Consider the following 57,671-nt stretch of genomic DNA (forward strand, 5'->3'; position numbering starts at 1 on the left):
TTGCCCAGGAAAACCGAGACCTAGCTGAGGAACTCGCTCATTACAGGAGAGCTTCGGTATCAATTTCACGCCCGAACAATGACTCGGAGTTAGGGAATGAAGATACAAATCCGGTTGCCAATAAGGTCTCGGAGTCTCTCGAAGCCAACCGTGGTTCCAGCGGTAGCAATACCACGGCGGGAGACCAAGCGCGCCCTGCAGAACCCTCCTCATCAGTAGAACTAGCGCCGGTTGCCGCGGCTCGGGAAGCCGAAGAAAGCCAACAAGCTGAGTCCTCCGATATTCCCCGTGATATGGATCCGACGGCGGACCAGGATCTTGAGGCATCTTCATCAGCTGAGGCCCCCGAACGGTTGATCTCGGAGATGGACACCAGTGAAGTGCTGGACGCCTTTCAGGCGAATCCAGATTCACCTCTATTGGCGGGTTGTCTCAACAGGTTGTGGTACCGAGAAGGCGAAATCGACCGTGCCGAGCAGTTGATTCATGGTCACCGTGATCTAGTTAGTGATTTGAACTCTCGACAAGGCGAACTGGTCGATCGGATTCTCGGCACAGTGGCGCTGCGGGAACATTTTGAACAGCTAGTACCCCAACGCGTGCGAGGTACCGCTTACCACCCCGAACGTAAACGTGTGCTCTATTGTGCGTATTCAACCCCCATCTTTCATTCCAACGGGTACTCGGTGCGTACCGAGGGCGTGGTCGCGGGTTTGAAGGCCTCCGGCGCAGATGTCACCGTACTGGCACGTTCGGGATATCCGTGGGACATCACGACCGCAGGTACGAAGCCTCGCAAGCGACGACATGTAGTGAACCGTCACGGTGTGGAGTGGGTGCACCTTCCTGAGGGAAATATCTCAGCTCAGGGCCCACACGAGTACATTAACGTGGCAGCAGATACCGTGGTTCGCCAGGCCAAGCTTTCCCGGTCGTCTGTGATCCACGCCGCATCCAATTATCTCAACGCGCTGCCGGCGCTAATCGCAGCCCGGCGTCTGGGACTACCCTTTGTGTACGAAGTACGAGGGCTGTGGGAGGTCACGGAGGCATCCACGAAACCAGGGTGGGAGGACACCGAGCGCTACGCCAACCAAGCGTTCCTTGAATCCTTCGTGGCCCGGGAGGCAGATGCAGTTCTGGCCATCACCCAAGAGGTCAAAGAAGAATTAGTCCGCCGAGGTGTTGCGGACGATCGTATTTCTCTGCTGCCCAACGGCGTGGACACCGCTGCTTTTCTCCCGCTACCCCGTGATGAGGCGTATGCCAAGAGACACGGGATCCGCACGGACGTGCCGGTTATCGGATTCGCGGGATCATTTGTCGAGTATGAAGGCCTTCATTCGTTACTCCAGGCGGCGAACATCCTGCGCGGTCGCAAGGTCAAGTTTCAGCTAGTCCTTGCCGGAGCGGGGGGCGTCTACAACGACCTCAAGGAGTACCAAAAGAAAAATCGCCTGCAAGGGACTGTGCGGTTTCTGGGCCGTCGGCCTTCAGACGAAATTCCCAGGGTGATGAGCTGCATAGACATTGTTGCCTGCCCCCGCCTGAGTTTGCCCGTGACTGAGATGGTTTCGCCGCTCAAACCTCTCGAAGCTTTTTCGGCCTCGAAGCCCGTGGTGCTTTCTGACGTTTCTCCGCACCGTGTGCTTGTCGGGGCGGATCAAGGTGCTCAAGAGGGATCCCGAGGCATACTCAGCACGCCCGGTGATCCCAAATCTCTGGCGAACGCTTTACAACGTCTGATCAAGAATCAGGAGGAGCGGATCGCAATGGGGCAGGCCGGGCGGCTGTGGGCAGTTGACGAGCGTCAGTGGATAAATCTCGGCGATTCCGTTCGTGAGGCCTACCGCTCGGCGTCGGAGAATTACGATCGCCTGGCAAAGGACGGCCGACTGCTCAAGGACCTCCGCATCGGGCTCATTGCGGATGAATTCACTACAGAGACTCTGAACCGCTCAGCCACAATTGTCCCACTCGATATTGAGACCTACGCGGACCAAATCCGTGCTGAAAATTTGGATGTGGTGTTTATCGAGTCAGCGTGGAGCGGCAATGGGGGGCAGTGGCACCGGAAGGTGGGGTACTACTCCGACGAGGAACACGAGCCGTTTCGAGACTTACTCAAACGATGCCGCGAGGCGAACGTACCCTCGGTCTTCTGGAACAAGGAAGACCCGGTCCACATCAATCGGTTCCGTCGCACGGGCGCGCTGTGTGACCATGTGTTCACCACGGACGCAGACATGATTCCGGAGTATCTATCGCAGGCTCGCACTCTGAGCGGGGGACGGGCCATTACGGCCTCTTCGTTGCCGTTCTACGCGCAGCCAGCAATTCATAATCCGTTGCCCGGCCAGCGGCCCCTTGAGAACACCGTTTCCTACGCGGGTACGTATTACGGCGAGCGATACCCGGAGCGTTCTCATCAACTGGCAACCCTGTTGCGAACGGCAAAGCCATTTGGCCTGGCTATCTACGACCGGCAAGCTGCGTATCCAGATTCCCCCTATCAGTTCCCGTCCGAGTTCAAGGCTTCTGTATGCGGCGCCTTGCCGTACGACCAGGTGATCGACAGTTATCGTGCGCATGCGGCGAGCTTAAACGTCAACTCTGTGGCTTATTCGCCCAGCATGTTCTCCCGAAGGGTTGTGGAGATCGCCGCGTGCGGTGGCGCCGTACTGTCCGGCTGGAGTCGCGGTGTCGCTGAGACGTTCGACGGCGCCATTCCGTGCACCAACAACGAGTACTACTTCAAAGCTCTGTTGTCCGCTTGGACCTCGGATCCCCGTGAACGCCTCTCGGAAGTGTGGTTGCAGTTGCGCACGGTACTCCGTTCCCACACGGTGGACACTGCGCTCGTGGTTTTGGCGCGCACGGCAGGAATCTCCGTCGCAGGATTCGCCCTCCCCGGGTGGGGCGCCGACATCAATCCTGAGCAAGTTCGGGCAATCACCCGTCAATCGGTGGTTCCCGTCGCCGTGCGTCTGTCCCTCGATGACCACGACGCCCGGTCAAGTCTCGAGGAACATGGCATTCGAGTACTCTCAGCCTCGTCAGCCATCCCCGAGGACGTCGAGTACTGGGGATCCCTGCCGGAGAAATTCTCTCGGACGTGGGCGGAGGATCTGCTGCAGGCTACCCGCTGGGGACAGTGGCAGAAACTGACATCGCAGGAGTTCACCGATGGCGAGGACGCCAGGCACTTCGCGATACCGGGGGAGAACGCTCTAGCTACCTCCGGTCTCGTTTCGAGGCCCGAATTGCGCGAGGGTTCAGTCGAAGCAGCCTTGAAAGCACCCGGGCTGAAAACTCTGACTCTCACGGTGCCCAGCGAAGTGGAGCCACACGGTGAACTGGGGCTTACGGCGTCGTTGAAAATTTCTCCTGAGCAGCTGGGAACGGTGCTCATCGCTGGGCACGACCTCAAATTTGCTGACTCGTGGATTAAGCACTTGCGCGAGCTCGGTGTGTCAGTCCTGGTAGACGAATGGGAGAACCATGCCCACCATGATGAGCAACGGTCACGTGATTTGTTGTCACGAGCCGACACGGTGTTCTGCGAATGGGGCCTCGGCAACGCGGTCTGGTACTCACAGAACGTGGGTGAAAATCACCGCTTGGTGGTCAGGGTTCATGCACAAGAATTGCGCGGTCCTTACTTGCGCAAGATCAACCATGGGTCAGTGGATCAGTACATCTTCGTGAGTGAACTGATGCGCGAGGGCGCCATAGCAAGTCATGGAGTTCCACGCCCCATCACGACTGTCATCCCCAATATCGTTCGCACAGACATGCTTGCCTTGGAGAAGACCTCCAAAGCTGCGAAGACGATCGGCTTCGTGGGCATGGTGCCGCAGATGAAACGTCTGGACCGTGCGATCAGTGTCATCGAGGCAATTCTGGAGGAGGACTCTGACTTCACTCTTCGGGTTAAAGGAAAGCGTCCCGAAGATTATTCTTGGATGCTCAAGCGTGAACATGAAATGGCTTGGTACGGCGAATGCTATGAGCGGGCCAAGGTTTTGAACGACCGCCATGGTCGAGAAGTGGTGGCATTTGATCCGTACGGCAATGACATGGCCGAGTGGTATCGAGGTATCGGCTATGGCATTTCTCTGAGTGACCACGAGTCCTTCCACCTCACGCTCCCGGACGTGGCCGCATCCGGGGGAATCCCTGTGTCCTTGGACTGGCCAGGTGCTGACTTGATCTATCCACGAGAGTGGCTTGTTCCCTCGCCGGAACACATGGCCCGGCGGATATTGGGTCTGAGCCGTGCAGAAGACGAACGCCGTATGTTCTCGGCGGACGCCGCAAAATTTGCGAGAGAACGGTTCGATGAACGCAACATCTTCGATCAGTTAGACATCACCCTGAGCCCAGGGCTCTGAGGAGCACATGCATGAATCCCCCAAACTCCACGCGCGATTCCCACGAACCCGAACCCACTGTTGAGGACACCGTGAGTGAACTCCTGGTGAGCCAAGCCCGTGAGATCCAGGTTCTCAGCAAGGAACTGGCCACGAGCTACGAGAAGGAACTGAGGTTCTTCAAGAATTTGAAGAACCGGGACAAACAGCTCAAGGAGCAGGAGAAATCCCTGACGAAGAAGATCTGGTGGCTAGAGTCCGAACGACGCCGTTTCATGGAGCGTGAAAACCGACTCCGGGACCAAGTGGAGCAATTAACGGAGCAGCGCGATGTTGCCGAACGCAAGGTTCGGCAGTTGCGCGCGTCCAAGCTCGGAAAGCTCCAGAGTGGCATGTGGCGTGTGAGGAAAGCGGTGCGGTCATGGCAATGAACAATCAGCAGGTGGCACTGCGCAGCGCTAACGTGCGGGCCAGGATCTCCGAACTGGAGCAGCTAAGGCAGCGATTGAAGTTGGACGAAAGCTGGTATGGATCCGGCGCGTTCAAAGCTCATTTGTGCCGTGGCCATGCGGACCGGCTTGCACCGCGGGTCGACCCTGAGCGCTACGCCCGAATTCTGACCGACAACGGACGTGCCGATCAGGTCCGAGAATTGTTGGAACTAGCGCGGACCCTTCCGGACCATGCAGGAACCAGGGTGTTGCAACCGCACCCGGCCCGAGTAGCAATGATCGCGGACACTTTCCTCTATGAAACATTCGAGGGGACCGCCCGGATTACATACGTGACGCCCGAGAACTATCGGGAAGCCGCGGCTGAATCGGACGTGCTAATCGTGGCTTCCACGTGGCGTGGCCGCTTCGAGGACTGGCACGGCACCACATCCAACTGGGGACCTCTGCGCACGCAGGTCATCCCTGAGTTTAAGTCCCGTGGGGTGCCGGTGATCTTCTACTCGAAAGAGGACCCGCCCAATTACGCACTCTTCAGGCCCGTAGCGCGAGACGCAGACGTGGTGTTCACCTCCGCGGAAGAAATGATCCCGAAATACCGTGTGGATTGCCCGGACGTCTCGCATATTGAATCCATGACATTTGGTGTCAACCCGCTGCTCCACAACCCAGTAGGGTCGCGGCGGGTTAGGCGGCAAGAGATCCTGTTCGCTGGCTCCTGGCTATCCCACAAGTATCCGCACCGCCAGACCTCCGCCAAGAAGCTCTTCGACGGCGTCGTGGAGTCCGGGCGTGACTTACTGATTATGGACAGGAACTCCACGCTGGGAGACCCCAAGTACCACTACCCGCAGCAGTACATGGACCACGTTGGACCCGGTGTGGAACACCGCGCGCTCATGAAGATTCAGCGCTTGGTCGATGTGCAGCTCAACTTGAACTCGGTGACCAACTCCACCACCATGTACGCGAACCGCGCGGTGGAGCTGCAGGCCATGGGTGCTTTCGTGCTCTCCAATTACTCGGTGGCGGTCAACGACCGGTATCCCGAGGTGCAATTGATCGACAAGCAGCCAGAAGTCCCCTTGGTTCTGGCTGCAATGATGGGGGATGACCTATACCGAGCCCAGAATGACGGCCTACGGCGAGTTTGGGAACACGACACGGCGTGGCAACGAATGGCGCAATTACTCAACTCCGTGGGGGCACCCGTGGCCACCTTGTCCGAACGAACGGCCCTCGTCCCTGTGTCAGGGACAGGCATTGAGCAAGTGCGACGAGTTGCGGCGTCCCAGACAGTGCCGGTGGACGTTCTCTCCCGTGATGAGATCGTCTCTCGTCGGGACCAGTACGACGCAGTCGTCCCGATTTCGGATGATCACGAGTACAGCAGCGTGCACGTACGAGATCTACTCAACGTCTTCCGCTATGCGGACGTGGACATAGCCACTAAGGACGGCAGCGAAACGAATTCAGTGATCGCCCGCGGCGAAGATCATGAATTGATAAGCGAAGTGGCTTCCTCGGCCCGGAGTGCCCTACGAACGAAGGCCGAGGACGACGTACTTAGTCGTTGGTTGGACACTGGCCGCATGGTCGGAGACGCCTACAGCGCGGCACCGTTTGGCGCAGGCCCCAGGGGCACCGAAAGGATCGATGTCAAGGGCTTGGCCGAGCCCGAACTGACCGTTGTGGTGCCCGTTTTCAACAATGGCAAGCACTTGGTCTCAAAGTGTTTCCGATCACTGCAACGCTCCACGATCTTCGATCGCATGGAAATCCTTCTTATTGACGACGGCTCCACGGACGGATACACGGCCCACGTCGTGCGCGAACTGGCCGAGCGGTACCCCAATGTACGAGCGCACTTCTTCCAAAAAGGTGGGTCTGGAAGTGCTTCCCGCCCCCGGAATGAGGGACTCAAACTCGCGACTGCGCCGTACATCACATACCTGGACCCGGACAATGAAGCGCTCAACGACGGTTTCCGTGTGCTGCTAGACCAGGTTAAGGACCTCGAGGTGCAGTTCGCCATCGGCGACATGATTAAACTGTCCAGCTGGCGGCGGCACGTGCACAATGCCTCTCTGCTGGAGAAGTCGCTTCCGGAAGACCCAGTGGGTGGTCTCATAGTGCCGGAGGACGCACTAGCGCTCACCAATTTTCAGCCCATGAGCATCCAGGCTCTCGTCGCGGATACTCAGTGGTTGCGCTCTATTGGCCTCTACCAGCCCCTTGGGGCTCTGGGACAGGACTCCTTGGCGTTCCAACAAATGCTTTATGCTGCTCGGCGGATCGCGACCGTACGACTGCCGATCCACGTTTACTACGGCGCGGTTTCCAACTCCATGATCAATTCCGTTGGCCCCGGGTTTTTCCGCAAGTATTTGCCCATGGAACGGTTCCGTAAGGAATGGCTCGAGCGAGACGGCCTTTATGAAGACTATTGCCGATTGAGAGTGGACCCGTTCTTCAACGGGTGGTTGGTGGACAAATTTAACAAGTTCGTTTTACCGGAGCAGAAAGCGGAATGTCGCGCTCTGCTGGATGAACTGTGTGCAATTTACGATGTGAAGCTTGCCCTAAAGGAGCCCGAGGATCCCGACTCGGCACTGCGCGTTCTCATTCGCCCGGCCGAGAAGCAACCGGTGCCTGAGGACATCGCTGCGGATCTCGAGGCCGACACCGCCGAGCCACTCCCGGGGACTCACTGAGCATGGTTAATTTTGAGGCCGCACGGCGGCAAGCTTTGGGCACTCACTTCACGGAGGCAGAGAACGAGTCTGAGCTCGTGTCGCGGTTGAAGAAGAGACGCTTATACATGGCACCACACAAGGCGTGGACCCTTCCCGAGGCACCTACTTGGCGAGAGAATCCGTTCGACGACAACAACTGGGAATTCCAGTACCACATGTTGCGGTGGTTAGACCCACTGCGGCGGGCTGGCGCCGCGGGGGACCTAGACGCCGCATCGCTGTGGGAAAAATACGCACGATCCTGGATTGAAGCAAACCCACCGGGTTCGGCCCCATATAAGTGGTCATGGGTCGACATGAGCGACGGTATCCGCGCCATGGAACTGTGCCACGGACTGACGGTGGTGGGGGAACAACCTTGGTTGATCGATTCATTACGGGATCATGTGAATTGGCTTCTGGAACCAAGTCACCTCAAGAGGGGCAACCATGGCTTCCACCAGCACGTCGGGTTGTTTGTGCTCGGAGTGGTGCTAGAGGACCAAGAAGTCGCGGATGTTGCGGTGAAGCGGCTCACCGACCAATTGGACGCCGCCTATGACGAGCAAGGAGCCAACGAAGAAGGTTCCATCAGCTATCACCTGCAAAACTACGTGTGGTGGAACGACGCACTCACACGCCTGGACCTCGAAGGTATCCCACGACCGGAACAGGCCCACCGGCTGGAGCTTGCCCCCACACTCATGGCACATGCAACCGCACCTTCTGGGAGGTTTGCTCGCATCGGCGATACTGATGGCGGAAACGCCAGGAAACTGAATCATCCGCATACGAAGTTCACTGTGACTGAGGGCAAAAAGGGTCGCAAACCCGACGCCACCACGGCCATTTACGACGCAGGGTATGCGTTCATGAGGAGTGGCTGGGGGGAGGTTCGTCCGTATAAGGACGAAACCTTTGTTACCGCCACTTGGGGACGCCAGGATAAGGTCCACGGCCATCGCGACGGTGGATCGGTAACGTACGCTTCCGACGGGATCCACTGGATCGACGACACCGGCAAGTACTACTACGGCAAGAGTGCAATGCGCTCATATGTAACCGGAAGGGCTGGTCACAATTCGATTCGGATCCCGGATCGAACGTATCGCAAAGACACAGACGTGGAACTGATTGGGCGTGAAGAGACCAGCCAGTTCGTGGACCTGACGTTCCGGGACCCCGGGTACGAGGGCATCACGATATCCCGAAGGGTCATCTATCTTCGTGGTAGGGATTTGCTACTGGTGCTGGACCAGATCGCCGGTGACGACGAGATCACCGCTGTACAGCAATGGCACTGCGGTCGTTCAATCACGAGCCGCGCGTTGGGAACCGGTTTCCGCCTGGAGGCTGAATCCGGGGCGAGATTGGTCATCGCGCTCCACGGATCCCCGGAATTGAGTGTCACGAGGGGTCAAGAACAGCCCATGGCCGGCTGGACCTCCACCGGATGGCGCAAGAAGGGCCCGGTGGATCTCCTCACCTTCCAACAGACCGAGCGGGGCCCGCGCTTCGCGACTCTCGTGGGCACGTGGGACCCACAAGTGATCAGGCACTTGGAGGCTACGCTGCCCAAGGACGGCGCCTGGGAAATACCGGTATCCCATCTGTTCTCTGAGGAGCTGCTGGAGGCACGGGCGCCGAAGGCCGACGACGCCTCTGGCACCGCTGCCGCGGCGGCTGCGGTTACACCCACCTCGGCCCAACCTGTCGAGCAGGATACGGCGGTCGCGTCTCCACTAGATTCCGACGAAGTCGTCGAGAGCGACCCAGAGGACATCTTGCCGCTGTGTACCCAGGCAGTACCGAGCAGCGTCAACCTGCAGGACTCCGATGCCGTAGCAGTCATGGCGGAACACGGACGCGTTCCAGGCGAAAATGTTGCTAAGACGGTGGTCATTGAGACAGTCTTCTGCGACGGCGAGACCAAGCTCATGACTCAGATGCTGTACTTCCGGCGTTTCGAGCGAACGCTGTTGAGCATGTCGCGTGTGCGGGTCCCTCAGGATGTCCGTGCCATTCACATCATCTACATCTCGTCTGACAAAAAACAATGGCTTCCTCGCCTACGCAGCGCAGTGAAGCACTTCGCCCATACATCGGGGATGGAGACGAGGATCGTTGTGTACGCCCACCCGTCCCACGGGTACCCTGCCTTGACCGCAGGGCACCCGGATGTACTCAAGGGCCCCAACAAGCAGGCACCGTTGCGCAATCGGCTATCCCTCGCGGCACAACTGGACATCGCGCCCGATCACACGCTGGTGAGAATGACCATCGACGACGACGATTTGTGGTTGCCGTGGCAACTCGATGAGATGATTGCCGCGATTGATCAGGCCTACGCACACACGGAGTATCCGACCTTCGGGATCGGACTGCGCAGAAATTTCCTCGCACATGTGGACGAGACCGGGGTACGGATCGAAGACGTGTCCATGAGCCGGATGCTCACGGGCAACAAGGCCTTCGTATTCCCGCCGCAGCAGCGGGAGAAGGCACTGCTCTACGCGCCCTGGAATGTACCGGAGACGATGACCGAGAATTACCGCGAGCAGTACCGCGCCCAAGGCATCGACCTGTTGGTGTTCGAGGGTAATCGGCCTGGTTTCGTGTACATGCGCCGCGGAAACAACCTGTCGAATCAGCAGAAAACCGGGTTCATCACCGCGACACACGAGGTATCCGCCGTTGCTGCTGAGAACGCACTGCTGGATCACCTGTCGGATCCAACACGGACCTCACCGCCATCCGAAGGTTCGTTCACGATCGATCCCCCGGTCTACAGGATCACGGTGAAGCGCAGCGGCGAAGACCTTTCGTATCACAGCAACGTCAAGAGTGCTGTGGGCGACGATGTCCGACTCGCGTTCCACCTATTACGCGGCACTGTGGTCGTGGCAAAGACGGGTTATGGGCGCGTGGCCAGCGGTGTATTCCGCAATGCGCCTCCGGGGTGCCGCGTGAAGATGTACGTCCAGAAAGCGGATCACAGCCGCGAATCGAAGGTTTCGAATGTCGTTTGAATCGTCTAGACCGTGTCAGCACGAGTCGCCGTACCACGAGCACCACGAGTGGGGCTCCGTCGATCAGTTTTTGGAAGATCTCTCCGTAGTCCGGGACGGACTACATTCCATTCAGCTGGGCCACGGACAGCACCTGGACGTGCTGCTGCGAGACGCGCCCCTGGACCCGGTGTCTCGGGTGAGTTCTGTGTTCTTTAACGGTGCCGTTACTCAGCGGGCCACCAAGACCCCGCCGTTTTTGTCCGGCGCAGGCATGAGTAAAAAGCTCGGTTTGCCCTTGATTTCCTTTGCGGATCCCACACTCACCTTGAGCCAGGATCTGGGCCTGGCCTGGTACCTCGGTGCGCGAGGCGTGGACGTCCAGGGCGCGATCGCTCGGATCCTGCGGGCGGCCGTTGATTTTTCCGGCAACGACCTCTGGCTCGTGGGAGGCTCCGGTGGCGGTTTCGCTGCGTTGCAGGCAGCTCAGCGTGTCGGTTCCGGTTGTCACGTTTTGGTGTGGAATCCCCAGACCGATGTCCTCGAGTACTCGCCGCGTCTCGTCAAGCAGTTTCTCGAGACCACGTACGTGTCCCTGCGGGGACAACTCAACGGTTCGGACTGGAAGGAGAGGGCGCGGGGGGTCCTGACCGAAGACGGTGTCCAATGGGATCTCAAGTCCACGTACGAGCGGGGGATCTTCTACGACGGTTTCTTGCTGATCCAGAACTGGAACGACTGGCACACCCGCAGCCACGCCGTGCCATGGTTGAAGGCAGTTCCAGGTGTGTCCGAATTGTGGCCTGGCGTTTACGGTACGGATTCGGATCATGTGCTGTGGTTCACAGAAGCCGGTGACGGTCATGCGCCGCCGCCGGCAGAATCCGTTCAGCGAATGCTTGACCACGTTGCACATTTCGGACTGTCTCCGCTGGACGTGGTCAAGTGGAATCAACGGTCCGGGTTGTTCCCCACGGAGCACCAACAGGAGTACGTGAGTGATCTGCGCGGTCAGCGACAGGCCCTCGAACACGCGATCCAATTCGTGTACCTGAAGGGTGAGCGCATCATTCCTACCCTCAAGGACCTCAGCGTGGACTTCGGCGGAGTCAGGTTTCGGTACGAGCTCGTACACCGGGGCCAGATCGTAGAAACGAAGCTTGCCCGATCAGGAAGTGCGTACGTGGCGGAACAACCGAATCGGCAGTGGGATTACGTGAAGGTCACTGTGTTGGACGGCTTCGACCACGAATTATTCGAGACGAATTTCGTGAACCAGAGCTTGGAGAACCAGTGAACTCCGTCTACGCGCACATGACCAGCCTTGATCAGACGGCCGGAAATCTCGGAGACCGTATGGGCTTTTTGTTGGCCGATTCCATCCTGGGTGCCGGCAAGTATCGGCGCCAGGGAATCCGGCAGAAGACCGATGTGACCGATTCCACGGTGGGTATTGTGGGCTCGTTGATCGCAGCGCTGTGTGATTCCCCGGCCACGGTGGTGGGCGGTGGCTTGATCAACGGCAACCGCCGAGCCTACTCACCCGAGTTCAAACCGGTGGGAGTGCGCGGTTTCCTCACGCAGGCTGCGATTGAGCGAGACAGCGGTTTGCGTTCCACGGTTATCGGAGATCCTGGTCTGCTCCTGCCCAGGTTGGTTCCCATGCCATTGCGGCGCAAGAAGCCACTCGGGTTCATCGTGCATCACGTGGACCGAGAGGCCTGGCGCGAGAAGTTCCCGGATCACCAGGACTGTTTGATCGACAACTACGCGCCTGAGGGTGAGTTCGTGGAGCAATTGGCCGGGTACGAAACAGTTGCGTCCACGAGTCTGCACGGATGCGTGTTTAGCCACGCATACGGAGTACCCGTAGCACCCTTCGTACTCACCGACCAGGTCTTCGGTGGGGACTTCAAATTCCGTGATTACTACTCTGCCTACGGCATTGACGTTTCCCGTCCGGATTTGCCCACGGACGTTAGTGCGATCCTGCGGAACATCCAACGTGTGGCACAACCCACGGCACAGGCCGTTGCGGACCGGCAGTCAGAACAACTCCGGTACATCATGAACGCCCTGGCGAACTCCCTTCGAGTCGATCGCGCACGGAGGTGACGGATGGCCACACATGACGTCAACACCTTGACCGATCCCAATACGCTCAAACGGATATCGATCTCGTCCGGGTCACGCGAGGATTCGGACAAAGCGGTTGCGTTCGAACTGGGGCGCGGACGTTTGGACCTGTGCGGGCGCACCTGGCAGATCCCAGTTAGGCCGCATTGGTCCGAGGACCCGTTCAACGATCAACAGTGGCGCTGGCAGTACCAGTCGTTGACGTGGCTCGCACCCCTGCGTCGCCGAGCAGTCTCGGGCGACTTGAATGCTCGGCAAGCGTGGTGGTGGCTTGCCGCAACCTGGCTCAAATCCCTGGACCGGCTCGAACCCGGTGAAGCGACCCCCTGGCGCGCAGACGTCGCATCTGTACGGGCCTGTGAACTCGTGGCCGGGTTGGCGGTGGTAGGTCACCAACCGTGGTTGCTCGCCTCGATTAGCACCCACCTGTCCTGGTTGGACGGCACTGCGGAGCAATCCGAGTTTTTCAATGCGAGACCGCTGACGATTGCGGCGCGGTACATCTGTCATCGCACGGTGGGGGACACCGCGCGATCCGAAGAACTGTTCACCGCGCTCGCTGACTGGTGGAAAGGGCACTTCTCCCCAGCGGGTGCCCCGTACCCGAAATCCGCGGAGGCATCAGTATCGGCCGCACACGTCCTCACGACGGTGGATTCATGCCTCGCTTCGGTCTCGACCCAGTTACCGTGGAACGGTCACGATCTGCGGCTGGCCGAATCTCTCGTGAAGACACAGGCTAAACGGACAAATATCGGAGACGTCACAACCCGGAATTCGTCTGATCAGCGAGTCCGGCCCTTCGTAGTAGACACCAACCAGGCCGCCTACGTTGGCATCCCCGGCACGTCTGCTGGTGGAAGATTCCTGGGGTTCGAGGAGTCCGACGGCGGATCCGCCGTGGACATCTCGTTCGCGCACGGTGGCAGGGTTTGGCTGCGGGGTGCGGTTCCGCTCGATGATTCCGCGCAAGAGGGCGAGAATTCTTACAGCATTCAAACGACGAGCGCCGCGTTCGAAATTGGTCTAGACCGATCGAACAGAGCTGACCACTACCAACGGCACCGACTCGTTCACTCGATCCCCACGGGTGTGACCGTGTGGGAAGGCGACTCGGAGGATCCGTTCGAACTTCCTAGGTGGTTCGAAACGGTTGACGCGGCGTCTGATTTGATGGTGACAGTTTCAGCCGGTTCGATCCGTTTGACGAACGATGATCGGACGTTCTTCTTGGTGCGATTGCCTGTCCTGGACAATCCCAATGAACTCGCCCCATCCGCTCACTGGAATCCTTCCTTCCGTTTGTACCTCGGTCCCTGGCATGCACGTTTGATCGATGTGCTGCATCAGTCTGGCCCGGCCACCGCGCAACTCACGACGGAACGCTTGTCTCGGCTCGCAGGTCCCTCCGAACCGGACGGTGACCTCCAGGAGGTTTACGCGGGTGCCGGGTGGCGAGTTTCCTCGAATCGGGCCGTGTTACGGGCGGAACAATCACGTGTCCCTGCTGCCGGGCGCCTGGTCCTGACCTCCTCCGACGGAAACCACGTTGTGACCGGACGCGGCTCTCGTTCCAAGAGCGGTTACCTGGACATTGGCGATGTACCCCACGGTGAGTATGAACTCTCGTGGGTTCCCGTCAACGGATCACTACGACGAGGACCGCTATTGAAATTCACGGGCGATACCGCTGTTCCCGTGCGATAACGCCATCTCTCTCAACCATGTCCCCCCCCAGAAAGGCACGTCATGTCCATCAAAACCAAGCTCACCACCATCTGTCTGTTGGGTTCCATTGCGTTAGTGGGGTGCGGGAACTCCGAATCAGAAGAGAACTCCGAGGGCCCTGCGAGCGGGGAGTCGCAGCAGGCTTCGCAGGTTAAGGTCCCGGATGTCAAGGACAAGACCCTGTACGAGGCGATCACAGCGCTTCGGGAAGTCAAGTTGAACTATGAAGTCAGCAACGAGGACTTCGACTCTGCGGCCGAGAAGCACAACACCCGGGATTGGGTGGTAGAGGAGCAGAGCAAGAAAGCTGGCGATTCCGTGCCTGCGCGGGACACTGTCACGCTCACAGTGAAGAAGAAGTAGCGCCGACCGTCTACCCCGGCCCGCCCACTCCGTTGTGCAATTAAGAAACTGTGAGGTTCATGTCGAATGTCTATTACCCCGTCAGTGTCGGTACGCGAGTACGTGATTGAAGGGCAAGGGGTGTTGGTATGCGTCTCGGATGAGGAGATCAACGACTCGCATCTAGATTTCCCATACACGACACCGGCCACGTCCACTCCTGAATTTCATTCGGGTCCTGTCCTGGTCGTGGGGCGTCTGGCGCTCGACCGACACTTCGTGGCTGCGGTCTGCGCGGACGCTGCCCTGTGTGTGATGCTGACCTCGAGCACAGTTCGGGAATTGCATGAAATGCCACGGCCCAGTGGGCGAGAGGTTCTCGAAGATCTAGTTCGGCGGGGGACGGTCCTGGTTGACTCGATTGCTGACCTCGAATCCGTGACGGCGCGTGTCCCCAAGTGGGCTGCACGTGTGGAGAGCGTGGGAGGCTCCGGTTTTCTCGGAGCACTGCACGCGGCCGCACGACCTGCGGTTGAGCGCGGGAGTGTATTGGTCAACGTCTCCAAACCCTGGAATCAACCGGACCTTCTGAACGGCCCAATCCACTTTTTGGTGGATCGGAAGGAGGACCTCGAGTCGTTTTCTGGTTCCCGGGCGCATTGGATGCCGGCTGAGGACGAATCGAGGGACACACGTGGCTTTGTGGAGGCTCGAAGAGTCGCCTGGTACGTGCTGGGTGCCAGTCAGGCGCTCAACGCGCATTTGATAGTGACTGACCGGATCTCACTCGTGTCCGCTCTGGTCACGTCTCCTAATATCCCGGCCCGTACTGCGTATTTGATCGACACCGCCGAGATACGGCATCTGGAACAAGATCCCCCGCGGAACGTGAGTGGAATCTTGCGAAAATTGCAGGAGCGTCGGGGCATGGTCTTGTGTTCCCACACTTCCGATATTCCGCGGCTACGCGCTCTGGGGTTCGGCGGAAAGGTGGAGACCTTCGATCCATCGGTGGCCTTTAGTGCTTCTCGGATTCGTCAATTGGGGCAGCGCAGCGTTCCGGTGGTAATCCTCCCGGAGGAGAAAACCCTGTTGATCGCTGGGCACGACTATAAGTTCCTGGGTGAACTCGTGTCAGTCCTGGAAGAAATTCCCGGGCTCACAGTGACGTACGACGAATGGCCAACCCAGGTCACCCACGACGTGTCACGATCCGACGAACTTCTCCTCGATGCGGATGTCATCCTGTGCGAGTTTTCCTCACATAACGCGGTCTGGTATTCGTGGCACAAACGATCGGGCCAACGCTTGATCGTGCATTTCCACGGGTACGAGTTGTTCCAGGATTTCGTGCATGACATCAATGTCGACAACGTGGATCTGTTCGTGTTCGTGTCGGAATTCTACCGTCAACGGGTGGTGAAGGACCTGGGATGGCCGATTGACCGCACGGTCGTGGTGTCCAACATGATCGATTTGGAGGACTATAGGGGAGCCAAGATCCCGGGTGCCCGCTTCCATCTGGGCCTGGCCGGTTACGTGCCCATCCTGAAGCGGCCCGACCGCGCGCTGGATCTACTAGAACTCCTTTTGAAACACGATGACCGTTACGTGCTTCACCTCCGGGGTCGAAATCCGTGGGATTACTCCTGGATGTGGCAACAGCCCGTCACGCAGGACGCTTACCGATCGTTCTACGAACGCCTCACTGATGACCCCGAACTGCTCGCCCACTTGTCCTTTGACCCGTTCGGTCCAGACATGGGTCAGTGGTTCCGAAGAATCGGATGGATGCTGTCTCCGAGCTCTCGGGAGACGTTCCACCTGGCTCCCGTGGAGGGTCAGGCGAGCGGCGCAGTCCCAGTGATATGGGACCGTGATGGAGCGGTGGAGATCTTCCCGGGGGAGTTCGTGCATGAGGACACACAGGCTGCGGCCCGCGCGATCATCAACGGCAACCAGGACGCAAATACGTATGACCGCCACGCAGCGACTGCCAGGCGGTCCGTCGAACGTTTCGACGTCTCTTCGGTTGCTCCTCTGTGGGCGGACGTCCTGTTCGGTGAAACCCAGGACGTACCGAGGATCTCGGAGGGCTTCGAGCGATCCGATTTACTCGAGAAGTTTCAGCGAGACGGTCGTGCGGGAGACTTGGACCGCCTGATTCTTCTGGTTCTCCTGAGAGATCAAGACCTCATGGCAGCGGAGGAGTTAATCGAGCAATTCCCCGAGCATACCGGCGACCTCAGTTATCTAACTCTGGATGTCCTGCGTGAGATGCGCACGGCTCGATTGTTCTCTAAGGGCGAGTTCATCCGCCCCCCACGCAGCCCCGGGGTTGCATATCAACCGCGCTGCGGTACCGCGCTGTTCGTGCGCGAAAGCAAAGATCAGGCCACCACATTAGAAAATGCGGTGCAGATTACCGCCGATGCCGTGACCCGCCGGGCCCGGGTCGAATGTGCAGCGGCCCTTGCGGTCTCGCCCGACGCGGTGACCTCTTGGGGTGTCCTGGTGGCCGCTCGTCGTCTGGGCGTTCCCGCCATTCTGGTCGGCGAACAGAGCGAGAACGAAAGCGTTCCGCCGGCGCATGAGTTTGATGCAGTGGTTACCCATGAGGATGAAGTAACCAGCGACGTCGTCCATGCTGCCGTGGCCGAGCATGCTCGCCTCGCCAATCACACAAGCTCCGTTACCCTGGGCGAGCTCACGGTAGGCCTGATCGCGGACGAATTCACGGAGCGCACCATCTCCGGACGCTGCCGCGTAATCCGGATCCCGCGCCAGGACGCTTACCTCACGGTGGTTGAGCACGACCTGGATGTGCTATTCGTGGAATCCGCATGGAGCGGGCACGAGAAACAATGGTTCCACGGCGTCGCGTATTACAAGGACGAGCGGGAAGACATCGAACGCGTGGTCGCCACCGCGCGGGCCAAGGGCGTGCCGGTGGTCTTCTGGAACAAGGAGGACCCAGTACATTTCCGTTCGTTCGCACCCACGGCCGCGCTGTGCGACGCCGTGTACACCACGGATGCGGACCGAATCCCCGCGTATCTCGACCTCGGAGGGGAGCACCGGCCCGCAACGGTTGCGTCTATGACGTTTTACGCGGAACCAACACTGCACCACCCACTCCCCGGTGCATGGGTCGAAAAACCGACGGTCAGTTACGCGGGCACCTACTACGGCCCACGGTATGCGGAACGTTCGGAAGAACTCGACGGCATCTTGGGTGTCGCAGCCCAGCATGGGCTCACAATTTACGATCGGCAGCTCAATATTCCCAACTCGCCATATCGCTTCCCGGTACGCTACGACGAGTTCATCGAAGGAGGCCTGAGCTACGACGAGGTCCTGGAGGCTTACAAGGCCCACCCGGTTCACATCAACGTCAACTCGGTCAACGACTCGCCCACCATGTTCTCCCGGCGAGTCGTCGAGATCGCCGCGTCCGGTTCAGTGGTGGTCAGCGGAAAAGGCAGGGGAGTGCGCGAGTCCTTGCCGGCGGTCACCGCGAGCGATGATCCCGATACCCTTGGCGCAGTGATGGCCGGCTGCTTGGAGGATCGGTCCATGTGGCGCGCCTCCGCGTGGGATCAACTACGGGCCGTGCGCCGTTCCTACCTCGCTGAGCACGCACTCGCCGTTATGTTTCGTGGCGCGGGTCTCCCTGTGCAGCTCACAGACGAAACGGCCTGGACCGCCGTCGTGGATCGCCTTACACCGGAGATCGCCACGAACCTCGCGGAACAAACACATCCGCCCGCTGCAGTAACTGTTTTATCGGCGGAGGACGCCGCTCTAGCCACCCTGAGCGCTCACGGTATCCCGGTCACTGAATCGCCCGTTTCGCGGTGGGCCTCGCAGTGGAACGAAATCGAGTCACCCACGTGGGCAGAAGATCTCATGCACGCCGCACGCTTCGCACCCGAGGATGTCTCTCTGATCGGTGCGCGAACGGGCACGTCTCGAGAGAGGGGGCTCATTACTTGGGACGGTGCAACACATGGACCGGTGTTTTCCCGGGAGACCGAGAGCCCCGGGCGGACGCTGATCTGGCTCTTACCGGTCCAGAACCAGAAACCTCATGAGCACGATCACCCGGAGGAGACCCATGACTAACGCCGAACACGTTCTAGTGGGGCGTGAAGCCACGCCCGAACCCCCTGGACTTGGGTCCTCGACCCTGGGACAGGTCCTACAGTTGAGCGAATTGAACGAGTACACGGGTCGTCGGGGCGTGGTGGTGCTGTCCAGTGCCGGTAAACGGAGTGCACTGCGCAATGACGGTTACAGCGTGTTCCCTGCGGTCCCAGGTCTGATCAACGAGACACTGCGCATCCTGCGTCCAGGAGCCCTCGTGCTGGACGGCAACGCATTGGATGAGGGACCGTGGGCCGGAGCTATGACGGACGCCTCGCCCGAATTGCTCACCGAACTGACCGACGCCGTGGCGACCGCGCGCGATCTGGAGTTACCAATTTATTGGCTCGGTGAGATACCCGCAGATCCTGAGCACCCCCCGGCGCGCCTCGCGGAGCACTTGCTAGTGGTCACCCCGGGAAGCGAGCTGTACGAGGGAACGGTCGAAGGTGCTCCGCCGAGCCGTCTGGTACGGGCGCTGCGTACGATCGTCAGTTAACCACTGAGGGCTGCGCGAAGGACGCTTTTCGGTGTCTCCGCCCGGTCGGCCAGAGCCCGGTCACCAATGTGCAGCACGGTGGTGAACTCTTGGTCCAGCCCTCGCCCCACGAAGTCCAGACCGTAAACCGGGTGCTTGACCCCGCTCTGATCGGAGTACCACCCACGGTGTCGGTCGAAAGTCTCCGCGCGGTAGATGTCCTCGTCGAACGCACCAATCGCCATGACCGTCAAAACCCGGTCGTCCGTGGTGCATGCCCAGTGACCATGGCCCAGACGCTCCGGGGCCACTTTCGGTCCCAGGATCCAGCGTTGTCTGGCCGTGGCCGACTTGAGATCACCCATAATTCGAACAGTGTCCCGGACCACGATCCAACAGTCGGGGAACACGGTCACATTGCGTTCCACCTGGAGCCGCTCCGGAACATCATAGGAACCGGACATCGACTCTGTAGAACCGTCCCGGTGTGGGCCGAGGCCTAACCGCGACACGTACCCGGGCCACGCCTTCTTCAGATCGTGGCGCATCATGCCATCTACGTCCTCGACGAAGATCCCACTGTGCCCGTAGGAGGATTCGATGCTCACCCGGTACGGGTCCGTACGGTCATACAGGTAGGACCCAGCGTCTACGATCAGCGGTTGACCGTCGTACCAAAGTGTCAACGAAGTGTCATCGTGGTGCTTGTGGATCTCGGAGCGTCCACCACAGATCATGGATAAGTACAGTCGATCGTCCTTGATCACACCGAAACCGGAGCGAGAATAATCACTGGAAGCGTTGATCGAGGGTCTCGCGGTCACCTTGACGCGTGCGGAGTCACCCACTGTGGGGATCGTGTTGTCTTGCAACAGACAATGTCCAAGGGCCACGTCCGCCCGTTTGAGGATCGGACGCAATCGCTGATCGAAAGCCGGGTCTATATTCTCCCGTTCCTGAAGTTGCACAATTTGGTCGTAACAACGCAGATTGAAGTTGTGGTACCCCACGGTGTTCTCGTCGCACATGCCATCCTCATCGAAAGCCTTGTCGGCCAGTTCGATAATGCGGCGGACGGCGGTGTCCCTGATGCGGGTCCCACCGGCGGGACGTTCCACGGCCACGTGCCAGTTCAGCAGCGCAATGCTGGTCATAAGCCCGTGGTTATTGGGCCGATAATTTTTGTCGTCACAAATCCATTCGAGGGTTACGTGGGCCACCCGCGCCACTGAGGCTCGGAACGTGGGATCGTCGGCCAATTCCGAGGCCTCCAGGCACGCGTGCAATCGCGTGGCTGCGGCGTGATCCGCACTGGGGATCGTATTGGCGCGCTGCAGGCCCTCTAGGGACCCGTATTTCTCGAAGGCACTGCGCCATGCGCGTTCCCACGCTGGGCGAAGGTGTTGCTGCCCTTGTCGAATAGCTTCACCGAGCACACGCAGGGCAAACAGGGAATACACCCACATGGTGTTGCCGTACTGCTGCGAGTCGAACTTCTGCTCGAAATCAATATCGTTGGTTGGCGACAGAGTCACTCGAGCACCGGAGAGGAACTGAACAGTTGCTTCACCTTCAGGAGTGCTGTCCTTGAGATAGCCCAATGACAGACGACCGGAATAACTCTCCGGAAGTACGTCCGGTAACTCGTCAACCGACGCGGAATCATTGCTCATCGAGAATCTCCCTCAAACTGTCCAAGAAATGCACGTAGAACCCCCGGGTGAAATGGAATGGGGATAGCCCCCACCGGTGCTCGCTGTCGGCCACCATTAGGTTCCTCGGATAGTCGATCACAGTGCAGTCCAGCCCCTCCTGCAGGATGCGGTACATGTGGTCCAGGACTTGATTGTTCAGATCGACCGGGAACTTTTGCGTCAAGTCCTGACCATTCTGGTCCTCTGCCGCCCAGAAGACACGATTGAGGATGACCCGTTCGTCCTGGAGCAAATTGATCAGTCTCTGGGCTGCCGCATCCCAGCGGGAAAGGAAATCGGGATCTCCCACGCGCAGCAATGTTCCCGCGTGCCTGGTGAGGCCTGCTTTGACCGCCTCAGTGCTCAGGCTCAGTACAGCGCCATCTCCGAGGTCAAGGATGCCTAGTCGCTCGTCGATCAGATCAATGACAACGGCACCGTGGGCAGTGTTTGCCAGCAGCCCAGGCAATGACTTCTCTGCATCCCAGGTGACCATGCGACGCTGAAAAGCACTGTCGATCAGGTCGATGTCCATCCCCACCGGAAGTGAGGCCGCCGGGGCGGCCATGGCGGACACGATGGGTGATCGGGCTACGTACTCTGCGACGTTGGGACGTTCCAGTAGAGCGAACGCGTCACGCGTGACGCAACTGCCGTAGATGAACAATGACGCGGTCACAGCGGGTTCTTTGGCATCGACCTCTTTAATAGAGGTCGGCACTGTTTGGGAATCGGAAGTCGGTACTTCTGCGGAGGAGGCGTCAGGCTCGACCGGGAGATGGAGCAAATGGTTGTTCAAACCGTCCCTCGCAACGACCATGAGTTGAGCACCGGGCCAGAGTTTCTCAGGTGGGAAAACGATCGTGGTGTCGGTGGAAAACCACGCAAGTTGTTCGCGAGAAGTTCCGGATGTCTGGATCAGACCGAGACGAAGCCCACCGTATCCCTCCGGGATGTTTCCGAGCGAGATGCGGACGGACCCCGTAGTTGCCTCGATCGCTGCACTCCATTGATCATGGAACTCCGGCACGAGGGGACGGAGGTCCATGGGTGCGCGAGACATTACTGTCGGGTCGCATCGTTCATCGAGGGCTACGTCTCTGCCGATCTCCAACGGACTGCGACCGGAGTCCAGGAAGGCGCGCAAGTGATCAATCACCAACTCGGTCGGCAGGGGAGCGTGACCCTGACCCCAGTTCGCGATCTGAACGGTGAGATTCGGATTCAGCACGTAGCTGCCGGTTCCCACTGACATAAAGCCGTGTGCCTTGAGATAGGGAACCGTGTGGGCGGAGAGGTGCCAATCGGAGATGTTCTGCAGCAACAGCAAACGACGCATTGACCGAGGGTCGTGGTGTTCCTCAGTGACGACACTGCGGTGGACGTCTGCGGCCGCGCACTCCTCGGATCGTTGATTCAGCCACGTAGTGGTTTCCTCCGTGGCAGCGCAATGCGCGGGGAACGCCTGGGTGAGATAGGTGTCCACGAACGTGCGGTTGTACGCAAGGATGTCCGTTTGAGGATTCCACACGAACGCGGAGGCATCAGAATTTAACCGGGAGGCGTAGTAGAGCGCTGCGAACCCACCGCCGGACCCTCCTACAAACACGAGCTCTCGTCGAAAGACTGAAGCAACTGTCTCGAGCGCAGTGAGTATGGATTCACGTGTGGCCAGTCCTTCATGGCCCGCATACCATGCAAGCGAGACATCCGGGTCTCGATCCACCGCGGGATCGGACACGCTCAGGTACCCCGACGAGACCAAGGGGCCGACTCGACCACCCGAAAAGAACGGGCCTGACTTGTCGTGTCGTGCGGGAACAGCCCCGTTGAAAAAGACAGGGATGGCACGCCCATCTTTTCCCGGTTCTCCGACAATCTGAAGATCGAGAGTTTCTCCGTCTCTCATGCGGAGCGAATGTACGCCAGCGTTTCGTTCAGACTCTAACGCTCCCCGGAATGAAGCCGCGTCGTTGTGCTCATGGTGGTGTTCGCCCCACCGGGAGTAGTCCCTGCTCGCATGGTTGGTCATGATCTTCAGTCCTGCTTATCTGGGTCGGCGGGGGTACCTGATGAGCTTCGGGGGCCAGCGCTCAAGGCCGCGAGCCTGGCTTCGAGTTCTTGGACGCGCCGCTGCAAGTGCTCTACCACTTGATGAGACGCTCCAGTGTCCGAGAGGGGATCGATGTGCGTTGCTTTGGAGGACACCTGCACCCGGTTCGCCAAGATGTCGATCCGGTGCTCCAATCGCGTGAAGCGCTCCAGCACCTGTTCCAGGGTGGAAATGATACGGGCGTCGTCACGAGCGGGACGCCCGTCCTGAGCAGAATATGCCTCACTCTCATGGACGGCCACCAGTGTGGGGGTGATGTTGTAAACACCGGTAACCTCATAACCGTGGTTTTTGAACCACGTCCGCATCTCCTGATCCGTCTGTGGGTCTTGCGCCTCGACCACGATTACCGGCCGTTCCCGATCAATGAGTGCAGTGGCTCCCTGCAGCACATCGAGTTCCATGCCCTCCACGTCGATCTTGAGTAATCGCACAGGGCTTCCGTGATCGAGATCGTCGAGGGCCACCACGTGGATGTCGCCGTCTCGGTCTCGTGTCAATCGAGTCTGCCCAGTGTTGCTGCTGTCCCAGTGGGTAACCGTGGCGCGGTGAGTTTCGCTTCCCACGGCCATGGGCTCTACGCGGACCTTCGGTTCAAGGTAGTTCAGCTGTACGTTACGAGCGAGTACCTGGGCGAGAACGGGAACGGGTTCGAACGCTCGGACGTCACATCCAAGTACACCAGCGAACCACACGGTGTGATTTCCCATATTGGAGCCCACGTCCAGGACCAGATCTCCTTCGTCGACTAGCCCGCGGAGGTGTTCCAACAGATCGATTTCGTAGAAAGTACCCGTCGTGCGGATGCTCGTAAAGATGTGGTCACCATCGTTCGGACCCCACAGCGTCCAATGGCGGTCACCATACTCCACACTGACACTCGGTAGATCCACTAAGGGGACTATGTTGCGCCACAAGAGGGCCTGGTCCATGGTTGCTCCAATGTTCGAAAAAGAGGGATGGAAGGGCATGACCGCTGTCACGAGGCACCCTTTGCCAGGATCCGCAGCGTGTCGGCTTTGGATAGGGGATTGTGTCCCGCTTCGGGGTCGTGGTACTCGTGGCATTGCATTGTGGCTGCAAGGGAGGGGAAGTCCCGAAAGAACCGTTCGAACTCCGGGTGATCGATCTCGCGGTCGTGGTTAGACGCCATGTTGACCCAGTAGTCAATGCGCGGGGCCCGGGACATGGTGGACAACAGGTTCAGGACGTTGGTGCGTAACGGGTACTTGTCCCGTAGGTCGGAAGGGAGAAGTTTGCCCAGGCGCTTGGAGCGCAGTTCATTGACCGCGGGAGCAAACCACCGAGTCCAGTCAAACTGCGCATTATTGACGAGCGCTCGGGCATAAGGGTCGTGGTAGAGGAGAGCAAGGGCCATGAAACCACCGGCGGACGAACCATAGTACGCGCGTTGTTCGGCGCCGGTACTGCCAAGCAATTCAGCGACGAACCGCACCGCGTGGGCCGTGTCCGGCGCGGTCCAGTAGTCGAGGGAGTACTGCCCCCAGGCCAAGGACACCGCGTGCCGACCCACAGTCGCGGGGTCGCACACATAGATCTGGTGCTGGTCGATGTCCCGCCACCATGTGGAGCGTTGGAACACCGGTTTCCCACCCGAAATATCCTGGTCCACAGCACCATTGCACAAGACCATGGTGCGATCAGCTCCGCTACGTCTCACCACCAACAGGGGGATCACACAATACTCCGTAACCACGTCCAACCGTCGAGGGGTGTCGACCAAGAAATGACCTAACCCCAAATCACCCAGGTGATCTACGTGTACTGAGAGTGTGTCGTCCGCCCCATCGTCGAACACGCTTGCCGCCACGTCCGTGGCTATCCGTGGGGTCCTTTTAAGGGCACGTTCCGTGAAAATTGCGTCAGTGATGCGTGCGCGCGAGGCCCTTTCCCAGGATGCGGCCCCACGATGTGGTCGCAATGCCACGATCTGCACGCTTACACGGGTACCTACGGCCAAATCTGTCAATGTCACGTGGACTGGGCGGCGCCGCTGCGCTCCGTCCCAACGAGCTAGGGGTTTACCGTCTACACACACTTGGTAGTACCAGTGACCCTCAGCGGTGGGTTGAACGTACGAGGAGGCTACAGCAAATGTTAATTCGCCGTGGCTAGGTACAGGGAGCAGATTTCGTTCCACGCACGTGCCCGGAGTGAAAGCGTCCTGCGGGATGTGAAGGCTGTCATTCTCGGGAACCACCGAATAGGTGACCCCTCCTTTAGTCGTCACTGTAAACTCCCGCTCCAGAGGTAGCAGGGATTCTGACTGGTGCAGCGTTTCTGCGGCTAACTGCTCGTCACGGGTTTGTTCGTAGAGGTTACGATAGTCATTCTTTCCAGGAAAGTTCAGGATGGGGCACCCGGCGTTGATCAGCTCCGAGAAGAGATAACCGTCCGAACGTTGCTGGATGGTGAAAGCCAGGCTGATTTCCACCATTGCACGAACGTTCATTGGCACGCATGTCTCGAACGCGATGTCTGTTTCGTTGAGAATCTCCGCGAGCCAGCGTCCTGAACGGGTCTCCCAATAAAAGACATCCCACAGGTGGAATCCGTGCATCGGGACGTCATACTCCCACCTGCGGACTCCGCGATGAAAGTCTGAAGCCCGGGAATCTTCAGACTCAAGTCCTTCATCCCGCTTGGTGCGTTTACGATAGAGGCGGTGCAAGCCAACTAAATCGTTGTTCCACTCGTTGGTGCCCCAATAGGCGCGTCCGATTTCGTAAGCGTTTCCTCGTAGATGAACCACGTCATCCTGAGGGTAGGCGTTGGCGTAATGCGGTACTAGCCATCGACCATGGCTCTGCCACGTGTTCTTGTTTAGGCGCTCATTGATCTCCGCGGTCCTTGGTAGATTCTTGGTCCCAACGTAAAAGTACCTATGCTTCAGTGGCAATAGTGACTTGATCTCCTCGACCAAGTGCTTGTCCCGAGTCATAGACTTCGACCATTTATCGCCAGCGTTGGTCTTGGCTGTGTAGGTAAACATCTCGATGTTGTTTACGTGATTCATGGATAGGGCCAATCCAGTGCGACTATCGGCTCCACCAGTTAAGGACATCACCAACTTTGAACCGGTGCCCACCAAGTGCTGCATCTCGCGATTCCACATTTTCCGGAATGCATCTACTTTCCGTGCGGTGCTCCAGTCTTCATAGCGATTCGTCTCACGAGGGTAGAACCTATGGACCGACCAGTCGGGCACACTTAGGTAGTGATTCGGTAATAGGGATGAGATTCCCATGAAACGCGTTCGGTCCCAACCCGCAATAGCACCTTGCAATCCATTCTCGTCCGTTCGCATGGTGTGCGGGTGCATGTCTGCGAGCAATTGCAAATGTGACGCTACGAGGGACGCGTCAGTCGAAAAATACACTGAGCGCATACCAGTAGCGTCGTTGAATACACGGAAACCGTGGTTGTCACCTAGCAGCACCACATAGCGGCCGCCCAGGAAATCAAGTGCCTCAAGGAACTCCCGTTCACCGAGCGCCGCCATTCGAGCCAGATGTTCAGCCGGGGAGACCTCGACCTCGTCAACCCCCGCATGCAGACACAAACCATGCACCAGTACCCACTGATGGTCTTCTTCCACAAGAACGACTTCCGGGACACGGAGGTGATCATGAGAAAACGTCCAACCAGACGTGCCCAGAGAGACCTGTGTCCATTCGGGAAGAATGTCCAAAGCGGCGTCATTTCGATGGATCACAAACCCTCGGGGGTAGGGGTGCAATGCAACCACTTGGGTCCTTTCGATCGAACGGATAGCAACTGGAACTGAGACCTGGCGCGTGGGGGTCAGATGCGTGGATTGTTCAATAAGTCAATCGTCTCAGGCTTCCCTAATGGAGCTGATCCAGCGTTCTTGTCATGATATCGCCAGCTAGTCATTCGTTCAGACAGGTGAGGGTACTCGGCAATGGTCCTCTCGAAATGCGGAAGGGAAACATCCCCATCATGTTGGATCGCAGTATTAACCCAGTAGTCCACACGGGGAGGTGTCTGAAGGGTTGCGATCCAATGCAGAACATCGACACGTTCTCGATGCCGATGGTGCAGTTCGGACAAGGATATGGAACGTAGCCGATTACGTCGAGCGGCATCGACTGCTGTCGGATACCAGTTCGTCCAGTCGAATTGGGCGTTGTTGATTACCGCGTGGGCTTCAGTGTCGAGCGCAGCAAGACCAAGTGCGGTGAAACCCCCAGCTGATGACCCAAAATACGTTCGCTGTGCCCCATCGGGGTGACCAAGTAGGTGGCTGATTGCGGATATTGCGCGGGCCGTGTCAGGAACAGACCAGTATTCGGGAGAATACTGTCCCCACGCTATCGATACAGCATCCTGACCCACCGTGGCAGGGTCGCAAACATATATCTGGTGATGTGCAATCTCTGGCCACCAGCCCGAACGCTGAAATTCCGGTAGACCGGAAGTTCTGTTCAGATCCACAGGACCGTTGCACAGGATTACTGTCCGTCTGGCAGAGGCACGTCGAATCACCAAGAGGGGAATCACGCAATGGGACGTGATCACATCAATGCGCTGTGGCATCTCCGGTTTGAAGTCACTGGTGGTCAATTGGTTTAGGCCGTCTACGGAAACCGTCAGCTTTTCTGGGCTTGATTCCAGAATTGCCCCGGGCACATCGATGCCCACCGACAATGCTGCGGCACTGTCATGTTCCATAAAGACCGCATTCACGATCCGTGCGCGTGTTGCAGACTCCCAGGATCGGATTGCACGACGATCTCGCAATGCGAGCGTTTGGACTTCCACCGTACTGGCCGGTCTCATATCACTGACCGTCACATGAACCGGCTGATTTCGCAGCGCCCCGTCCCAACGCGCTCTCACCGTGCCATCCACGCTGATTTGGTAGAACCATGTGCCCCGTGCTGCGTGTTTTGCGTAATCCGATTCCACGGTGAAGGTGAGTGAGCCGTGTGAGTTTGTCGTGGCAAACATGCGAGCGCTGACGGTCCGTGTGACGAAATGGTTCGTCGGCATGTAAAGATCAGAGCTGTCAGTCGGTACCCAGTCGACTACCTCTCCGTCGCGCACCACGGTCATACCCGTTTCTAGGGCCAGGAGACCCTTCCCCGTATCTATCGCGGAGGGGTTACGTGGTTTCGGAGTTTTGCCGGTTAAATCGGGTATTTGACCATTATTATTTCGGTTTTGCTCATAAAGGTTCTCGGATTGATTCTTACCGGGAAAATTGAGAATAGGGTATGTGCTATTGATAATTTCCGATTGGAAGAATTTGGCTGCCTTTTGTTCGAAGGTGAAGGACAGCGCAACTTCCAACATTCTCCGAACATTAGTGGGGTCAAATGAAGGAAAAGCAATGTCTGTCTCATTGTAGATTTCACTTGCCCAGCGACCCAATCGCAGTTCCCAATAGAGGACTTCAGATCCGTGGTAGTCGTAGAGTCCATTATTGTATTGCCACTCTTTGGCACCTTCTTGAAAGTGCTGCTCGCGTGATTCGCGGGTTTCAAATCCGCGGTCACTCTTAGTGATTGTCATGTATAGATTTCGAAGATTCGTATTACCAGATTCGGCATCACCGGCTCCCCAAGGCGCTTTGTAGACGCCGTAAGTGTTTCCTCTAATGTGAATTACATGGTCCTCCTTGAAGTGTTTCAAGTAATAAGGAAGCAACCAGGAGCCGTGGTTCCCAACTGTATTCTGAGCTATTAATTCACGAGGAATAGATGGGTTCTTGCGATCAGATGGACGCGTGATAAAAAATCTGTGGTCAAGGTTGATGCATTTTTTAATATCCCGAACGATCTTTTCGTCGAGGCGTACGCTGTCTGCCCAGTTACTCTCAACTTCCTTTGCAGCTGTATATGTGAACGTTCGAATCTCGTCGGTGTGATTGGAGAGGAGCGCGAGGTTTGTGCGACTGTCATGACCTCCAGTAACCGACAAAGCAGGATCCAGGCCCAGGTAAAGAAATTCTTTCCACTGTCGTTCCCACATTGACACGTATTTAACGACTCGATCTGCAGTGGACCATTTGCGATAAGGGTTATTGCAACGTGGGAAAAATCTATCCACGCCGAACATGGGTACTTTTAATCGGTGATTGGGTAAAAGTGCGCGGATACCGAGAAACGGTGTTCTGTCCCACGCTCGGAGACAACCACGTCGTCCTTCAGCGTCGGATCTTGGCGAGTGGGATCGAATTCGAGTCAATAGATTTACATGAGACCCCACGAGTTCGGCTGCAGGCGAGAAGTACACGGACCGCATCCCCGTAGCGTCCTGATACAGCGAATAGCCATCAGCAGTGCCTAAGAGCACCACGTGTCGACCACCCAGCACGTCTAACAAGTCCAGGAATGAAGATTCATCAGTGGCGGCAGCTTCCGCGAGCCGCTGGGCCGGGGCCATATCCCGCACATCGTCGCCCGCATACAGGCACAGTCCGTGCACCAGAACCCACCGATCACCATCACCAACGGGCACTAGTTCAGGCGTCTCCAATAGGTCATGCGCAAAGTTCCACTCGGAGTCTCCGAGAGACACGGTGGACCAACCTTCGGGCAGGGCGGGGGATGAGTCCCTGCGGAAGATGACGAACCCCCGGGGGTAGGGGTGAAGTGCAACCACGGATTACCTTCCGATCGGAGGGCCGCGGTACCGGGTCGGGGGACCAGGACGACAGCGGTGAGTCAATTACTTCTTGATCGACCGTCCAGATGCCATGTACTTCCATCCAGCACCGATCCACTGATCCGGATCCAGCACGTTGCGTCCGTCCACAATAGTCCGCTCTCGAACAAGGGGTTCCAACTGCTCGGGGGCCAGCTCGCGGAACTCCTTCCACTCAGTCAGTAGCAGCACAATCTCCGCACGGGCCACAGCCTGTTCGATGCTGTCCACGTAGTCCAAGCGAGGGTAGCGCTTGGCTGCGTTGGCGTTGGCCTTGGGGTCGTAGACGTGCACCTCTGCACCCATGGAGTGCAGGCGAGCCGCGATGTCCAGGGCGGGGGAGTCGCGGACATCGTCGGATTCTGGTTTGAACGCGGTGCCGAGCACAGCGATGTCACGACCGTGGACTGAACCGCCCAGCTGCTGAACGGCCAACTGCACGGTGTGCTCGCGGCGTCGCAGGTTGATGTCGTCCACCTCAGCCAGGAACCGGACGGACTGGTCCACTCCGAGCTCGGCAGCGCGGGCGCGCAGAGCACGAATGTCCTTGGGGAGGCAACCGCCGCCGAAACCGACGCCGGCGTTGAGGAACTTACGCCCGATGCGCTCGTCCAGGCCGATCGCGTCCGCCAGGGTGCGAATGTCACCGCCCACGGTCTCGGTGATCTCGGAGAGGGCGTTGATGAAGCTGATCTTGGTCGCCAGGAAGCTGTTCGCAGCCACCTTGACCAGCTCAGCGGTCTGGTAGTCCGTGATGATCAGCGGAATGTCCGCTGCCAGCTGTGAGGCGTAAACCTCACGCAGCACCTTCTCCGCCGCGAGCGCTTCCTCCGTGTACTGCCCGTTGGCATCGGTTTCCAGACCGAGAACCATGCGGTCCGGGGTCAGTGTGTCATCCACGGCGTGTCCCTCGCGCAGGAACTCGGGGTTCCAGACCAGGGTGACCCGAACGCCGTCGGCGGCATTCTCGCGAGCGAGCTGTTGGAGGCGGACGGCCGAACCGACCGGGACCGTGGACTTGCCCACGATGATGCAGTCATGATCCGCGGCGCGCGCGATCTGGGTGACCGCCGCATCCACGTAGGTCATGTCCGCCGCGTGGCTCTCGGCCTTCTGCGGGGTACCCACACCAATGAAGTGGACGTCGCCGAAGGGCCCGGCCTCCTCATAGGACGTGGTGAACCGAAGCTTGCCCGTACCGATGTGCTTGGTCAGCAACTCCGGGAGACCGGGCTCGTGAAACGGAACTTCACCGGATGCCAGGGCATCGATCTTGGCCTGATCCACGTCCAGGCCGATCACCTCGTGGCCCAACTCCGCCATGGAGACAGCGTGGGTTGCACCCAAGTACCCCGTACCAATGACCGTCAGCTTCATGCGTGTCCTCTTTCACCGAGAGTTACCGATGGACTAGTTAGACCTGTGAATCGAAATCCGGGATGCGCTCGCCCACGCCGAACATCTGGGCGATCGCGGCCACCGTGCGGGCACCGGCCTTGCCGTCTCCGTAGGGGTTCACGGCGTTGGCCATGGCCTCGTAGATCGCCTGGTTGTTGAGCAGGCTGTCGACCTCTTCGACAATGCGCTCCTCGTCCGTGCCGATCAATTTAACGGTGCCGGCCGTGACGGCCTCCGGGCGCTCGGTGTTCTCACGCATCACCAGAACGGGCTTACCCAGGGACGGCGCTTCCTCCTGGACGCCACCGGAATCGGTGAGTACCAGGTGAGCCACGGAAAGCATGCGGGTGAACTCGCCGTACGCCAGCGGTTCGGTGACCACCACGTTGGACAGGTTCTCGATCGCGGGCAGCACGGCCTCGCGCACGGCCGGGTTGCGGTGGACGGGCAGCACGATGGTCAGGTCAGGCTCTGCCGCAGCAATGCGGGCCAGGGCGCGTCCGACGCCGCGCATGGCCTCACCCTGATTCTCACGGCGGTGAGTGGTCACCAAGAGCACGCGCTTGCCGGACTGGGCGATCTCCTCGAGCTGCGGGTCCGAGAAGGGCAGCTGCTTCTCCACGGTGTGCAGCAGTGCATCGATCACGGTGTTGCCGGAAACCACGATGTCATCCGGGTTGATGGCCTCGCGCAGCAGGTTGTCCCGGGACGTGGACGTGGGCGCCAGGTGCAGGGAGGCGATCTGGGAGGTCAGCTTGCGGTTGGCTTCCTCCGGGAAGGGGGAAAAGAGGTCGAAGGAACGCAGGCCGGCCTCGGCGTGGATCACGGGAATGCCTCGGTAGAAGGCGGCAATGGCACCGGCGGTGGAGGTGGTGGTGTCACCCTGGACGACCACGGCGTCCGGAGCGTTCTCGGCGAAGATCTTGTCCAGGCCGTCCACGGTGCGGGTGAGCACGCCATTGAGGGTCTGGCGGGGCTGAATGATGTTCAGATCGTGATCGGGGGTGATCTCGAAAATCTCGTTCACTTGGTCCAGCATTTCGCGGTGCTGGCCGGTCACGGTCACCACGCAATTGAACAGGGGGCTTTCTTCAAGTGCTTTGACGATGGGGGCCATCTTGATGGCCTCCGGACGAGTGCCATAGATCGGCATGATCGTGTGCATGAATAATCCTCTTCCAGGCGCAAACGCGATCTCGGCGGTGCGCCGGGGGAATGGCCCGAGGGGGTGGGCCACAGCAGCACCGCTGTAGGGGACGCGAGATTCGTTGTCAGTCTAGGACAGATCAGATGCGGATGCCGGGAGGATGACATGGCCGAATGAACTTTCACCACCGCAATCATTACTTGGCTTAAGGGAATATCGCCTCTGGTGTGACCTAGGATGAATTCGTCGGTGCAACAGACGAATCGTGCGGGTCACGTTCCGACCCGGACTTCATCGTTGGGGGGTTGACTGGCGCTAATTCGCAGAGACTTGAGCAGGGAGTGGCCATGGCCGCCGCACGCGGTACACGGGACAAAAAAGCACTGGACAAAACCTGGTCCCTCAAGACCGGGGACCGCTCCACCAAGACGATCAGCCGCATGTCCGCGCTGGTGACGTGCTACAACGCACACGGCCAGCAGCTCGACATACCGAATATGACCATGAGTGATTCCTTCACGGGGATGCAAGATCTGTTCCGTGAATGCATCCGACTGGGGGCCGACACTTTGGACCCGGACTCCATTCGGGTGACCTTCCTGCAGGCGGGGCCTTCCTCCTTCGACTTCCAATTCGACATGAGGGATTCCAAAACGGTCAAAACGTGGGGTAAGCATCCCTCGGGGTGGGATGTGGCCAATTACGTGGCGCTGGACCAGGCATTGGCGGGATACGCCACGGTGGGTGAACTGGCCATGCTGATCGCCGCGAACCCCGGTTGCGAATTGCGCTGGGTGGAGACCCTGTACGGCCCGGACGTGGAGGTGCTGGTCGACGGCCTGCCTCGAATGGTGTTCCAGGCCCCGCTCATGGAATTGGTGGGAGACCAAGCCGTTCAATCCGCGCTGCGAGCGGCCATGGCCCCGTTGACCAATCCGGAGTTCGGCTACGTAACCATTCGCGGGGAGGTCCAAGGTGCCCTGGGTGTGTTCAACCAGGTCATGGTCTCCAACGGGTCCGTTCGTGAGTTCATCCAGGGCGAGCCGCTCAAGCCCCAGTCTTTCGAACCCACCGTGGCGTGCCAGAGCGAGGACGAAATTCGGTGGAATATAGACCAGAGCTAACACCGATTTAAACCGCGGCGAGTTGCGCGTGCGCCGTTGCCGATTCGATCAGGACAGCCCGCGAGGCCTCCTGCCCCGCAGGGTCCGCACGATTTTCCGTGCACGGTCCACGTTGGATGACACGGCCAGGTAGCCACCCAGCACACCCACCGTGGACATGCCGCCGAGGATCATGGGCGTGTGGTATTTCTTCCAGCGCTCCGGATCCGAGGCCACGATGTGCGCCGTGCCGTTGATGGACGCGGCAATGATGCCGCCGGCCACCACCTGGTGACCGATCTTGGCGCCGCTCTTCATAACCGGTTCCAGCTCATCGGTGCGCAGGTGCACGTCAAAGCCGCCGCGCTCGAGCACCACGATGAGCCGGCGCACGTATTCGGGGATGTCCACGCTCATCTGCATGGCGTCCTCCACGGAGGTACGCAGCCTGGCCATCAGGGCCTCCGGCGAGAGCCGGTGCAGAATGAATCGCTCGGCATAGGGCTGCAGCACGGACACCAGATCGAAGTGCGGGTCCAGGCCGGTGCCCATGGATTCCGCGGTCACCAACATGCGCAGCAGCAGCGCTGACTGCCGGGGCAGTTGCAGCTTGTGATAGCGCAGCACGTGCACCAGGTCACCCATGAGCTCGCCCACGCGCACTTCTTCGAGCGGCTTGTTGGCGTAGCGGCGCATCATCACAGCCACGTCCCGCTCGAGGTCTCTCTTGGAGACGTCGTGCTCACCCGTGGCGGTGAGTCCCAGCAGGCCGGTGGTGGCCCGGCGCGGATTGCTCTGCACCACGCCCAGCATCATGGTGATCAGGTGATCGCGGAATTCCTCGCTGAGCTCTCCCACCATGCCGAAGTCAATGATCGCAATGCGGCCGTCCTCTTCCACGAACAGGTTGCCCGGGTGGGGATCCGCGTGGAAGAAGCCGTCTTCGAAGACCATCTTGCAGATCGCGTCCGTGGCTTCGCGGGCGAGAAGGTGCCGGTCCACGCCGGCCGCCTCCAGCGCGGGGTAGTTGTTGATCTTCACACCCACCATGCGTTCCATGGTGAGCACGCGGGAGGAGGTGGCCTCCCAGAAGATCTCCGGGATGTGGATGCGGGGGTGGCCCGTGAAGTTCTCGGCCATCCGTTGGGCGTTGCGGGCTTCCTGCAGGTAGTCCAGTTCACCGCGCAGGGAGTCGTTGAACTCGTTGACCAAGCCTTCCAGGTCGTAGTCGCGAGCGGCCGGCCAATAGCGCGAAGCCAATTTGGCCAGGTCGCTCATGATCTCCAGGTCTCGGTTGACCTCGTCCATCACGCCGGGGCGGCGGACCTTCACGATCACGTCGCGCCCCTTGTAGGTGGCGATGTGCGCCTGCCCGATGGATCCGGTGGCCACGGGGGTGGGGTCGATGTGCGCCAGGATCTCTTCCGCCTGGGAATCCGGTTCGGCCTCGATCAGGGCGGCGATCTGATCCACGGGCACCGGGGGAGTGTTGTCCTGGAGCTTGTGCAACTCATCCGCGTAACCGGGCGGCAAGAGGTCCGGGCGTGTGGAGACCAGCTGACCCAGTTTGATGAACGTGGGACCCAGTTCCTCCAACGCCATGCGCAGGTGTTCGGGCTGGGTATGGAAGGTTTGAGTCTTGAGCAGCCGGGCGCGGGCCAACGGGGCGCGCCATTCGGGCTTGATGCCGCCCACTGCAAAACCGAAACCGTGCCTGGAAAGGACCTCAATGATCTGGATGAAGCGTTCGCGGCGAGAAATCATAGGGGGCTAAGTCTGCCTTACAACGTTCGATTGAGATAGAAGGCCATGAAACCGGTAGCCACAGCCACAATGGCGAACAGCGTGGTGGCCAAGGGCTCGAACGAGATCATCACCACGGCGCCCACAATCAACACCAAGGTCAGCAAAGCCAGCGCCAGCACAGCAGCTTTCGCGCCCTTGGGTGCGCGGCGCCGCTCGGAGGCGGGCCGATCACCGATGGCCAGCGGATCCTCCGCGACACGCGAGCTGCCCGCGGCAGGGCGCGAAGCGGCTGCGTCGGCGGGCCCCTGCGGGTGCGCGGCGGTGTAGCCCTTGCGCCATTTCTTGGAGTTGCGGCCGCGGTCGGTTTCGACCGGGATGTAGGCCGGGGGCACGTCGTAGGTTTCGGCCTCTTCGACGAGCTCGGGAACGTCGTTGGGCAGTTCGTCGTACCAGGCGTCCGGGACCTCGGAGGCGCGGGCGGCCTGCAGGGTCATGGACACCTCGAAGGCGGAACCGCGAATGGTGCCCCACGCTGCGGTGAGCAGGTTGTGGTCGAACGCGTGGTTGATGATGGGGATGAACTGCTGCGACATCTGCGTGGACAGCCGGCCCACCTGCTTGCGTTCGTAGAGCACGTCCACGGTGTCCACGGTGACGCCGTGCGAGTTGCGGACCTTGTTGGCCTCCAGCGTGACGATCACGCGCCCCTCACCGCTGGCGGGCACGATGGAGTGCAGGTACTCGGCGAAATCCTGCTCGTCCAGGACCTTGATCGAGGACCCCTGTGGCAACACGGCGGCCTGGATGGGCGCGGGGTTGATGGGGAACAGCAGATCCGGGGGAGCGATCGAGATGATCGCGGTCGCGTCCACTTCAGCGAGGCCGTCGTTGCGTTCCAGCCGCGCGTCCAGTTTCAGGGGCACCACGGGGGTGTACCCGGAGGCCACCACGCGCGCAATGGGATCCCAGTAGCGGTGAGCGTCCTGCGCGGGCAGGTGGGCCACCTTGTTCTCACCGATGCGCACGGAGATGGTGCGCGGATCGAAGGGGTGGTCCGGTTCCGGCACCAGTGCGGCCAGTCCCGTCCACGTCTGCGAACGACCAACCGACAGCCCGCCGAACACTCGCATGATCTCGGTGTCGTAGAAGTTCTCGGTGACAACGTCCAAGGACCCTCGGTCGTTGAGCGCGTAATCGGTCATGGTCTCCCTCGCTGTAGCGGCAGCGCCTATCGCTCCCAGCTTCTCACGAAATACTCTCGATCCATCGGCAACACTTGCGATCGTTGGCTACCTACCGGTTCTGGCGAGCCAGCACTCCGGCCTGCAGTTTCAGGGCCCGGCGCGCGTCATCCAGTAGTTCCGTCATGATACGTCGCAGCGCCCCGGGCGCTTGCCCGTTGACGTTCAGCCAGTCCTGCGTGGCCAGGGCCACGGGATTCTCCTCCGCCGACGACGCCGCTTCCGCATCCACCGCGCGCGGGTACAGTCCACGGATCATCCGGGTGGCGATCTCCATGGAGTGCTCGTCCCACCAGTGGGAGATGCAGGCGAAGTAGGAGTCCTGGTAGTTCTTCAGCTGCGCGGGGTCGCCCAGCTGGAAGCCGGAGATCGTGGCCGAGAGTTCGTCATTGGACAGCCGCCCCAGGGTGGTGGCCTTCCACGCCTGCGCCTTGGCTTCCTCCGCGGGCATCGCGGCGACGGCGCGCACGTAGCCCAGGCGTCCCTCGCGGGACGGGTCGGCCTTGAGAGCCTTGTCGAGCTGCGGGTGCGTGGCGTGGGCCGTGGCGGCCTGGGCGGTCCACAGTGCCCAGGTGAGCTGGGAGCCCAGGTCCAGGCCGGGCAGTTTCTTGCTGCCGCTGAGCAGCTCCTTGATGGTCTGGGCGTGCGCGCCGTCCTTGGTGGACAGGCGGGCGAAGGCGCGAGTGAGGATCAGTTGTGCATCCGTTCCGTGCTCCGCGTTCAACATGCCGGTGTGCAGGGCATCGAGGAGTTCGCCGCGCAGGGGAGTGCGCAAGCGCGGCGGGGTGAAACTCTCGAGCGCTTCGAGGGCACGGTCCACGATGGTCGTGAGGATGCTGCTGCGCTGCTCGGTGAGGCCCCGTCGGGCGACCAGGCGCACGTAGTCGCGAGGGTCGAAACTACCGTCGCGGACCGCGGCCCAGATCTGGGAGTGGGCCAAGGCGCGGGTGAGGGGCTCGCTCAGGAGGTGAGCGCCGTCGGCGAGTGCGGTGAGAGCCTCCGCACCGGGGGAGGCCAGGCAGTAGGTGAGATCGCGGTCATTGACCAGGACTACGGGGGAAGTATCGCCCAGGAGCTCGGGCAGATCGGTGGCCGACTGTTCCGGGTCCACGCGCACCTCAGTGCTGCGTTGGAGGGCCAGGTGCGCGGCGTCGTCGGGGGCGTAGGTTGCCACGGTGACCACGTGCGGGCGGGGTGCGTCCGAGGTCTGGATCAGCGTGGCGGCCGTGATGGCGCCGCCGCCATCGCGTTCGACGCTGGCTTCCAGGCGGGGTACGCCCGTGGTGAGTAGCCAGGAGTCGGCCCATGAGCGGACGTCGGCCTCGCAGGCCTCGTCCAGGACCGTGAGGAAGTCGTTGAGGTCGGTGTTGCCGTACGCGTAGCGGCGGAAGTAGGCGCGGCATGCATCGATGAACGCGTCCTCGCCCACGAAGGCCACGAGCTGTTTCAGGACGGAGGCGCCCTTGGCGTAGGTGATGCCGTCAAAGTTCTGGCGGGCGGCCTCCAGGTCCACGATGTCCGCGACGATCGGGTGCGTGGTGGGCAGCTGATCCTGACGATAGGCCCATTCCTTGCGGCCGAGGGCGAAGGCGACCCAGGCGTCGTCGTACTCGGTGGCCCGCACGGACGCATACGCGCCCATGAACTCGGCGAAGGACTCCTTGAGCCACAGGGCGTCCCACCACTTCATGGTGACCAGGTCACCGAACCACATGTGGCACATCTCGTGGAGCATGGTGTTCGCGCGGCCGGCCAACTGCGTGCGCGTGGCCCCGGATGGGAACAGGTAGTCCTCGGTGAGCGTGACCAGTCCGGGGTTCTCCATGGCTCCCAGGTTGTACTCCGGCACGAAGGCCTGCTCGTACTTGCCGAACGGGTAGTCGAAGGCGAACAAATCCGTGAAGAAATCCAGGCCCTGCTTGGTCACGGCGAAGAGCTCGTCGGAATCCAGGTGCTCGGCGAGCGCTCGCCGGCAGTAGAGCGCCAGGGGGACGGTCTGGGTCTCGCCCTGGACGTCCACGCCCTGCCACTCGTCGCAGACCTTGGTGTAGGGCCCGGCCAGGATGGTGGTGATGTAGGTGGAGATGCGCTCGGTGGGCGCGAATTCGTGGGCGATCGCGCCGGGCACGTCACTGGCACCGGCCAGTTCGGACGAGATGTGTTCGCCGTTGGAGCCTGCGATCCACTCCGGGGGAGTGATTACCGTGAAGGTGAAGGACGCCTTGAGGTCCGGCTGCTCGAACACCGGGAACACGCGGCGGCAATCGGCGGGTTCGTACTGGGTGTAGGTGTAGACGCTGCCGTCCTGCGGATCCACGTACCGGTGCAGGCCCTCACCGGAACGGGAGTAGAGGGCGCGGCCGACCACGGTGAGTTCGTTGGCGCCCTCGAGTTCGGGCAGCCGGATCCGGGAGCCTTCCACGACGTCGTCGACGTCCAGTTCGTCGCCGTTGAGCTCGACCAGGGAGATGGAATCGTGGATGAAGTCGATGAACGTCTCCGCGCCATCCTCCGCCGTGAAGCGAACGGTCACCTGGGAACCGAACGTGGTCTGCGCCGGGTCCAGCGCGCCGGACAGATCCACCGTGACGTCATAGGAGGCCACCCTGATCTGTTCCGCACGGGTCGTTGCTTCGGCTCGGGTCAGGGAACTTTGCACCATATGCATCATTCTAGGCAGCACAACCTGGGCGGGGGCCAGTAGGTGGGTGGTAAGGGTGCTGGTCGGGATGCTGGTCGGGGAGCTAATGGGGGTGTTAATGGGGTGCTGGTCACGCCGGGGACAACGAAATGCCCGGGCCGTTTCCGACCCGGGCACTCGCTCATGTGTTGCGTGGTGTCAGCGTTCGAACTTGAAGTTCTTGGGCGCGACCGTCAGGCCGGAATCGGTGACCGTGAAGCCGCGGGCCAGGTCCTCTTCCTTGTTGATACCAATGGTGGCTCCCGGGGGGATCACCATGTTCTTGTCGATGATCGCCCGGTGCACCTGTGCACCGGCACCCACGCGGACGTTCTGCATGATCACGGATTCGGAGACCCGGGCGTCGTGTTCCACCACCACCTTGGAGGCGAGCACCGAGGACTCCACGCGACCACCGGTGATCAGCACACCCGGGGAGACGATCGAATCCAGCGCCACACCCGGCTGGCCATTGGGTCCGCGCACGGTCTTGGCCGGCGGAGCCATGATCTGGTGGGTGTACAGCGGCCACGAGTAGTTGTACAGGTTGAACACCGGCAGCGGACGGATCAGGTCCATGTGGGAGTCGTAGTAGGAGTCCAACGTGCCCACGTCGCGCCAGTACTGACGGTCGCGGTCGGTGGAACCGGGTACGTTGTTGTTGGTGAAGTCGTAGACCGCTGCCTCTCCACGATCGGAGAAGTACGGCATGATGTCACCGCCCATGTCGTGCTTGGTGCCCTCTTGCTGCTCGTCGTAACGCAGCGCTTCCACCAGGGCGTCGCGGTCGAACACGTAGTTGCCCATCGATGCCAGGAACGCATTGGGGTCATCGGGCAGCGGGGCGGTGGACTGGGGCTTCTCCACGAACCGGCTGATCTTGGAGACATCATTGGGGTCCGTCTCGATCACGCCGAACGAGGTCACCATGTCCATGGTCTGACGCACACCGGCCACCGTGGCCTTGGCGCCGGAGTTGATGTGGAAGTCGACCATGTCCGCGAAATCCATGCGGTACACGTGGTCCGCACCGACCACGACCACAATGTCCGGATCGGCGTCATCAATGAGGTTCATGGACTGGTAGATCGCGTTGGCCGAGCCCAGGAACCAGTCCTTGCCGCGGCGTTGCTGCGCGGGCACCGAGGCCACATAGTTGCCCAACTGCGTGGACAGGCGCCACGTCTCCGAGAGGTGACGGTCCAGGGAATGGGACTTGTACTGGGTGAGCACCACGATCTGCAGGTACCCCGAATTGACCAGGTTGGACAGCGCGAAGTCGATCAAACGGTAACCGCCACCGAAGGGAACCGCGGGCTTGGCCCGGTCCTCCGTGAGCGGCATCAGACGTTTGCCCTCACCGCCGGCCAAGACAATGGCCAAAACCTTCTTCTTGCGTGACATATGTAGCTCTCACTTCCCGTTCGAGTCATAGCCGGAGGGCCGAAATGCACAATCTCCAGCGACTGGCCTTCATCGCTATTGTGTCCCAATTTGTGGCACGCGCCATCGTGTCGCCGCAAACATTGCATAAGTTTCCTTACGAGTACGGCTTGAGTACGACGCCGCCGCCCGTCACCTTTGCGTGGCGCTCGCCGTAACCCTGTGGTTGGCCGGGACTCGTGGTCTAGGCTCGCAGTGTGCGAGTAGACATTTTGAGCAAAGAGTTCCCGCCCGAGATCTACGGGGGAGCGGGGGTGCACGTGGCCGAGCTCTCCCGGGTCCTCGCGCCACTGGTGGACCTGAACGTGCGGTGCTTCGGCGCCCCGCGTGAACCCGACTTCCACGGAGCAACCGTCAAGGCCTATCCGGTGCCGGAAGAGTTGTCCTCGGCGAACGCCGCGATCCAGACGCTGGGCGTGGATCTCGGGATGGTGGGTGATGTGTCCGGCGCTGACGTCGTACATTCCCACACCTGGTACGCCAACATGGGCGGGCACCTGTCCTCCCTGATGTACGACATTCCCCACGTGCTCTCCGCCCACTCTTTGGAGCCCTTGCGCCCGTGGAAGGCCGAACAGCTCGGTGGCGGCTACCGCGTGTCCTCCTTCACCGAGAAGACCGCGTACGAAGCGGCCGCCGCGATCATCGCCGTCTCCGACGGAATGCGCGATGACATCCTGCGTTCCTACCCCAACGTTGACCCGGCCCGTGTGCGCACCGTGCACAACGGCATCGATGTCTCCCAGTGGGATCACGACCCGAACACCGACGTTCTGGAGGAGTACGGGATCGATCCCGAGCGCCCCTCCGTGGTGTTCGTTGGCCGCGTGACCCGCCAAAAGGGTGTGCCCTACCTCTTGCGCGCAGCCCTGCAATTGCCGCCCGAGGTGCAGCTGGTGCTGTGCGCCGGTGCGGCCGACACCCCGGCGCTCGCTGCCGAGGTCAATGGGCTGATCGACGAGCTCAAGGCCAAGCGCACTGGCGTGGTCCTCATCGAGAAGATGTTGCCCCGCCGCGAGGTCATTCAGATCCTGTCCCACGCCACCGCGTTTGCGTGCCCCTCCGTGTACGAACCCCTGGGCATCGTGAACCTTGAGGCCATGGCCTGCGGCTCCGCCGTGGTGGCGTCTGCAACAGGCGGCATCCCCGAGGTGGTCGTGGACGGTGAGACCGGGCGACTGGTTCCCATCGAACAGGTCACCGACGGCACCGGAACCCCGCTGGATCCGCAGAAGTTCGTGGGCGATTTCGCCGCTGCACTGATCGACGTGGTCAGCGACCCCGAACGCGCTCGCCAGATGGGCATCGCCGGACGCAAGCGCGCCCAGGAACACTTCGCCTGGGAGACCATTGCGGAGCGGACCCTGGAGGTCTACCGCTCCGTGCTGTGATCCTCGGACTTGGTGGAGAGATGCTTCTCCAGACTGTCCACCAGGTGGGTGAGTGACTCGGTCAGCTGACAACGCTCCGCATCACTCCAGTCGGTCAACATACTGTCGAAAGCCGCGCAGGCAGCTGCGCGGCTTTCTTCGTGCAACTGGCGCCCCGCCTCGGTCACCGACACCACAATGGCGCGGCGGTCCTGCGGGTCCGGTGCACGCTGCACCAGGCCCAGTTTCTCGAGCTTGCCGACCTGCGTGGTCATGGTCGAGCGATCCACGGATTGCCATGTAGCCAGCTCGGACATGCGCGCCGGACCGAACTCACTGACTCGGTCAACCAGCCACATGTCGGTGGGGGAGAGTTTGGCGCTCTGACCGCCGAGCTCCCGCCGCATCCTGGACCGCGTGGTGAGTCGCCCCAGGGCCGACATGGTCCGGGCCATTACCGTCACTGTGTCCGTTGTCTCACCGCTCATGTCATCACCCTGCTTGTTACCGCAAAAAGTGGTTGGTAGAGTCAAACTATAACAGTTTGAAGCATCCAACAAATGCAGGAGGAAGCATGTCCGAGCCCATCCAGGCCCCTCAGATCAGCACCGACGTGAAGTACGAGACCATCGCCCGGTTCCCGGACTATGCGGAGGCACAGGCCGTCGTCGATCAGCTCTCCGATAAGGAATTCGACGTCTCCACCATCAAGATCGTGGGTGAAGGCTTGCGCTCCGAGGAGTTCGTCACCGGCCGCATGACCAAGGGCCGCGCAGCCTTGGCGGGACTCGGTTCCGGTGCATGGTTCGGCCTGTTCATCGGTATCCTCTTCGGCCTCTTCGCACCCGGCTTCGGCCTGCTCTCGATCATGCTGTGGTCCGTGGTCATCGGCGCAATCTGGGGTGCGATCTTCGGTTTCGTCGCCCACCTGGCCACCGGCGGCAAGCGTGACTTCAAGTCCCTCAAGACCATGGCCGCCGAGACCTACCTGGTCCAGGTCCAGGCTTCCCGCGCCGACGAAGCCATGAGCGTGCTCGGCCGCTAAGCGCCGGCCCCAGGCCTAGACATAACGACGCCGGGTGGTCACCTCACAGAGGTGACCACCCGGCGTCGGCGGTTAAGAAGCAGTGCGAATCAGGCCCAGCGGCTCACGGCTTTCCGCTCGACCACGCCGAGGATCGCGTCCGTGATCTTGCCGATCACGGCCAACAAGATGATCGCCAAAAGCAGCCGGTCCGTTCGACCGTTGTTCTGCGAATCGGTCAGTAGGAAGCCCAGGCCCATGGAGCTGGCGATGAGTTCGGCGGCGACCAGGAATAGCCAGGCCTGCGCGAGCGCCAGTCGGAGACCGGAGAACACGGACGGAACGACCGCGGGCAACTGAATGGTGGTCAGCAGCTTGAGCCCGGAGAGCCCGAACGCACGGCCGGCTTCCACCAAGTTTTTGTCCACGTGACGGAGCGCCATGTAGACGGTGGTGAAGATGGGGAAGAACGCGCCAATGGCGATCAGGGTGACCTTGGAGTCCTCGCCGATCTTCATCCACAGGATCAGCAGCGGAACCCACGCCAGGCTGGGGACCGCGCGGAAGGCACCGATGGTGGGGGTGAGGAGAGCATCCGCCCACTTGGACAGGCCCACCAGGGAGCCGAAGGTCAGACCCAATACGGCGCCGATTGCAAAGCCCAGCAGAACGCGCTGCACCGAGATGCCCACGTGAGTCCACAGTTCTCCGCGCTGAGCCAGATCGATCCCAGCCTCGACCACCGAGCCCGGAGACGGTAGCTGAACGGGGGAGAAGATCCCCAAGACGCTGGTGGACAACCACCACAGCAGGAGCAGAACTAACGGGACGATGGCACCGAGGACGGCGCGTTTGGCCCCTACGCCGCGGCGTAGGGGACCGGCGACGCGAGGCTGCAGGGCGGCGTCGTCGTTCGCTGTATCGGTCGCGTTCGAATTCTTGGGCGAGGGAGTTTCTACCGAGGTGCTCATGCGTCAGCCTTGATGGTCGAGGGGTCGGCCTTCTCGATGAAGGAGGCGTCGATGATGGTGTCGAGGGCGTCGTCCACCTGGGACTGACTGGAGACGTCACCGGACTCCACCAGGTACGGGCCTACGCGGCGCAGGACTTCGAGCTGGGCGTCGCCGGGAACCGGATCGACGTCCAGGTTGGAGCGTTCCGCGATGACCTTGCGCGCGACCGACTCGTCCAGACCAGCGACCTCGGCCAAGATCTTGACGGTTTCGTCAACGTTGTCCGCAGCCCATTCGCGAGCGTGCTCGTAGGCATCGACCACGGTCTGAGCGATCTCCGGTTGCTCTTCCAGAAAGGACTCAGTGGCGTTGAGGAAGCCGAAGGTGTTGAACTCGAGATTGCGGTAGAAGAGCTTGGCGCCCTTTTCCTCAGCACCGGCCATGATGGGATCCAGCCCACTCCACGCGTCCACAGACCCGTTCTCCATGGCGGAGCGGCCGTCCGCGTGCTGCAGGTTCTGAACGGTGACCTCGCTGGGGTCGACGTCGGCTTGCTGCAGGGCCTGGAGCAAGAAGAAGTAGGGGTCGGTGCCCTTAGTCGCCGCCACGGACTTGCCCTTGAGATCGGCCACCTCGGTGATGTCGGAATCCGCCGGAACCACGAGCGCGGCCCACTCGGGGCGGCTGTAGAGCGAGACCACCTTGATGGGAGAATTGTTGGAGCGTGCCAGAAGGGCTGCGGATCCGGCGGTGGATCCCACATGGATGGCTTCCGCGCGCAAGTTCTCGTTGGCCTTGTTGGAGCCGGCCGACTGAACCCAGTTCACGGTGACGTTCTGGTCCTTCAGGGTCTCCTCGAGCCAACCCTTTTCCTTGATGACCAAGCTCAACGGGTTGTAAGTCGCGAAGTCGATGTTGAGGGTGAATGCCTCGCCATCGCCGCTGCCTTGACTCGGAACGTTCTCTCCGCCGGAGCCTTCACCGGCGCAGGCGCTCAGGAAGCCGGAGAGCGTTACGGCCCCCAGGCCCAGGGCACCAGCTCTCAGGACAGAGCGGCGAGACGGCGTGTTTTTGGACGGATTCATGGTGGGACCTCCAGGGGATCGTGTGCAGTGCGAGTAGGCCGGATGAGAGACTCGTGGCCCGAAATATGGGTGTTCCATAGCCCGGAATGGGCTGAGTGATGCCGTTAGTGGCGGTGGGTGTCGACGCCCAGGCCGGAGAGCAGCGTCAGACGCATTCGGCCAAGTTGTTCGTCGCTGCGGTTACGCGGGCGGTCGCCGGGCACCGTGAAGACATGCGCGATCGACGCCGCTGTCTCGCGAGGTTTGCGACCCAGCACCACGATGCGATCAGCCAGCTGAAGGGCCTCGTCCACGTCGTGAGTCACCAGCAACACCGTGGTGGGATGTGCTTCATGGACCTGCAGCAGAAGGTCCTGCATCTTCAAGCGGGTCAGGGCATCGAGTGCGCCGAAGGGCTCATCGAGGAGCAACACACCTGGGCGCCGGGCCAACGCCCGAGCAAGGGAGGTGCGCTGCGCCATGCCGCCGGAAACCTCACGCGGGCGCAAATGAGCGAAGTCAGCGAGCTCCACCAATTCCAGCAGTCTCTCGACGCGCTCCTGGCCCTCGGCCTTGGGGGTTCCTTGCGGCAGTCCCAGTTCCACGTTCTTGTGGATGTTCTGCCAGGGGAGGAGCCGAGGTTCCTGGAAAGCAACGGCGCAACGGGCGTCGATGCCATCCACGGGAGTGCCGTCAATCAACACGGTTCCCTGGGTGGGTGCATCCAGGCCCGACGCCGCGCGCAGCAGCGTGGACTTGCCGGAGCCACTGGGGCCGAGAATTGCCAGAACTTCACCGGGGACAACGTTCAGGGTGATGTCCTTGAGGACTACGTGAGGTTCGTTGCGATCCTTACCGGGGAACGCGCGGCAGACATTGTCGAAGCGAACTGAGAGGGCCTCGGAGCTCCGCTGGTGTTTTCTCGGCGAGGCGGATCCGGTGTCGGTTGCGGCTTCTTCAGCGCGAACGGACGTGCTGGCATCAAGAGACATGGTGTAATCACTCCATCGGTCCTGGCGGTAGCACCTTGCACGAAGCCGGTTGCTGCGGCGTCACAGATCCAGGTCTCTCGGCCGCTCGGGATGGTCGCTCAAAAGTAACGCGGGAGTGTGGCGCGCGCCAAATTGCCCGAAATATGACCGGTCATGGAGTGAGTTTCTTGGGTCTCCGGAGGCGGTTGTTCGCCTCTTTGGACGGTTACTTCACTGCCCGCAGCGTGGGTCCCTCCTGCTCCACGTTGACCCCCATGGAGTATGTGAGGTGTCCACCCAGGAAGCCACCCACTGTCATGACACCCAGTCCGGCCAAGCCCAGCAGCTTGCCGGGAGTGTGGTGTCCGGTCACCCGTGCAAGAAGCGACCCGGAGTACAGCAAGACGGTCACGTCCATGGTCGCCGCGTGGACGAATCCCACGCGACTGGTCGCACCCTTAGTGGTCTGCCAATCGTGCAGACCAGTGGCCGCCGTGGGGATTGCACTGAGCACGCCAACGCCCACCAGGATGGCTGATGCATCCTCTAGCTCCTCGCCACCCAAGACATCTAAGAGTGCCGACATGCTCCACGCGCCGATGGGGATATCGGTCAGCATGGGATGCAGCGGATGGCCCAGGAAATCCCCGCTCAGTACCTTGCTCACCATCGGTTGTTTCATGATGGGGCCGGCATTTTCCTTGGCGAAGGCGATGACGGAGTCCAGCGAGTTCGTCTGTTCGATCCGGTCGGTGAGCTGCTGCAATGCTTTGATCACGGGGTGCCTCCTGGGCGTTCCATTCTCGACACCGCGTGGCCGGGACGCTGGAAGCGCACGGTGCCTTGGGTCACTTGATCGGCCGTGAACTCACTCTAAGCGTGCTGAGGAAACTTGGGTAGGGTCCGGAGACAGACTCGTGCATCGAGGCACAGATTGAGCATCCTCGCTAAGAGTTCACGATGACCTCTTCAGATGACCGTCGCCCGGCATCCCGGCCGATTCGCCGTCGATCACGAAAATGTGGGACCGCTACAGCCAAGGTGGCCGCCAGGAAAACGATCTGAATCAGGGTCCGGGGGAGCAGCGCTTCCATGGGGCCGCTCGTGAGGCCGGAAACTGCGGCGTAAACGTTCGCCGGGAACATGGCGACCAGCATGAGCGCTAGCCCTCCGGCGGCCCACGGTGCAGTTCGGGACCATAGCAGGCCGAGGGTGCCGAGCAGTTCCAGTACGCCGGTCACCGTCACGAGTAGCTCGGGCGCTGGGAGGGCAGGCGGGACCATTTCGATCATTTCCGCACGCATTCCAACGAAGTGGACTACGCCGGTCATGAAGAACATCGCCGCCAGACCGCCGCGCAAGGCGATTCGCCACGGTCTCAAACGGCTGAACCGTGCCATGCCGGCCGCTCGCACTGCGAGTGTGACCACTACAAGAACAATCAGGGGTTCCATAACGTCTTCCTTCCCAAGTGTCAATCTAGACACTGTCAGGATGCGCTCGCGATCCAGTCTTGTCAATGACTAGATAGGTGGATAGTCTCAAAGAGTGAAGACGACAAAGCCGTACCATCACGGCGATCTCGCACGGGCGATACTGAGTGCCGCGGTGGCCGTGATTACCGAATCTGGTCCCGAGCGACTTAGCATGCGCGATCTGGCAAGGCGCGCTGGCGTATCCCATGCGGCGCCGGCACATCATTTCGGCGACAAGGCCGGGCTGTTGACTGCCCTGGCCACGCAGGGATTCGAACTTCTTGCCGAGGCGCTCGACGCGGAACAACAGCGCAGCGGCGATTTCCTCGAAGTGGGCGTGGCTTATGTGCGCTTTGCGGTCGACCATCGAGCTCACTTCGAGGTGATGTTCCGCCCAGATCTCTATCGGGCAGGCGACACCGGGGTAGTGGCGGCCCGGCAGCGTGCAACCAACGCGCTGTATGGCGGCGTCGAAAACATGCCCTCCGAGCAAAGAGGTGATCGCGATGTCCACGTCGGAGGGGTTGCTGCATGGTCACTCGTGCACGGATTCGCCACGCTGTGGCTGAACAACGCCTTGCCGCCGTGGCTGGGTGAAGACCCCGAGGCCGCAGCACGCGATATCGCGAGGCTGCTCTTTTCGTCGCCAAGTTCCGAACCAACAACGGGCAGCTGAGGCATCGCTGATCGGACTGACAGCACTCACGTGACGGGAGCCCGGTCCGGCGATCGAGGGGAGCGCCAGCCCAGAGGCATCCTCGCGTTCGAACGACCTACTTTACATAATGTACATTATCGGCCAACGGGCAAACTGGGCGGATTCGGGGTTCCACGCCTCTATATACGTGCGGCCCTCACGGTGGTTGAATCGCTGATGGAAGCACTCGCAGTCGTCTTCACTGTGCGAGTGACAGACCTGCGAAAGGTTCACCCGTGGCCCAGTACATGATTTCCGTTTTCCACGAGCCTGGCGTTCAGAACGCCGGCACCGCTTATCAGGACGACGCCGCCCTACAGGCGGCTTTCGCGGCCGTCGCGGAATTCAACGCCGGACTTCAGGCAGCAGGACAATTCGTTTACGCCTGTGGCTTGATGCCTCCGGAATCCAGCCACACCGTGGATGCCACCGGCACGACACCGTCCGTGACCCCCGGGCCGTTTTCCGTGTCGTCAGCGTCGATCGGTGGTTTCTGGATTGTCGAGGCGCTTGACGAAACAGTGGCCATCGATCTGGCAACCCGGGCATCGGCGGCCTGCGGTCAGAAGGTTGAACTGCGGCCGCTCCAGGCGGGCTAGTCCCCCGGCAACTCTCCATAAATAACGTTTGCCCTAGTCAGACCGCAAATAGGCCGCCTGACTAGGGCAAACGTCGTCGTTCCCGGAGACTTGGTCAGGCGCCCACGTACTCCGCGAGGTGCTGGCCCGTGAGGGTCGATTTCTCGGCCACGAGATCTGCGGGTGTGCCCTCGAAAACGATCCGCCCGCCGTCGTGACCTGCACCGGGACCCAAATCGATGATCCAATCCGCGTGCGCCATGACGGCCTGGTGATGCTCGACCACGATCACCGACTTGCCCGAGTCGACCAGGCGGTCCAGCATGCCCAGGAGACGCTCGACGTCGGCGAGGTGGAGGCCCGTGGTGGGCTCGTCCAGGATGTAGACGCCACCCTTCTCCCCCATGCGCGTAGCCAACTTGAGGCGCTGGCGTTCACCGCCGGACAGCGTGGTGAGCGGCTGACCCACCTTCACATAGCCCAAGCCGACGTCCGAGAGACGCTCAAGAATCTTGAGGGCGGCTGGCGTACGAGCGTCGCCGTCGGCAAAGTATTCGAGCGCATCCGAGACGGACATCGAGAACACGTCGCTGATGTTTTTGCCGTCCACCTCGAACTCGAGAACCGCCGGCTGGAACCGTTTGCCCTCGCAGTCATCACACGTGGCGGTGACACCCTCCATCATGCCCAGATCCGTGTAGATCACACCGGCACCCTTACACGTGGGGCATGCGCCTTCGGAATTGGGACTGAACAGCGCGGGCTTCTCACCGTTGACCTTGGCGAACGTCTTGCGAATGGAATCCAACAGGCCCGTGTAGGTCGCGGGATTACTGCGGCGGGACCCGCGGATCGCACTCTGATCGATGGACACGATGTCCTGGTTGTCCGGGAGCGATCCGTGCACCAGTGAACTCTTGCCCGAACCGGCCACGCCCGTGATCACGGTGAGCACGCCCAGCGGAATGTCCACGTCCACGTTGTCCAGATTGTGCGAGGTGGCTCCGCGGATCTCGAGCTGGCCCGTGGGTTTGCGGAACGATTCCTTGAGCGCGATCTGATCGTCCAAGTGGCGGCCGGTATTGGTGTCACTCCCCCGCAGCTCGTGCACGGGGCCCTCGAAGCAAATGGTGCCGCCGTCCGTGCCGGCGCCGGGTCCGAGATCCACCACGTGGTCGGCGATCGCAATGGTTTCGGGCTTGTGCTCCACGACGAGCACGGTGTTGCCCTTGTCCCGCAGCTCCAACAGCAGCTCGTTCATCTGTCGGATGTCATGGGGATGCAGGCCGATGGTCGGTTCATCGAACACGTAGGTGACATCGGTCAGCGGCGAGCCCAGGTGTCGGATCATCTTGGCGCGCTGAGACTCACCGCCGGACAGCGTGCTGGTGGGGCGATCCAGTGACAGGTAGCCCAGCCCGATCCGCACGAACGAATCCAGCGTGGCGGTCAGTCCATCGAGCAGGGGCTTCATGGACGGGTAATCCAGGCCGCGGACCCACTGGGCGAGATCCGTGATCTGCATGGCGCACGCATCGGCGATGCTCACGCCGTCGATCTTCGCGTTGCGCGCGCCCGCCGCCAACCGCGTGCCCTCACATTCCGGGCACGCCTTGAACGTGACGGCGCGGTCCACGAACTCGCGCACGTGGGACTGCATGGCCTCGCGGTCCTTGTTCAACATGGACTTCTGGATCCTCGGGATCAGGCCTTCGAAGGTCATGTTGATGCCCTCGACCTTGACCTTCACGGGCTCCATGTGGAGGAAGTCGTGGAGCTGCTTGTCCGTGAATTCCTGGATGGGTTTGTCCCCGGGGAAGAACTCGAGTCCGCCGTACAGGCGGACGTTCCAGCCACCCTTGTTATAGCCGGGAACGGTGATGGCGCCGTCCTTGATGGACAGGTTCTCGTCGTAGAGTTCGCGTAAGTCGAGATCGGAAACCTTACCCATGCCTTCACAGCGAGGGCACATGCCGCCGGTGATGGAGAAGGTCTTCTTTTCCTTCTTCTGGTTGCCGCGTTCCACCGTGACCGCTCCGGCGCCGCTGACCGAGGGAATGTTGAAGGCAAAGGCCTTGGGCCCGCCGATATGCGGTTCCGCCAAGCGAGAGAACACGATACGCAGCATCGCGTTGACGTCTGTGGCGGTGCCCACCGTGGAGCGCGGATTCGCGCCCATGGGTTCCTGATCCACCATGATGGCGGTGGTGATGCCCTCCAGCATGTCGACCTCGGGTCGACCGACCGTGGGCATCATGCCCTGCAGGAAGGCACTGTAGGTTTCATTGATCAGCCGCTGCGACTCCGCGGCCACGGTGCCGAACACCAAGGAGCTCTTACCCGAGCCGGAGACGCCCGTGAAAACGGTGAGTCGGCGCTTGGGGATGTCCACACTTACGTCCCGGAGGTTGTTCTCGCGGGCGCCTCGCACTCGGATTAGATCGTGGGTGTCGGCCGCGTGCTCGGGGGCCGCATCGGTTGTGCTCACCGTGTCTCCAGTGGTTGACGAAGTGCCCTCGAGGTTACGACGGCGCTCGGCAGTTTATCCCGCCGGTGTCACTTGAACACACCCATAGTTGCGGTGGCTAAAGTCGATTGTTTCAAGCGATTGTTCATACTATTACAGAAACGTTCACGTAAAGGTTCAGGTATGGCCCGGGCCTAGACTGGGACTATGTCTCGATCTGCGCCGTCCTCCACGTCAACATCCCTCACTCCGGCCAACGGAACCTATCCCCCGCGATCCGGTTCCCATCGCTGGCCGTTGTTCCTGATCGCGGACCTGGTCCTCGTGACGATCTTCGCGGCACTGGGCCGCAACGCTCACGAACAAAGTCCTTGGGGTGCCTTGGAAACGGCTTGGCCGTTCCTTCTCGGAGCTCTCGTCGGCTGGGTTCTCATTCGGGCGCACCGGCGTCCTGCAGCGCTGTTCCCGACCGGTGTGGTCGTCTGGTTGTCGGCTGAGATCATCGGCATGCTGTTGCGCATGCTGACGGGCCAGGGCACTGCCCTCGCGTTCGTCCTGGTGAGCCTGGGTGTCCTGGGCTTGTTCCTCCTGGGGTACCGACTGATCGTGCTCCTGGTCGGCCGCTCACTCCGCAATCGATAGGCTGAAGACAAACGTCGAGAAAGGACTCACATGCTGACCGCAATCGTGCTGATCAAGACATCCGCAGACCGCATTCCCGAGGTGGCCCAGGACATCTCCAACATCAAGGGCATCACCGAGGTCTACTCGGTCACTGGTGATTGGGATCTGATCGCCATGGTCCGCGTGCGCGAGCACGAACGGCTGGCCGATGTGATCGCCGACCAGCTGTCCAAGGTGAAGGGCGTGGTTTCGACCAACACCAACATCGCCTTCCGCGCCTACAGTGAGCACGATCTGGACGCCGCGTTCTCCTTGGGTATCGACTAACCGGAATCAGGCCACCAACGACCGACGCCGCCCGCCCAGGAAAACCCGGCCGGCGGCGTCGTCGTCATTAACGAAGGTGCGGGACCTAAGCCGTCCTGGCGAACTGGACCCAACGATCCAGGATGCCCTGCGCGGAACCTGAGTCAATGGATTCAGCAGCGCGGGCGATGGCCTTGGCGAAACGGTCGTGGAACTCGCCGTCAGCGTTCTCGTCCACGGCCATCAGGCCCGCGGCCGAGTTGAGCAGCACCGCGTTGCGAATATGACCCGGGGTGCTGGCGAGTACGTCGCGAACGACCCCCGCGTTGTACTGGGCATCCTGGCCGCGCAGATCTTCGATGGTCGCGCGCGGCATGTCGAAATCGAGCGGTTCGAGCGAGTGCTCCGTGATCTGACCGTCACGAACTTCCCACACGTCCGACGGCGCCGTGACCGTGAGCTCGTCCAGGCCGTCTCCCCCGCGGAAGACCAACGCGCGGTCCCCGCGATTCTGAAACACGCCGGCCATCAGGGGTGCCAGTGCGGCGTCTGCAACGCCAATCGCCGAGGCCTTGACCTTGGCCGGGTTGGTAATGGGCCCCAGGAAATTGAACGCGGTGGCCACACCCAGCGCCTTACGAGCCACGGCAGCGAACCGCATGGACGGGTGGAAGGTCTGGGCGAACAGGAACGTGATCCCCACGTCCGACGCCGCCTTCTCCACCTTGTCGATGGGCATGTCCAGTTGAACGCCCAGGGCTTCCAGGACATCGGCCGAGCCGGACTTCGACGAGGACGCCCTGTTGCCGTGTTTGACCACGCGCACCCCGGCGCCGGCGCACACGAGAGCGGACATGGTTGAAATATTCACGCTCGACAGCCGGTCTCCCCCGGTGCCCACGATGTCCAACGCGGGCGCCGGAACATTTACCGCCCGCGCGTGCTCAACCATGGCATCGGCGAGACCGTTGAGTTCCGCGACCGTCTCACCCTTGGTGCGCAGCGCCATGAGGAACCCGGCGATCACGGCGTCGGGCACTTCGCCGTTCATGATGGTGTCCATCGCCCAATAGGACTCATCCCAGGTGAGATCCTCGCCACGCGAGAGCGAGGTCAGAAGATTCGGCCAGTGCATGCTTGTTTGGGAGCCAGTTGAGGTAGTCACAATTCGACTCTACCGCCAGATTCCGGCTCTGCACGAAGCCGCCGAAGCGGGGCGATTTCGGTTCCTTAATAAGAGGAGCACTGAAATAAGTTGCAAGAGAAGCAGCTGACTCGCGACACGGCACCTCCAGAAGGGCCCGGTGGTTGGTTCGCGGAGAGTTTTGGCGACATAATGTCTCTGTGACAACTGCAACCCATACCCCAGCCAAACCGGTAGGCGCGAACATCAATCGCCCCAACCTCACTTCCGTGGGCACCATCGTGTGGCTCTCGTCCGAAGTGATGTTCTTCGCCGGTCTTTTCGCCATGTACTTCACCCTCCGCGCAACGTCTCCGGAGCTGTGGGAAGAACAGACTGCGATGCTCAACGTCCCGCTGGCGTTGATCAACACCATCATCTTGGTGCTCAGCTCTGTGACCTGCCAGTTCGGAGTGTTCGCCGCTGAGCGTCTCCAGCCCCGCCGTACCGGCGGCATCTTCCAGTTCACCAAGTGGGGAATGACCGAATGGTTTGCTCTCACTTTCTTGATGGGTGCCGTCTTCGTCTCCGTCCAGGTGTACGAGTACGCGGTGCTGGTTTCCGAAGGTGTGACCATTGCGGCCAACGCATACGGCTCCGCCTTCTACATCACCACCGGTTTCCACGCGATCCACGTGACCGGCGGTCTGATCGCATTCCTCTTCATCATGGGCCGCGCCTTCGTTGCCAAGCGGTTCGGACACTACGAGGCCACCTCGGCCATCGTGGTCTCCTACTACTGGCACTTCGTGGACGTCGTCTGGATCGTCCTGTTCATCCTGGTCTACTTCATTCAGTAGCTAGCTGGAACGACCCACCCCATCCCAGTCTCCAAGTACCGAGTAAAAGGAACGTTTGACGTGAAGGCACTCTCACAAAAGCGCCGCCATCCCCTGGCAGTCCTCGCACTGCTCGTCATGGCTTTGCTTCTCACCGGTGGACTCTATGCAGTTGCCACAACCACCAACGAAGCCAAGGCCGAGACCACGACCTACTCGGCACAGGACATTGAAGAAGGCCAGAAGCTCTTCCTGGCCAACTGCTCTACCTGCCACGGCCTGAACGCCGAAGGCACCGAGGCCGGCCCCAGCCTCATCGGTGTGGGCGCCGCGTCCGTTGACTTCCAGGTCGGCACCGGCCGCATGCCCATGCAGATGCAGGGCCCCCAGGCACAGGTCAAGCCGGAACAGTTCAATGAAGAACAGACCAAGCAGCTTGCCGGCTACGTAGCATCGCTGGGTGCCGGCCCCGCCATCCCCGAGGACGAGTACCTGGACGTCACCAAGGGCGACTCCGCCAACGGCGCCAAGGTCTTCCTGGCCAACTGCGCCATGTGCCACAACGCCGCAGGCGCCGGTGGTGCATTGACCCGCGGTAAGTTCGCCCCCTCCGTCATGGGTGTCGACGAGGCTCACATCTACGAGGCCATGCAGACCGGCCCGCAGAACATGCCCGTGTTCAACGATGCGAACATCACCCCCGAGGAAAAGCGTGACGTGATCACCTACCTCAAGGCGTTGGACAACAACACCGACCCGGGTGGATTCAACCTCGGCTCGCTCGGCCCGGTTTCTGAAGGTCTCATGATCTGGAGCATCGGTCTGGCCGTGGTCATCGGCTTCACCGTCTGGCTCACTTCCCGCTCCGCCTGAGAGCGTCTGCCGGCTCACCCCGGCAACCTGACACAGCATTATTCAAAGCATCAAGAGAAGAATGAGGGACCACATGGGCGACCATCGTGACGGCACTCCCCAGCACAGCGGGGCGGTTGTCACCTCGGACGGAGCGGCTAAGAATCAGTTCCCCGACCCGGGACTTCCGCCGCACCGTCCGCGTGTGACAGACGTTGACCCCAAAGCTGCTAAGCGTGCCGAACGGCAGGTAGTACTGCTGTTCATCATCTCGATCCTCGGATCAATTCTGTTCTTCATCGCGTACTTCGGTATTCGAGTCGACGGACCGATCTACGACGTGGTGAATACGGAGCCCACCAGCCAGCTGCGCCTGCAGAACCTGCTGCTGGGCCTCGGCATTGCGCTGGGCATGTTCGGTATTGGTATTGGCGTTGTGCAGTGGGCACGAACCCTCATGCCGGACCACGAATTGGTCGAGGAACGTCACGACGTTCGTACCGAGGAGCAGCGTGCAGAGGCTCAGGAAATCCTGACCACCATTTACGACGAGTCCGGCATCAAGCGCCGTCCGCTCCTTCGTAACACGCTGATCGGCGCCGCTATCCTGGCTCCGCTCCCCTTCGTCGGTTTGCTCCGCGACTTGGGTCCTACCGACCTCACGGTTCTGCGCCACACCATCTGGGACGAAGGAATCCGCCTGGTGCGCGACCCCTCCGGTACCCCGATCAAGGCTTCGGACGTCACCCTGGGCTCCGCGTTCCACGTGGTCCCCGAGAACCTCTCCGAACTGGGCCACCACGACGGTTACCTGGACGAGAAGGCCAAGGCCGTTGTGCTGCTCATGCGACTCGACCCGGACAAGGTGAACGTCTCTGCCGACCGTGAAGACTGGAACGTGGACGGCATCTTCGCCTACTCCAAGGTCTGCACCCACGTCGGTTGCCCCATCGCATTGTACGAGCAGCACACTCATCACCTGCTGTGCCCGTGCCACCAATCGACCTTCGACCTCACGAACGAGTGTGAAGTGATCTTCGGCCCGGCATCGCGTCCGCTGCCCCAGCTGCCCATTACCGTTGATTCCGAGGGATACCTCGTTGCGCGTAGTGACTTCCACGAGCCCGTGGGACCCACCTACTCGCAGCGCGGATTCGCAGTCCGAGATATGCAGGGTGAGGCAAACTGATGTCATCTACTACTGATTACGAGTACCAGCCCCGCACACGCTCCGGGCGGATCGCTAACTTCGTAGACACCCGCGCGGGTGTCTCCCCCATGGTCAAGGAATTCGGTCGCAAGATCTTCCCCGACCACTGGACCTTCATGTTCGGTGAGGTCGCCCTCTACAGCTTCGTCATCCTGCTGTTGTCGGGTACGTTCCTCGCCTTCTGGTTCGACCCCACCATGACCTCCCTGGAGTACCACGGCAGCTACGTGCCCATGCAGGGCGTGGAAATGTCTGGCGCTTACGCCTCTACGCTGAACATCTCGTTCGATATCCGCGGTGGCCTGTTCCTGCGTCAGCTCCACCACTGGTCGGCCCTGATGTTCGTGATGGCGCTGTCGGTGCACATGCTCCGCGTGTTCTTCACCGGCGCGTTCCGTCGCCCCCGCGAGCTCAACTGGGTTGTCGGCTGCGTGCTCTTCCTCCTGGCGATCGTGGCCGGCTTCTCCGGTTACTCCCTCCCGGATGACGTTCTGTCCGGTAACGGTCTGCGCATTGCGGACGCCATGTTGAAGGCCATCCCGGTGGTCGGTACCTACATGTCGATGTTCATGTTCGGTGGCGAATTCCCCGGCCTGGCGATTATCGGCCGTATGTACATCGCCCACGTGCTGATCATCCCCGCATTGATCCTCATCATGATCGTCGTGCACTTGTTCATGGTGGTCGTGCACAAGCACACCCAGTATCCCGGCCCGGGTCGCACCGAAAACAATGTGGTTGGCTTCCCCGTCGGCCCCGTTTACGCGGCCAAGGCCGGTGGCTTCTTCTTCATCGTGTTCGGCATCCTGGCCACGTTGGCGGCCACCACTACGATCAACGCGGTGTGGAACTACGGTCCGTACGACCCCTCTCCGGTTCAGGCAGGTTCGCAGCCTGACTTCTACATGGGCTTCCCCGACGGCGCCCTGCGTCTGATGCCCGGTTCCTGGCCCTTCTCGTGGGAGTGGACGATCTTCGGGCTCGAGTTCCCCATGGCCATCCTGCTGCCGTTGCTTCCCATCGGTTTGATGTTCGTGGCAATGTTCGCGTACCCGTGGATCGAGCGTTGGGTGACCAAGGACAACCGCGTGCACAACGTATTGGACCGCCCGCGTAACGCCCCGTTCCGTACCGCTATCGGTGCCGGCGCTGTGACGTTCTATGCAGTGCAGATGATGGCGGCCAGCTCTGACCTCATTGCCACGCACTTCCACGTGGGTCTGAATGATGTGACCTACTGGCTGCGCGCCGCGTACTTCCTTGGCCCGATCCTCGCGTTCATCATTACCCGCCGTATGTGCCTGGCACTGCAGCGCAAGGACCGCGAGATTGTTCTGCACGGTCGCGAGTCCGGTCGGATTCAGGCTCTGCCCCACGGCGAGTTCGTAGAGGTCCACGAGCCGTTGGACGAGTACAAGCGCTACCGCTTGGTCGACTTCGAGGACTACCAGGTGCAGCCGGC

Annotated in this window: 40 protein-coding genes (2 of these 40 cut by a window edge); 21 read left to right on the top strand and 19 right to left on the bottom strand. The window is 60.7% G+C overall.

All coding sequences use genetic code 11. From position 1 onward, the window contains the following. From CKW39_RS09540 to CKW39_RS09585, 10 genes are all read left to right on the top strand, one after another. Window positions 1–4,394, top strand: partial view of a glycosyltransferase gene (locus CKW39_RS09540; RefSeq protein WP_158222936.1) — the 3' portion only. It extends 184 nt beyond the left edge of the window; 4,394 of the gene's 4,578 nt are visible here — the last part of the coding sequence; the start codon falls outside the window, past its left edge; the stop codon is at window positions 4,392–4,394. 11 nt (window positions 4,395–4,405) lie between these two features. Next, entirely contained in the window at window positions 4,406–4,804 is a 399-nt protein-coding gene (locus tag CKW39_RS09545; RefSeq protein WP_095797910.1) for a hypothetical protein, read from the top strand. After that, window positions 4,795–7,539 carry a glycosyltransferase gene (locus CKW39_RS09550; protein ID WP_095797911.1) on the top strand — a complete coding sequence of 915 codons (2,745 nt, stop codon included), beginning with the start codon at window positions 4,795–4,797 and terminating at the stop codon, window positions 7,537–7,539. Before CKW39_RS09545 ends, CKW39_RS09550 begins: the two co-directional genes overlap by 10 nt. A 107-nt stretch (window positions 7,540–7,646) precedes the next feature. Next, window positions 7,647–10,589 (top strand): heparinase II/III family protein, encoded by a 2,943-nt coding sequence (locus tag CKW39_RS09555; RefSeq protein ID WP_158222937.1) that lies wholly within the window; start codon window positions 7,647–7,649, stop codon window positions 10,587–10,589. Further along, window positions 10,579–11,865, top strand: coding sequence for a hypothetical protein (locus tag CKW39_RS09560; RefSeq protein WP_095797913.1), 1,287 nt, complete (start codon window positions 10,579–10,581; stop codon window positions 11,863–11,865). The genes CKW39_RS09555 and CKW39_RS09560 overlap by 11 nt, the downstream gene beginning before the upstream one ends. Beyond that, window positions 11,862–12,683, top strand: a complete 822-nt coding sequence (locus CKW39_RS09565; protein WP_095797914.1) for a polysaccharide pyruvyl transferase family protein — start codon at window positions 11,862–11,864, stop codon at window positions 12,681–12,683. The genes CKW39_RS09560 and CKW39_RS09565 overlap by 4 nt, the downstream gene beginning before the upstream one ends. 3 nt (window positions 12,684–12,686) lie before the next feature. Then, complete coding sequence (locus CKW39_RS09570; protein WP_095797915.1) at window positions 12,687–14,411, top strand: hypothetical protein; 1,725 nt, start codon at window positions 12,687–12,689, stop codon at window positions 14,409–14,411. Window positions 14,412–14,453: 42 nt separating this feature from the next. Then, window positions 14,454–14,795, top strand: coding sequence for a PASTA domain-containing protein (locus CKW39_RS09575; RefSeq protein WP_095797916.1), 342 nt, complete (start codon window positions 14,454–14,456; stop codon window positions 14,793–14,795). 906 nt (window positions 14,796–15,701) lie between these two features. Next, a complete protein-coding gene (locus tag CKW39_RS09580; RefSeq protein WP_095797917.1) occupies window positions 15,702–18,899 on the top strand; it encodes a hypothetical protein in 3,198 nt (1,065 codons plus the stop codon). Continuing rightward, a complete protein-coding gene (locus tag CKW39_RS09585) occupies window positions 18,892–19,419 on the top strand; it encodes a hypothetical protein (RefSeq protein ID WP_143469972.1) in 528 nt (175 codons plus the stop codon). Before CKW39_RS09580 ends, CKW39_RS09585 begins: the two co-directional genes overlap by 8 nt. Here CKW39_RS09585 and CKW39_RS09590 read toward each other — a convergent pair. The 7 genes from CKW39_RS09590 to wecB form a co-directional block, all read right to left on the bottom strand. Further along, window positions 19,416–21,071 carry a heparinase II/III family protein gene (locus CKW39_RS09590; RefSeq protein WP_095797919.1) on the bottom strand — a complete coding sequence of 552 codons (1,656 nt, stop codon included), beginning with the start codon at window positions 21,069–21,071 and terminating at the stop codon, window positions 19,416–19,418. The genes CKW39_RS09585 and CKW39_RS09590 overlap by 4 nt on opposite strands. Beyond that, entirely contained in the window at window positions 21,061–22,623 is a 1,563-nt protein-coding gene (locus CKW39_RS09595; protein ID WP_143469973.1) for a DUF6270 domain-containing protein, read from the bottom strand. Before CKW39_RS09595 ends, CKW39_RS09590 begins: the two co-directional genes overlap by 11 nt. A 506-nt stretch (window positions 22,624–23,129) precedes the next feature. Next, window positions 23,130–24,272 (bottom strand): FkbM family methyltransferase, encoded by a 1,143-nt coding sequence (locus CKW39_RS09600; protein ID WP_095797921.1) that lies wholly within the window; start codon window positions 24,270–24,272, stop codon window positions 23,130–23,132. Next, window positions 24,185–26,974 (bottom strand): hypothetical protein, encoded by a 2,790-nt coding sequence (locus CKW39_RS09605; RefSeq protein WP_216823173.1) that lies wholly within the window; start codon window positions 26,972–26,974, stop codon window positions 24,185–24,187. The genes CKW39_RS09600 and CKW39_RS09605 overlap by 88 nt, the downstream gene beginning before the upstream one ends. A 56-nt stretch (window positions 26,975–27,030) precedes the next feature. Next, window positions 27,031–29,772, bottom strand: coding sequence for a S9 family peptidase (locus CKW39_RS15305; protein ID WP_143469974.1), 2,742 nt, complete (start codon window positions 29,770–29,772; stop codon window positions 27,031–27,033). Window positions 29,773–29,922: 150 nt separating this feature from the next. After that, window positions 29,923–31,275, bottom strand: coding sequence for a UDP-glucose/GDP-mannose dehydrogenase family protein (locus tag CKW39_RS09610; RefSeq protein ID WP_095797922.1), 1,353 nt, complete (start codon window positions 31,273–31,275; stop codon window positions 29,923–29,925). 37 nt (window positions 31,276–31,312) lie between these two features. Continuing rightward, window positions 31,313–32,461 carry a non-hydrolyzing UDP-N-acetylglucosamine 2-epimerase gene (wecB, locus tag CKW39_RS09615; protein ID WP_095797923.1) on the bottom strand — a complete coding sequence of 383 codons (1,149 nt, stop codon included), beginning with the start codon at window positions 32,459–32,461 and terminating at the stop codon, window positions 31,313–31,315. Window positions 32,462–32,790: 329 nt separating this feature from the next. Here wecB and CKW39_RS09620 point away from each other — a divergent pair, with 329 nt between their 5' ends. Continuing rightward, window positions 32,791–33,567 (top strand): hypothetical protein, encoded by a 777-nt coding sequence (locus tag CKW39_RS09620; RefSeq protein ID WP_095797924.1) that lies wholly within the window; start codon window positions 32,791–32,793, stop codon window positions 33,565–33,567. 48 nt (window positions 33,568–33,615) lie between these two features. Here CKW39_RS09620 and CKW39_RS09625 read toward each other — a convergent pair whose 3' ends face one another. The 4 genes from CKW39_RS09625 to glgC all read right to left on the bottom strand — a co-directional run bounded on the left by CKW39_RS09625 (window position 33,616) and on the right by glgC (window position 40,617). Next, window positions 33,616–35,310, bottom strand: a complete 1,695-nt coding sequence (locus CKW39_RS09625) for an AarF/ABC1/UbiB kinase family protein (protein WP_095797925.1) — start codon at window positions 35,308–35,310, stop codon at window positions 33,616–33,618. 17 nt (window positions 35,311–35,327) lie between these two features. Continuing rightward, complete coding sequence (locus CKW39_RS09630) at window positions 35,328–36,494, bottom strand: hypothetical protein (RefSeq protein WP_095797926.1); 1,167 nt, start codon at window positions 36,492–36,494, stop codon at window positions 35,328–35,330. Between the two features lie 91 nt (window positions 36,495–36,585). Then, window positions 36,586–39,195, bottom strand: coding sequence for an aminopeptidase N (gene pepN / locus CKW39_RS09635; protein ID WP_254049357.1), 2,610 nt, complete (start codon window positions 39,193–39,195; stop codon window positions 36,586–36,588). Window positions 39,196–39,372: 177 nt separating this feature from the next. Continuing rightward, complete coding sequence (glgC, locus tag CKW39_RS09640) at window positions 39,373–40,617, bottom strand: glucose-1-phosphate adenylyltransferase (protein ID WP_095797927.1); 1,245 nt, start codon at window positions 40,615–40,617, stop codon at window positions 39,373–39,375. Window positions 40,618–40,853: 236 nt separating this feature from the next. On the opposite strand from glgC, the gene glgA reads away from it, so the two are divergent. Beyond that, the gene (gene glgA / locus CKW39_RS09645) at window positions 40,854–42,047 is read left to right on the top strand and encodes a glycogen synthase (protein WP_095797928.1); all 1,194 of its coding nucleotides are present in this window, start codon (window positions 40,854–40,856) and stop codon (window positions 42,045–42,047) included. On the opposite strand, the gene CKW39_RS09650 is transcribed toward glgA, so the two are convergent. Then, window positions 42,029–42,514, bottom strand: coding sequence for a MarR family winged helix-turn-helix transcriptional regulator (locus CKW39_RS09650; RefSeq protein WP_095797929.1), 486 nt, complete (start codon window positions 42,512–42,514; stop codon window positions 42,029–42,031). The two genes, glgA and CKW39_RS09650, sit on opposite strands and share 19 nt — an antisense overlap. Before the next feature lie 86 nt (window positions 42,515–42,600). Here CKW39_RS09650 and CKW39_RS09655 point away from each other — a divergent pair, with 86 nt between their 5' ends. Beyond that, on the top strand, window positions 42,601–43,071 hold the full coding sequence (locus CKW39_RS09655; protein WP_095797930.1) for a general stress protein: 471 nt from the start codon (window positions 42,601–42,603) through the stop codon (window positions 43,069–43,071). Between the two features lie 89 nt (window positions 43,072–43,160). Here CKW39_RS09655 and CKW39_RS09660 read toward each other — a convergent pair whose 3' ends face one another. From CKW39_RS09660 to CKW39_RS09680, 5 genes are all read right to left on the bottom strand, one after another. Further along, window positions 43,161–44,021, bottom strand: a complete 861-nt coding sequence (locus CKW39_RS09660; RefSeq protein ID WP_095797931.1) for an ABC transporter permease — start codon at window positions 44,019–44,021, stop codon at window positions 43,161–43,163. Beyond that, window positions 44,018–45,088 carry an aliphatic sulfonate ABC transporter substrate-binding protein gene (locus CKW39_RS09665; RefSeq protein ID WP_095797932.1) on the bottom strand — a complete coding sequence of 357 codons (1,071 nt, stop codon included), beginning with the start codon at window positions 45,086–45,088 and terminating at the stop codon, window positions 44,018–44,020. The genes CKW39_RS09660 and CKW39_RS09665 overlap by 4 nt, the downstream gene beginning before the upstream one ends. 104 nt (window positions 45,089–45,192) lie before the next feature. Further along, a complete protein-coding gene (locus tag CKW39_RS09670) occupies window positions 45,193–46,059 on the bottom strand; it encodes an ABC transporter ATP-binding protein (protein ID WP_095797933.1) in 867 nt (288 codons plus the stop codon). A 205-nt stretch (window positions 46,060–46,264) separates the two neighbouring features. Beyond that, window positions 46,265–46,816, bottom strand: a complete 552-nt coding sequence (locus CKW39_RS09675; RefSeq protein ID WP_095797934.1) for a DUF2231 domain-containing protein — start codon at window positions 46,814–46,816, stop codon at window positions 46,265–46,267. A gap of 169 nt (window positions 46,817–46,985) precedes the next feature. Next, window positions 46,986–47,492 carry a DoxX family membrane protein gene (locus CKW39_RS09680; RefSeq protein ID WP_095797935.1) on the bottom strand — a complete coding sequence of 169 codons (507 nt, stop codon included), beginning with the start codon at window positions 47,490–47,492 and terminating at the stop codon, window positions 46,986–46,988. A 94-nt stretch (window positions 47,493–47,586) separates the two neighbouring features. Between CKW39_RS09680 and CKW39_RS09685 the strand changes: the two genes are divergently transcribed. Together CKW39_RS09685 and CKW39_RS09690 are read left to right on the top strand one after the other, a co-directional pair. Then, complete coding sequence (locus CKW39_RS09685; RefSeq protein ID WP_095797936.1) at window positions 47,587–48,189, top strand: TetR/AcrR family transcriptional regulator; 603 nt, start codon at window positions 47,587–47,589, stop codon at window positions 48,187–48,189. Window positions 48,190–48,446: 257 nt separating this feature from the next. Beyond that, window positions 48,447–48,809, top strand: a complete 363-nt coding sequence (locus tag CKW39_RS09690; protein WP_095797937.1) for a YciI family protein — start codon at window positions 48,447–48,449, stop codon at window positions 48,807–48,809. A gap of 94 nt (window positions 48,810–48,903) precedes the next feature. On the opposite strand, the gene CKW39_RS09695 is transcribed toward CKW39_RS09690, so the two are convergent. Continuing rightward, entirely contained in the window at window positions 48,904–51,276 is a 2,373-nt protein-coding gene (locus tag CKW39_RS09695) for an excinuclease ABC subunit UvrA (RefSeq protein WP_095797938.1), read from the bottom strand. Window positions 51,277–51,462: 186 nt separating this feature from the next. On the opposite strand from CKW39_RS09695, the gene CKW39_RS09700 reads away from it, so the two are divergent. Beyond that, window positions 51,463–51,897, top strand: a complete 435-nt coding sequence (locus CKW39_RS09700) for a DUF3054 domain-containing protein (protein ID WP_095797939.1) — start codon at window positions 51,463–51,465, stop codon at window positions 51,895–51,897. 30 nt (window positions 51,898–51,927) lie between these two features. Next, window positions 51,928–52,206, top strand: coding sequence for an Lrp/AsnC family transcriptional regulator (locus CKW39_RS09705; RefSeq protein ID WP_095797940.1), 279 nt, complete (start codon window positions 51,928–51,930; stop codon window positions 52,204–52,206). Between the two features lie 85 nt (window positions 52,207–52,291). Here the strand turns inward: CKW39_RS09705 and trpD are convergent, their stop codons facing one another. Continuing rightward, complete coding sequence (gene trpD / locus CKW39_RS09710; protein WP_254049358.1) at window positions 52,292–53,350, bottom strand: anthranilate phosphoribosyltransferase; 1,059 nt, start codon at window positions 53,348–53,350, stop codon at window positions 52,292–52,294. A 179-nt stretch (window positions 53,351–53,529) separates the two neighbouring features. On the opposite strand from trpD, the gene CKW39_RS09715 reads away from it, so the two are divergent. The 4 genes from CKW39_RS09715 to CKW39_RS09730 form a co-directional block, all read left to right on the top strand. Next, the gene (locus tag CKW39_RS09715) at window positions 53,530–54,168 is read left to right on the top strand and encodes a heme-copper oxidase subunit III (RefSeq protein WP_095797942.1); all 639 of its coding nucleotides are present in this window, start codon (window positions 53,530–53,532) and stop codon (window positions 54,166–54,168) included. 60 nt (window positions 54,169–54,228) lie between these two features. Then, window positions 54,229–55,020, top strand: coding sequence for a c-type cytochrome (locus CKW39_RS09720; RefSeq protein ID WP_095797943.1), 792 nt, complete (start codon window positions 54,229–54,231; stop codon window positions 55,018–55,020). Window positions 55,021–55,093: 73 nt separating this feature from the next. Next, window positions 55,094–56,188, top strand: a complete 1,095-nt coding sequence (locus CKW39_RS09725; RefSeq protein ID WP_238662967.1) for a ubiquinol-cytochrome c reductase iron-sulfur subunit — start codon at window positions 55,094–55,096, stop codon at window positions 56,186–56,188. Next, a protein-coding gene (locus tag CKW39_RS09730; RefSeq protein ID WP_095797945.1) for a ubiquinol-cytochrome c reductase cytochrome b subunit crosses the window boundary here: on the top strand, window positions 56,188–57,671 show its 5' portion. It continues 181 nt past the right edge of the window; only the first 1,484 of its 1,665 coding nucleotides appear in the window; the start codon lies at window positions 56,188–56,190; its stop codon lies off the right edge, out of view. Before CKW39_RS09725 ends, CKW39_RS09730 begins: the two co-directional genes overlap by 1 nt.

It is taken from the genome of Kocuria sp. WRN011 (genome assembly GCF_002295155.1).
Classification (GTDB): domain Bacteria; phylum Actinomycetota; class Actinomycetes; order Actinomycetales; family Micrococcaceae; genus Kocuria; species Kocuria carniphila.

What these genes read in the sequence shown, in the direction of transcription:
- CKW39_RS09600 (WP_095797921.1), bottom strand. Translation starts at nt 24,272, where the DNA reads ATGCCACGAGTACCACGACCCCGAAGCGGGACACAATCCCCTATCCAA.
- CKW39_RS09625 (WP_095797925.1), bottom strand. Translation starts at nt 35,310, where the DNA reads ATGATTTCTCGCCGCGAACGCTTCATCCAGATCATTGAGGTCCTTTCC.
- CKW39_RS09570 (WP_095797915.1), top strand. Translation starts at nt 12,687, where the DNA reads ATGGCCACACATGACGTCAACACCTTGACCGATCCCAATACGCTCAAA.
- pepN (WP_254049357.1), bottom strand. Translation starts at nt 39,195, where the DNA reads ATGGTGCAAAGTTCCCTGACCCGAGCCGAAGCAACGACCCGTGCGGAA.
- CKW39_RS09585 (WP_143469972.1), top strand. Translation starts at nt 18,892, where the DNA reads ATGACTAACGCCGAACACGTTCTAGTGGGGCGTGAAGCCACGCCCGAA.
- CKW39_RS09630 (WP_095797926.1), bottom strand. Translation starts at nt 36,494, where the DNA reads ATGACCGATTACGCGCTCAACGACCGAGGGTCCTTGGACGTTGTCACC.
- CKW39_RS09655 (WP_095797930.1), top strand. Translation starts at nt 42,601, where the DNA reads ATGTCCGAGCCCATCCAGGCCCCTCAGATCAGCACCGACGTGAAGTAC.
- CKW39_RS09700 (WP_095797939.1), top strand. Translation starts at nt 51,463, where the DNA reads ATGTCTCGATCTGCGCCGTCCTCCACGTCAACATCCCTCACTCCGGCC.
- CKW39_RS09560 (WP_095797913.1), top strand. Translation starts at nt 10,579, where the DNA reads ATGTCGTTTGAATCGTCTAGACCGTGTCAGCACGAGTCGCCGTACCAC.
- CKW39_RS09660 (WP_095797931.1), bottom strand. Translation starts at nt 44,021, where the DNA reads ATGAGCACCTCGGTAGAAACTCCCTCGCCCAAGAATTCGAACGCGACC.
- CKW39_RS09725 (WP_238662967.1), top strand. Translation starts at nt 55,094, where the DNA reads ATGGGCGACCATCGTGACGGCACTCCCCAGCACAGCGGGGCGGTTGTC.
- CKW39_RS09650 (WP_095797929.1), bottom strand. Translation starts at nt 42,514, where the DNA reads ATGAGCGGTGAGACAACGGACACAGTGACGGTAATGGCCCGGACCATG.
- CKW39_RS09670 (WP_095797933.1), bottom strand. Translation starts at nt 46,059, where the DNA reads ATGTCTCTTGATGCCAGCACGTCCGTTCGCGCTGAAGAAGCCGCAACC.
- CKW39_RS09680 (WP_095797935.1), bottom strand. Translation starts at nt 47,492, where the DNA reads ATGGAACCCCTGATTGTTCTTGTAGTGGTCACACTCGCAGTGCGAGCG.
- CKW39_RS09705 (WP_095797940.1), top strand. Translation starts at nt 51,928, where the DNA reads ATGCTGACCGCAATCGTGCTGATCAAGACATCCGCAGACCGCATTCCC.
- CKW39_RS09620 (WP_095797924.1), top strand. Translation starts at nt 32,791, where the DNA reads ATGGCCGCCGCACGCGGTACACGGGACAAAAAAGCACTGGACAAAACC.
- CKW39_RS09550 (WP_095797911.1), top strand. Translation starts at nt 4,795, where the DNA reads ATGGCAATGAACAATCAGCAGGTGGCACTGCGCAGCGCTAACGTGCGG.
- CKW39_RS09580 (WP_095797917.1), top strand. Translation starts at nt 15,702, where the DNA reads ATGGTCTTGTGTTCCCACACTTCCGATATTCCGCGGCTACGCGCTCTG.
- CKW39_RS09590 (WP_095797919.1), bottom strand. Translation starts at nt 21,071, where the DNA reads ATGAGCAATGATTCCGCGTCGGTTGACGAGTTACCGGACGTACTTCCG.
- CKW39_RS09575 (WP_095797916.1), top strand. Translation starts at nt 14,454, where the DNA reads ATGTCCATCAAAACCAAGCTCACCACCATCTGTCTGTTGGGTTCCATT.
- glgC (WP_095797927.1), bottom strand. Translation starts at nt 40,617, where the DNA reads ATGTCACGCAAGAAGAAGGTTTTGGCCATTGTCTTGGCCGGCGGTGAG.
- wecB (WP_095797923.1), bottom strand. Translation starts at nt 32,461, where the DNA reads ATGCACACGATCATGCCGATCTATGGCACTCGTCCGGAGGCCATCAAG.
- CKW39_RS09545 (WP_095797910.1), top strand. Translation starts at nt 4,406, where the DNA reads ATGAATCCCCCAAACTCCACGCGCGATTCCCACGAACCCGAACCCACT.
- CKW39_RS09610 (WP_095797922.1), bottom strand. Translation starts at nt 31,275, where the DNA reads ATGAAGCTGACGGTCATTGGTACGGGGTACTTGGGTGCAACCCACGCT.
- CKW39_RS09665 (WP_095797932.1), bottom strand. Translation starts at nt 45,088, where the DNA reads ATGAATCCGTCCAAAAACACGCCGTCTCGCCGCTCTGTCCTGAGAGCT.
- CKW39_RS09555 (WP_158222937.1), top strand. Translation starts at nt 7,647, where the DNA reads ATGGCACCACACAAGGCGTGGACCCTTCCCGAGGCACCTACTTGGCGA.